This is a genomic window from Aeromicrobium phragmitis, from assembly GCF_003674095.1.
Taxonomy (GTDB): domain Bacteria; phylum Actinomycetota; class Actinomycetes; order Propionibacteriales; family Nocardioidaceae; genus Aeromicrobium; species Aeromicrobium phragmitis.
The window spans coordinates 1-55,763 of the sequence record NZ_RDBF01000017.1 but is presented as its reverse complement, the minus strand read 5'-3'; the positions used below and the strand labels follow the sequence as shown (position 1 = coordinate 55,763).

Here is a 55,763-nt window from a genome sequence, read left to right as displayed (position 1 = left end):
GAGGCCGCCCGATGACCGCGCTGGAAGTCGTGCAGACCGGTGCCCAGGCAACCATCCAGGACGCCGGCCGGCCCGGGCTCGCGTCGATGGGCATCGGACGCTCGGGCGCCGCGGACCGACGGTCCTTCGCCCTCGCCAATCGACTCGTCGGCAACGCCGAGCACGCCGCCGCGATCGAGGTCCTGCTCGGCGGGCTCGTCCTGCGCGCCCACGACGAGATCGACGTGGCGGTGACCGGCGCGACCGTCGAGGTCAGCGTCGACCGCGGCGAGGGCCCGGTCCCGGCCGGTCTCAACGCCCGCCATACCCTGCAGCCCGGGTGGTTGCTCTGCCTCGGTCAGGCCACGGCGGGCTTGCGCGCCTACGTCGCGGCACGCGGCGGGCTCGACGTCCCGTCCGTCCTCGGTTCGCGCAGCACCGACACCCTCTCGGGTATCGGACCGGCACCGCTCCAAACGGGCGATCTGTTGCCCGTCGACGCCTGCACGCTGCCGCTGCCCAACACCGACCTCGCACCCGTCCGGCCCCTCGACGACGCCGACGTCACCCTCCGGGTCGTCCGCGGGCCGCGTGAGGACTGGCTGGCCGACCCCGAGCACCTGGTCGCCACGAGCTGGACGGTCTCGGACAAGGTCGACCGCGTCGGCGCCCGCCTCGTCGCGGCCGACGGACCCGGCGTGACCATGGCCGTCCACGACCGGCAGCTGCCGAGCGAGGGCGTCGTCCGCGGCGCGATCCAAGTGCCGCCGGGCGGCGAGCCCGTCATCTTCCTCGCCGACCATCCCGTCACCGGCGGCTATCCCGTCGCCGGTGTCCTCGTCGACGAGGACGCGGACCGCGCCGCGCAACTGCGTCCGGGCCAGCCGGTCCGACTCGTCTGGCATCGAGAAGGAGGACATCGCCGATGACCACCGACGTCGCCGCGCTCTCGCCCGCCGAAGCCCGCCGCCGCTTCCGCGACGGGTTGGTCACGCCGACCTCCGGATGGTCGGCCGGCTACGCGCAAGCCAACCTGGTCGCCGTTCCGCGCGACTACGCGTTCGACCTGCTGGTCTTCGCTCAGCGCAATCCGAAGTCGTGCCCGATCCTCGATGTGCTGGAGCCGGGGCAGTTCACCGGCCCGCTCCTCGGCGAGGACGGCGACATCCGCACCGACGTCCCGGCGTACCGGATCTACCGCGACGGCGTGCTCAGGGAGGAGGTCCCTGACGCCACCGAGTACTGGCGTGAGGACCTCGTGGCGTTCCTCGTCGGCTGCAGTTTCAGCTTCGAGGACGCCCTGCTCGAGGCGGGGGTTCCGGTGCGGCACATCGAGGAGGGCCGCAACGTGCCGATGTTCCGCACCAACCGGCCCTGCCGCTCCGCGGGGCGCCTGAGTGGCCCGCTCGTGGTGTCCATGCGGCCGATCCCGGCCGGTCAGGTCGCGGACGCGGTGCGGGTCACCTCCCGGTACCCGGGCGTGCACGGCGCGCCGGTCCACGTCGGCGATCCGGCGGCCCTAGGCATCGCCGATCTCTCCCGGCCCGACTTCGGGGACGCCGGCACCATCCGGCCCGGCGAGATCCCGGTGTTCTGGGCCTGCGGTGTCACCCCGCAGGCCGCGGTGATGGAGTCGAGACCGCCGTTGGCGATCGGCCACGCGCCGGGCCACATGCTGGTCACCGACCTGCGTGACAGCACCCTGCTCGTGCCCTGACACGTGGCCGCATGATGAGATAGGTGTCCACGCTGCGGTATTCGTGTCACGCTCGGTGTCAGAACGAGGAGCGAAGGAGCACCCATGAGCGAGAACTGGTCGTTCGAGACCAAGCAGATCCACGCCGGCCAGGAGCCGGACCCGACGACGGGCGCCCGCGCCCTGCCGATCTACCAGACGACGTCGTACCAGTTCCGGGACACGCAGCACGCCGCGGACCTGTTCGGCCTCGCTGAGCCGGGCAACATCTACACCCGGATCATGAACCCGACGCAGGACGCCGTCGAGCAGCGCATCGCCGCGATCGAGGGTGGCGTCGGCGCCCTGCTCGTCGCGTCCGGCCAGGCCGCGACCACCGGCGCGCTCACCAACGTCGCCGAAGCCGGCGACCACATCGTCGCGTCGGCCAGCCTCTACGGCGGCACCGACAGCCTCCTGCGCCACAGCTTCCCGAAGCTCGGCATCGAGGTGTCGTTCGTGACCGAGCCCAACGACCCGCAGCAGTGGCGCGACGCCGTCCGCGAGAACACGAAGGCGTTCTTCGGCGAGACCATCGGCAACCCCAAGGGCGACGTCCTCGATCTCGAGGCCGTCGCGGCCGTGGCACGCGAGGTCGGCGTGCCGTTCATCGTCGACAACACGGTCGCCACGCCGTACCTGCTCAACCCGCTCCAGCACGGCGCCGACACGGTCGTGCACTCGGCGACCAAGTACCTCGGCGGTCACGGCACGGCCATCGCCGGCGTCGTCGTGGACGGCGGCACCTTCGACTACGGCGCGCACGGCGACAAGTTCCCCGGCTTCACCACCCCCGACGAGAGCTACCACGGGCTCGTCTTCGCCGAGGCGCTCGGCCCGGCGGCGTACCTCACGAAGCTGCGCGTGCAGTACCTGCGCAACGTCGGCCCGGCCATCGCGCCGTTCAACGCATGGCTGCTGGCCCAGGGCCTCGAGACGCTGAGCCTGCGGGTGGAGCGCCACGTCGAGAACGCCCGCCGCGTGGCCGAGTGGCTGCAGTCGCGTGACGACGTCGCGTCGGTCCACTGGGCGAGCCTCGCGAGCAGCCCGTATCAGGAGCTCGCGCAGAAGTACGTGCCCAAGGGCGCCGGCGCGATCGTCACGTTCGAGCTGCCCGGGGGCGTCGACGCCGGACGCCGGTTCATCGACGCACTCGAGCTGCACAGCCACGTCGCCAACATCGGTGACGTGCGCAGCCTCGCGATCCACCCGGCCTCGACGACGCACAGCCAGCTCACGCCCGAGGAGCAGGCGGGGGCCGGTGTGACGCCGGGCCTGGTGCGGCTCGCCGTCGGCCTCGAGGGCATCGACGACATCCTGGCCGACCTCGACGCCGGATTCCGCGCGGCGAAGTGACCCAGCAGGCGGCGATCGGCAACCTCACCCTCGAATCGGGTGAGGTGCTTCCCGACGTCACGCTCGCCTATGAGACGTGGGGCGAGTACGACGGATCGAACGCCGTCCTCATCCTCCACGCCCTCACCGGTGACACTCGCGTCACCGGTGAGGGCGGGTGGTGGAGCCAGGTGGTCGGACCGGGTCTCGGCATCGACACCGACCGGTTCTTCGTCGTGGCCGCCAACATCCTCGGGGGCTGCCGCGGCAGCACCGGCCCGACCACGCCGGCGCCGGACGGCGCGCGGTGGGGCACGCGTTTCCCCTCGGTGACGGTTCGCGACCAGGTCGCGGCCGAGGTGGCGTTCTCCGACGCGCTCGGCGTCGACACCTGGTACGGCGTCATCGGCGGGTCGGCCGGCGGGATGCGGGCCCTCGAATGGGCGATCGAGCATCCTGAGCGCGTCGAGCGGCTCTTCCTGCTCGCCACGTGCGCAGCGGCGTCGGCCGATCAGATCGCGTTGTCGGCGACACAGAACGACATCATCCGCGCGGCCGGACCCGTCGCCGGGCTCGACCTCGCCCGCCGGATCGCGCACATCTCCTACCGCAGCGAGACCGAGTTCGCCGAGCGGTTCGGCCGGCTCGTGCAGGACGACGGGCGGTTCGCGGTCGAGTCGTACCTGCAGCACCACGGCGACAAGCTCGTCAAGCGCTTCGACGCCGACTCCTACATCGTCCTCAGCGACGCGATGAACAGCCACGACGTCGGGCGCGGGCGCGGCGGCGTGCACGCGGCGCTGGGACGCATTCAGGCGGAGACCGTCGTAGCGGGGATCGACTCCGACCGCCTGTATCCGCTCTACCAGCAGCTCGAACTCGCCGACGGCATCCCCGGCTGCGAGGCGCTCGACATCGTCAAGTCCCCCTACGGCCACGACGGCTTCCTCATCGAAGCCGATCAAGTCGGCGATCTCGCCCGCCGCCTGCTGGCCTGACGACGAAGTTCCAGGTGACGTAAGTCTTCCCTCGCTCTCCTACATAACCCGGCAATCCGTCACCGTAAGGGCGCTGATTCGAGGCGGAAGGCGGCGACGAGTTCGCGGTAGAGCTCGGAGTCGTCGAGCAGCTCGTCGTGGGTTCCCTGCGCGACCACCCGTCCGCCGTCCATCACCACGATGCGGTCGGCGTCGACGACAGTGGAGAGTCGATGCGCGATGGTCAGGACCGCTCCCCGCTTCGCCTGACGCCGGATCGCCTCGTGAATCGCAGCCTCGGTCACACCGTCGACCTGCGCCGTCGCCTCGTCCATCAACAGGATCTCCGGCTCGGCCAGCAAGGCGCGCGCGATGGCGATCCGCTGCCGCTGACCTCCCGAGACATTCGTGTCGGTGAGGACCGAGTCGAGCCCGTCGGGAAGTTCGGCGACGAGCGAGTCCAAGCCGAGTTCACCGAGCACCCGCGCCACGTCCTGATCTGATGCGTCGGGGTTGACGAACAGGAGGTTGTCGCGGACCGTGCCGGGCACGACGGGGGTTTCCTGCTCCACGTACGCGAGTTTCGCGCGCGCCTGCCGCGGGGACAACTGCGAGTAGGACACGCCCCCGCGTCGCACCTCACCCGCCTCCGGTTCGAGGAAGCCGAGCACCGTCGACATGACCGAGGTCTTGCCCGCACCCGAGGGACCCACGAGCGCCACGTGACCGCGCTCTGGCACGTCAATCGTCACCCCGGCGAGCGCGAGGCGCGCATCTGCCGAGTACCGAGCCTCCACGGCGGCCAACGCGAGCCCCGGCCCCACGTCAACCGCGTGGGCGTCGCCGGCGGCTTCCCGCGGCAGCGCGTCGACCTCACGGATGCGCGCGGCGGCGGCGATCCCTGCTTGCAGGGCCGTCATGTTCTGGCTCAGCTCCATGATCGGGCCCATCAGGCCGAAGGCGTACAGCAGGAACGCGACAAGGGTCGAGACGGCCATCTCCCCGGCCGCGACCCGCGCCGCACCCAGCGCCAGGATCACGATGATGACGGCTTGAATACCCGTCCACGACACGGTCCACGCGACGGCCTCGCGACGCACTGCTCGCACACCGTGGTTCCGCGCCCGGTCGAGGTCGGCGAACAGCCGATCGCGCTGACGGTCCTCCGCACCGGCGGCTTTGACCGTCTTGATGGCGCGCAGCGTGCCCTCGGTTCCACCACCGAGGTCGGCAAGCGCAGCCTGCGCCTTCTCCTGGGCCGTAGCGATGCCCGGCATCAGCGCGCCGAAAAGGACAGCGACGACCGCGACTGCGGCCAGGGTGACCCCGAACAGCACCAGGTCCAGCACTGCCATAAGGATCAGCGTGCCGACGAGGACGACGCTGCCGTTTACGAGTCCGACCAGACTTGACGACGCCGCCTCGCGCATCAGCACCGAGTCGCTTGTGACCCGCGTGACGAGATCTCCGGGGGACTTGCGAAGCAACGACAGGACCTTCGCCGACAGGAAACGAGCGATCAAGTGCCGCCGGGCGCCGAGCACGATGTCCTCGGCGAGCGTTCCTAGCAGAACCGACTGCCACCAGCCGATCAGCGCACCGACCACGAGCAAGCCGAACAACGCCGCGACCGGACCTGAGATGGACCCGCCGACGGCGAGCGTATCGAGCACCCACTTCGTCACGAGCGGCGTCGCCAGCTCCATGCTCGACGCAATCAGTCCCAGCACAAGGGCGAATACCAGGACGCGCCGATGTGGGCGCGCGAAAAACCACAGCACAGCAAACCGCGAGGTGAAGACAGCCATGGCGCCTATTAAGACACATCTGTCCTATTGGAGACAAATCAGGTGCACGGTAAGACGTCTTGGTACCCTAATGCCGTGAGTACGCCGACGCAGGATCGCACCCGGCGCACCATCCTCCTCGCTGCCGTCCGCGTCCTCAGCGCGAACCGCAGCGCGAGCATGCGCGAGATCGCCGAAGCCGCCGGCGTCGCCCGCAGTACGGTGCACCGCTACTTCGCCGATCGGACGGCACTCGAAGCGGCGATGACCGAGTTCGTCGATGAAGAGTACGTCCGCATTGGCGCCGCGGCGCGCCCCGAGGAAGGAACCGGCATTGACGCGCTCGAGCGGCTCGCGACCGAGCTGTTCGACCACCTCGAAATCTTCGGATGGTGGTTTCAGGCGTCCGACGAGGACGACGATGACGCCGCCGCGGACGAGGACGACTACGTCATCACCCGCGTGGTGCGCCGGGGCCACGAGGACGGGACGATCGACCGCGAGCTGCCCGCGAGCTGGCTCACCGGCCTGGTCTGGTCACAGCTCTACTCTGCGAACACCTACGTCCTCGAGGGCTCCTTCACCCGCGGCGAGGTGCGCAAGCTGTTCCTGCACAGCCTCCGCAAGTCCGTCAGCGCGTGAGCCGGATTACCAGGACGACTTGGTGATGCCGGGGAGTTCGCCGCGGTGGGCGCCCTCCCGGAGGCGGATGCGCGAGAGGCCGACCTTGCGGACGTAGCCGCGGGGGCGGCCGTCGACCTGGTCGCGGTTGCGCACGCGCACCGGCGAGGAGTCGCGCGGCAGCTTGGCGAGCGCACGCGAGGCGGCCATCCGCTCCTCCATCGTCAGCGAGGTGTCTCGGCTCGCCTGGCGCAGGGCGGCGCGCTTCTCTGCGTACCGCGCCACCTTCTCCTTGCGCCGCTCGTTCTGCACGATCTTGCCGCGCTTGGCCATGTCAGCGCTCCTCGCGGAAGTCGACGTGCCGCCGCGCCACCGGATCGAACTTGCGCAGCATGAGACGGTCCGGGTCGTTCCGCCGGTTCTTGCGCGTCACGTACGTGTAGCCCGTGCCCGCCGTGGACCGCAGCTTGACGACGGGCCTGATGTCCGAGCTCTTCTTACTCACAGCTTCTCCCCTCGCGCCAGGAGCTGCGCCACGACGGCGTCGATCCCGCGTCGATCGATGGTCTTGATGCCTCGCGCACTGACGGTCAGCGTCACGCGGCGACCCAGGCTCGGCACCCAGTAGGTCTTGCGCTGGATGTTCGGGTCGAAGCGCCGCTTGGTGCGCCGATGCGAATGCGAGACGTGGTGCCCGAAGCCGGGCTCCGCGCCGGTGACCTGACAGTGCCGTGCCATGATACTCCTTATTGAAAACGATTCCCATGACGTTATCATTGGTGCCGTACCTCAGGAAAGGACCTGCATGAAGCGCGACCTCCACCCCACGTACCGTCCCGTCGTCTTCCGCGACCGCTCCGGCGACTTCACGCTGCTCACCCGCTCCACGGCGACCAGCGACGCGACGATCGAGCTGGACGGCACCACCTACCCCGTCATCGATGTCGACATCTCCAGCGCCAGCCACCCGTTCTGGACCGGCCGGGGTCGCGTCGTCGACACCGAAGGCCGCGTGGAGCGCTTCCGCCGGCGTTACGGCAGCGGCGCATGAGCGTGCCCGTCACCCTCGTCACCGGCACCGCCGCCGAGGCCGTCGAACGGGCGGTCCTGACGCTCGCGTGGGACGCACCCGGCGCGACCGCCGTTCACCACACGATCGACGTGCCGCACCAGCGCCTCACCCGGATCGTCGCGGACCACACCGGCATCCTCGAGCGCGAGGAGACCGACCTCGACCACGCGTGCGCCAGCTGCGCCCTGCGCGAGGACATCCTTCCGACGCTCGCCCGACTGGCCGACGACGGACGGTGGAGTTCGATCGTCGCGCACCTACCGACGAGCGCCGACGCCACGGGCATCTGCCGCGTCCTCGAGTTCGACCCGGAGTTCGACTTGCACGTCAGCGAGGTCATCGCGGTCGTCGACGGGACAACGTGGGAGGACGACCTGCTCGGCGACGACCTGTTGCGCGAACGCGGCATCCACACCTCCGCCGAGGACGGTCGCAGCGTCGCCGAGACGCTGTGCGCGCTCGTCGAGTACGCCGACACCGTCGTCGTCGTGAACGACATCAGCGACGAAGGACGGGACTTCCTGTCCGTCCTCGCCCGTCGCGACGCCCGGCTGGTGGACGACCATCTGGTCTACGCGCTCGACACCTCTCGACGTCGCGACCACGAGAGCGCGGAACGCTGGGTCGACCCGATGGGTACGCAACCGGTCGGGCTGGTCGAGGACGGCGTCGCGTGGACGCTCGAGCTGCGCTCGGACCGGCCGTTCCACCCGGACCGGCTGCACGCCCACATCGCCGAGCTCGGCGGTGGACCGCGGCGCTCGCGCGGGTGCTTCTGGCTCCCCACCCGGCCCGATCAGGCCTGCGAGTGGTCCGGCGCCGGCGGCCAGTTGAGCGTCGGCACCGCGCTCGCCCAGCCCGAGGGGCGCCCGCACACGCGCCTGCTCGTCAGCGGCATCGACGACGGCATCGACGAGCTCGTCGCCCTGTTCCACCGCTGCCTGCTGACCGACGAGGAGCTCAACCACCGCGGATGGGCCTGGGACGTCAGCGACGACGGATTCGCCCCCTGGCTCGGCCCCTTGCGCCGAGCCGCGTGACCCAAGGAGACCATCGTGGCCGTACCGAAGCGCAAGACCTCACGCAGCAATACCCGCCACCGGCGCAGCCAGTGGAAGGCCCACCCCGTCGCCCTCGTCCCAGTGACGGTCGGCGGCGAGACCATCCGGGTCCCGCGACGGCTCGTCCGAGCCGTCCAGTCGGGACTGATCGATCCGAAGGAGTACCGATGAAGGTCCGCAATTCGCTGCGCTCGCTGAAGAACCAGCCCGGCTCGCAGATCGTCCGCCGCCGCGGGCGCACCTACGTCATCAACAAGCAGAATCCACGACTCAAGGCCCGTCAGGGTTGACGCCTACGATGGCCGCGTGACCACCACCACACAGCAGATCACCCTCGCCCAGCGGCCCGCGGGCATCCCCGACGACTCCACCTGGTCGCTCGAGACCGTCGAACTCCCCGAGCTCGGCGACGGCCAGTTCCTCGTCGAGGTCGACCACATCTCGCTCGATCCGGCCATGCGCGGGTGGCTGAACGACGTGCGCTCGTACGTGCCCCCGGTGCAGATCGGCGAGGTCATGCGGGCGGGCGCGACCGGCACGGTGGTCGAGTCGCGGCACCCGGACTTCGCCGTCGGCGATCACGTCACCGGCACGTTCGGCGTCACGGAGTACGCGGTGAGCGACGGGGCCGGGGTCGCGCACATCAACCTCGATCTCGCGCCGGCACCCACCTGGCTCGGCGCGCTCGGCATGCCCGGCCTCACCGCGTACTTCGGGCTGATGGACGTCGGCAAACTGCAGGACGGCGACACCGTGGTGATCTCCGCCGCCGCTGGGGCGGTCGGCAGCGTCGCCGGGCAGATCGCCAAGGCTCGCGGCTGCCGGGTCATCGGCATAGCCGGCGGACCCGAGAAGACCGACTGGCTGCGGCAGATCGGCTTCGACGAGGCCATCGACTACAAGAACGAGAACGTGCTCAAGCGGCTCCGCGAGGCTGCGCCGAAGGGCATCGACGTCTACTTCGACAACGTCGGCGGTGAGATCCTGGACGCCGCGCTGGCCAACCTGCGGCGCGGTGCCCGCATCGTGATCTGCGGGGCAATCTCGCAGTACAACGAAGAGACCCTCCCGCCCGGGCCCAGCCGCTACATGTCGCTGCTGGTGTTCCGCGCCACGATGCAGGGCTTCCTCGTCTTCGACTTCCTCGACCGCTACCCCGAGGGCCTCGAAGCGATCGGCGAGATGATCCGCAACGGCCGGCTCATCGCCCGCGAGACCGTCGCGAGCGGCGGCGTGCCGGCGTTCGGCGACACCCTGCTCAAGCTCTTCCGCGGCGAGAACACCGGCAAGCTGGTGCTCAAGGTGCGCTGATCGCTCGCGGTGCGGGGCCAACCCATCCGCGGGTCGAGCGGTGCGTCATCAACCCCATCGCGGCCTCGTCACGTTGACCACGCACCGCCCGGGAGCTCGTTACGTTGACCACGCACCGCCCGTGCAATGGCCGGGCGGTGCGCTGATCGCTCGCGCTGCGGGGCCGGTCTTCCTGTGGTTCGGTGGACGTAGTTGAGCCCGTTCCACGAACGAAAGGTGTCAGCCGTGCCAGAACCCGATGTGACCGAACCCGCGCTCAGCGAGGGCTTTTCCGCGCAACAGCAGGAGCCGCCCGGCGTCACCGGAGCGATGGAGCCGCTGCCCGACCACGGCGAGAACAGCTACGTGGGGCACGGAAAGCTCGACGGCAAACGCGCGCTGATCACCGGCGGCGACTCCGGCATCGGTCGCGCCGTCGCCCTCGCCTTCGCTCGCGAAGGGGCGGACGTCGCGTTCACCTATCAGCCCGAGGAGTCCGAGGACGCCGCGGAGACGACCCGGCTCGTCGAGGCGGAGGGCCGTCGCGCGCTGGCGATCGAAGCCGACCTGCGCGACAACGCGACCTGCAAGAACGTCATCGCCCAGGTCGCCGACCAACTCGGCGGACTCGACGTCCTCGTCAACAATGCCGGGTACCAGTACGCCAGGCGCGAGAGCATCGCCGACATGACCGACGAGCAGCTAGAGCGCGTCCTCGCGACCAACCTCAAGGCGATGTTCCTCCTCACCCGCGAGGCGATGCCGCATCTCAAGCAGTCCCGCGGCAACATCATCAACGTCTCGTCGATCCAGGCCTACGAGCCGTCGACGTCGCTGCTCGACTACGCCTCCACCAAGGCGGCGATCAACAACTTCACCATCAACCTCGCCCAGGAGGCCGGCGCCGACGGCGTCCGGGTGAACGCGGTCGCTCCCGGCCCGATCTGGACGCCGCTGCAGCCGGCCACCCAGACCACCGAGAAACTCGAACAGTTCGGCCAGGAGACCCCGCTGGGGCGTGCGGCCCAGCCTGCCGAGTGTGCGCCCGCGTTCGTCTTCCTGGCCAACGAGGCCGATGCCAGCTACGTGTCGGGCACCGTGCTCGGCGTGACCGGTGGAAAGGGGGTGTTCTGATGCCCAGCAAGAAGGACGAGAACAACTCGCAGCTGAAGAACCCGGACATGTACGAGGAACTTCGCGACGAGGGCGCCTCGAAGGAGAAGGCAGCCCGCATATCCAACGCCGCCGCCCGCGACGGCAAGAAGGAGGTCGGCAAGCGCGGCGGCGAGTCCGGTTCCTATGAGGACTGGACCGTCGACGAGCTGCAGGACCGCGCCAAGGAACTCGGCATCGAGGGACGTTCGGAGATGAAGAAGGACGAACTCATCGACGCCTTGCGCGATCACTGAGGTCGACACACGAGAGGCCCGCCGCGAGTTCGCGGCGGGCCTCTCGTCGTGTCGTCACTGGTGGATCGGTCGCGGTATCGACCGGTTGGCGACCCGGTTCTCCGAGTCGATCATCCACGCGAGCTGCTCGAGGCGCTCGAGGATCGCGTGGAGGATGTCGGCGGTCGTCGGGTCCTCCTCGTCCACCTCGTCATGGATGCGACGAGCGGTCGCGGCGACGCTGTAGAGCGCGCCGGTGATGAGGTCGACGGTCTCGGCGGTGTCCACCTCGTCGGCGGGGAACTCGGCGAGGCTCGACTGCGCCGCGACCGTCTTGGCGCGGCCGTCCGGCGTGATGTAGACGGCGCGCATGCGCTCGGCGACGGTGTCGGAGAACTCCCGCGCCGCGTCGACAACCTCGTCGAGTTGCAGGTGCAGGTCGCGGAAGTTCTTGCCGACGACGTTCCAGTGGGCCTGCTTGCCCTGGATGTGCAGGTCGATGAGGTCGACGTGCAGCTGCTGCAGGTGGCCGGCGAGGCGTTCGGAGGCCTTGAACGGGGGGTGGGCCGTGTGAGTCTCGGCAACGGTGCTCATGATCTCTCCTCTGCTTTCTTTTGAATGACTCAATGAAAGCACGGATTACCTTGTCATTCCAGCCAGGCGAACCTCACCAAAGTCAGGTCTGCCTACCCTCAACGCCCTCACACCAGCCGCTTCACCACACCGAGCGGAGCACGCTTCATGACGTGCGAGAGGGGCGACCACGGCCACGTCGGCACGTGCGCTTCGGCCACCTCGGCCTCGATCTTGGCCACGAGCGCGCGGCTGCCCGTCTCGGTGTCGACCATGAGCTTGGCCTCCTGCTCGACCCCCTCGTTCATCTCCGAAGCGATGTAGCCCGGGTAGAGCGTCGTGACCTTGATGTCGAGGCCCTTGCGCCCGATGAGGTCCATCCTGATGCCCTCGGCCAGGTGGGCGATGCCGGCTTTGGTCGCCGCGTACGTGGTCATCGAGGAGGGCATCCCGCGCATCGCGGACATCGACGAGATGACGACGAGGTGCCCGGCCTTGCGCTCGTAGAAGTGCTCCATGGCCGCTTCGCACTGCGCCAGCGCCGCGACGAAGTTGGTCTGCGCGGTCTGCAGATTGGCATGGAACTTGCCGGTCCCGATCCGGCCGCCCTTGCCGAGCCCGGCGTTGACGACGACCCGGTCCACTCCGCCGTGCGCCTCGGCCGCCTCCCGCACGACGGCGAAGACCCGCTCGTGATCGTTCACGTCGAGCGGGTGGACGCTGACCTCGATCCCCGGGTGGGCGCTGAGCAGCTCGTCGCGCAGCGCCTCCAGTCGTTCCGTGCGACGTGCCGCGAGGGCCAGGTGATGGCCCGACTCGGCGAGCACGCGGGCCATGCCGTCCCCGAGTCCCGAGGACGCGCCGGTGATCAGAGTGGTCTTGCGCATGATGCTCCTCAGCGATAGGTGACGAGGTCGCGGGGAAGGTGGGTGTGCTCGTTGAAGGTGAGCAGGCGCGGCCCGGAGGTGCCGCACAGGATCGTGGTGATGCTCGCGTTGACGAGCACGTCGTTGAGTCGCCGGAAGAGCGAGTCGTCGCCCACCAGGACGTGAGAGACCGCCATCGCGATCGGCCCGCCCGAGCTGAACACCGCGACCTGCCGTCCGGGACCGGCGACGTCGACGGCCCGCTCGAAGGCGGTCAGGACGCGCTTCTCGAATGCCGCGTAGGGCTCCTCGAACTCACCGATGCCCTCGCGCCACTGCGCCAGCGCCTGGTTGAGCACGACCTGGAACGCCTTCGTGTCGAGCGTCAGTGCGGACTCGTCGTGCGCGGTGGCGATGCCGATGTGGTCGTACTCGTTCCAGCCGGCGTCGACGTCGTAGCCGTCCGGACCGCCGCACGCGTCGATCGCGGCGATCGCGGTCTCGGCGTGCCGGCGCATCGAACCGGCGATCGCGTCGGTCGGCTGGAACTCGGCCGCTTCCCAGCCCTGCCCGATGGCCGAGGACTGGGTATGACCGAGAGCGGACAGCACGTCGTAGTCATCGCTGCCGAAGGAAGCCTGGCCGTGCCGAATGAGATAAAGGACACCCACGCCGCGACCCTACCGTCGTCGACTCGCGCGCACTTGCAACGTGAGGCTAGTCTCAGCTTTCATGAGCACTTCCGGCGTGCGCTTCCCGAGCGACAGCACCTCGGCCACTGCCCGTGAGGTCGTCGCCGACGCCTTGCGCAAGACCGATCCGGTCGGCGCGCTGGCCGTCGAGCACGAGACGAACTGGCGGCGGGGATACCTCACCCACTTCGCGCGGCTCCTCGAAGCCGGCATCGGCGACCAGCGAGCCGCGGTGACCATCGCGGCTGAAGGCCTGCGCAGCGCAAACGACCACCTGCTCTTCGACGACCTACCGCTGAGCGAGGCCATCGACAACGCGACCGTCACGCAGGCCTTCCACACCCGCACGATCGAGGGGTCAGCGGAGCCCGAGCGCGAGCTCTCGATCCCCTACCGCGGTGAGCGTCTCGCCGGACGTCAGCTGCGCGATCAGCTCGACGACTGGGTCGCGCGCGGCATCATCACGGAATCGTGCTCGCAGGCCGTCCAGCTCGTCCAGGAGCACCCGGAGTGGCTGAGTCTCGAGGGCGACACCGTCGTGGTGCTCGGCGCGGGTGCCGAGATGGGGCCGTACCGCTCCCTGCTGCGGTGGGGCGCTGAGGTCGTCGCCGTCGACCTTCCGCGTGCCGACATCCAGCAGCGCATCCGCGAGCACGCGGAGAACGGCGCCGGCCGTACCCATCTGCCGGCCCGGATCGTCATCGACGATGCCAGCGAGGCCGGTGCCGATGTCATCCACGAACTTCCCGCCGTCGCGCAGTGGCTCGAAGGGATCGAGGGGCGCCTCGTGCTCGGCAACTACTGCTACGCCGACGGCGGCACCCACGTCCGCGTGACGATGGCGGCCGACGCGCTCGCCACCCACCTCATTCGGCGGCGTCCCGATACCGCTCTGGCGTTCCTTGCGACACCCACCGATGTCTTCGCCGTGCACGGCGCCGAGGTCGCGGCCGCCAACGAGCGCTATCGCCGGGCCTCCTCGCTCGTCCGCACGCCGCTGCGCATGGTCAGCGGAGGCCGGCTGCTGCAGCGCAATTATCCGCCGCACGCGGAGATGGGCATCTGCGATGCCCTCGTGCCCCAGCAGGGGCCGAACTACGCGTTCGCCAAACGACTCCAGCGCTGGCGGGCGACGACCGCGCGCCACGAGGGAACCCTCGTCTCGCTCAACGTGGCACCCTCGACGCGCACGCGCTCGGTGGTGAAGAACAAGGCGCTCGCGGCGGCGTACGCCGGTGCGCATCGCTTCGGCGTGGAGGTCTTCGAGCCGGCGACGAGCAACGTGCTGATGGCCGCGATGCTCGTCCACGACCTCAAGGCCGGGGTCGCCCCACAGCCCGAACCGTGGATGGACGAAGCGGAGGGCGCAGCGCACGGTGGCCTGTGGACCGCGGCCTACCGCCCCCGCAGCGCGCTCGGCCTCGCCGCCGTCCTCGGCGTCGGCGCCCTCCGCAGCTGAACCCGCCGGTCGAGTAGCAGCGCGAGACCACTTCACGTGGTCTCGATACGGTCGGTCGCTGAGCGACCTTCCTACTCGACCACCTACACGCCGGGACAGCTGGTCGAGTAGCGGCGGAGCGAGTCCGACTCACCGAGTAGCGGCGCCCTTCGATATACCGCCTCGTCCCTCGGCGGCACTCAGGAACCGCTACTGCGAGCGGCGTATCGAGACCAGGTCACGTGGTCTCGCTCCATCGCGGCTACGCCCCCTCGGCGATGGCTCCATTGGTCGGTCGCTGAGCGACCTTCCTACTCGACCACCTACACCCCGGGACAGCTGGTCGAGTAGCGGCGGAGCTCGTCCGACTCACGCGAGTAGCGGCGCCCTTCGATATACCGCCTCGTCCCTCGGCGGCACTCAGGAACCGCTACTGCGAGCGGCGTATCGAGACCACCCCACGTGGTCTCGATACGCTCGTTCCTCGGGCCTACTCGACCACCTACACCCGGGTTACTTGCCGTGGAAGTGGGGTGGGCGCTTTTCGAGGAAGGCGGCCTTGCCCTCCTCGTGGTCGGCGGTGCCGGCGAGCAGGGTCTGGCCCGCGGCTTCGCGGTCGAGCGTCTCGCTCAACGTCGGCAGGCTGGCCGTGTTGACGGCCGCCTTCGTCTGCGCGTACGCGACCGTGGGACCGGCGGCGAAGCGGGCGACCGTCTTCTCGACGAACGCGTCGAACTCCTCGTCGGGCACGCTGTGCGTCAGCAGGCCCATGGCCACCGCCTCGTCGGCGGGCAGTTTCTCACCGCTGAGCATGAGGTTCATGGCGCGGGTGCGGCCGATCGACGCGGCGAGCAGCTCGGTGGCTGCACCGTCGGGCATGAGGCCGATATTGACGAACGCCTGGAGCACGTACCCCGACGACCGGGCGATCGACACGTCCGCCGCGACGACGATGGAGCATCCGACGCCGGCCGCGATCCCGTTGACGGCCGCCACGACCGGGTACGGCGCCTGCGTGATCGCGTGGATGAGCCGGTCGATCGCCGCGAGAATGCCCGGATTCACCGTGTCCTTGGCCATCGCGGCACCGGAGGAGAACGCGCGCCCTTCACCCGTGAGGACCGCGACCCGCACCCCCTCGGCGTCCTCGAGCGCGGCGGCGACCGTGTTCACCATGTCGGTGTCCAGGGCGTTGAGCCGGTCGGGCCGGTTGAGTGTGATCCGCAGGACGCCGTCCTGCCGGTCGATCAGGACATCGGTCATCATTGTCCGAGCAAGGTCTGCAGCGCGGCGATCAATGCCACCGGCTGGTCGAGCATGATGTGGTGTCCCGCGTCCGGGATGACCGTCACCGGCACCGTACCGCCGAGGCGCTCGCGGACGATCTCGGTGATGTCGTGCGTCGCCATGCCGCGCTCGCCGCGCAGCAGAGCCACGTCGCATGCGGCACCGGCGAGATCTTCCGGCTGCATCGTGGCCGACAGGAACACGCGGGGGTCGAACTTCCAGCGCCAGCCGGACTCGGTCTTGATGATCGAGTCCGCGGCGACGTGCGCGAGGACGAAGTCGAGGCACGCAGGGTCCTCGGGGACGGTGCGGAACCGGGCGAGGATCTCGTCGCGGCCGGCGTAGTGCATGATGGCGTCCGGGTTGGCTCGCTGTGCGCGCCACATCCCGGATTCGGGTGAGACCCGGCGCACCGGCGAGTCGATGGCGACGACGCCGCGGATGTGATCACCGTGCTCGCGGGCGGCGGTCAAGGCGACGAACCCGCCCATGCTGTGTCCGTAGATGACCGGCGGGAGCGGCGATTCCGCGGCCGCGACGGCCAGGACCTCGCGCGCCCAGGTCTCGAGATCGTATGCGTCACGGTGATCGCTGTCGCCGTGACCGGACAGGTCGAGGGCGATGACGCGGTGTTCGGTGGCGAGGTGCGGTGCGATGTGGTCCCACCAGCCGCCGTGCGCGGCGCCGCCATGCACCAACACGACGGGCGCCCCGTCACGGGACCCCCAGACCCGGTAGTGGATCGACGCTCCCTCCACGCCGATCCGCTCGATCCGAGGAGTGTGGGCGACGGCCCAACTGAACCACTCGGGCGCCACCTTCACGCCCCTCACCGTAGGACCTCGCTCATTTACCGTCAAGCTTGACGGTTTCCGGGTCAACGATGCCAGCGCACGTTGGCGTCGATCGTCGCCCGGGAGGCGCGGAAGTTGTTGGCGGGGTGATCGTGATCGGGATACCCGAACGAGATCGCGCACACGACCCGGCGATCGTCGTCCCACTCGAACCATTCGCGCAGCAGCGCGGACTTCTGCGCGAGTGCCGCTTGCGCGATGGCTCCGAGCCCGTGGGCGTGAACGGCCAGGAGGAACGACTGGATGTAGAGCCCCGCGTCGACCAGGGCGTACACGCCGAGGCTCGCGGGGACGGTGAGAATCGCGGCGTGCGGAGCGCCGAAGAACTCGAAGTCGCGGAGCATCTCGCGAGCAGAGCCGTCCCGGTCGCCGCGCTCGACCCCGACCGCCTCGTACAGCTGCCACCCGACCTCGCGTCGCCGCTCGCGGTAGACGCCCTCGTAACTCGGGGGGAACTCGAAGTCGCTGCCGAACCCGGTATCGGCCTCGATCGCCTTGCGGAGCGCGTCGAGAGCCGCCCCCGAGACGAGATCGACCTCCCAGGGCTGGGTGTTGCACCACGACGGAGTCCGCTGGGCCATCTGGAGGATGCGCGCGATCGTGGCGTCGGGGACCTCGGCCTCGTCGAAGCCGCGACAACTCCGGCGGTCGGCGAGCAGCCGGTCCAAGATGGCGATGTCCGTCGTCATGGCGTCACGGTAAGCCACCGGCGTTGCACGCGCGTTCCCGTGACGGCTCCGAGCCGTCATGATGGGATGAACATCCGAAACGAGCTGAGGAATCCCACATGAAGTTGGTTGACGGAGCCACGATGATCATGTCGGGCGGCAGCCGCGGCATCGGCGAGGCGATCGCGGTGCGCGCGGGCCGCGACGGAGCGAACGTCGCACTGCTGGCCAAGTCCGCGGAGCCGCACCCGAAGCTGCCCGGCACCATCTACACGGCGGCCAAGGCGATCGAGGACGCCGGCGGACACGCCCTCCCCCTCGTCGGCGACATCCGCGACGACGAGTTCGTGACCGAGGCCGTGGCGCGCACCGCCGAGCAGTTCGGTCGGATCGACATCGTGGTCAACAACGCGAGCGCGATCGACCTCTCGCGGACCGAGGACCTGCCGATGAAGAAGTACGACCTCATGACGCAGATCAACAGCCGCGGCGCCTTCCTGCTGTCCAAGCTCGCGATCGAGCATCTGCGCCGCTCGCCCAACCCCCACATCCTCACGCTCTCGCCGCCGATCCTCACCGACCCGAAGTGGTTCGGTCAGTACACCGGGTACACGATCGCGAAGTACGGGATGAGCCTGGTGACCCTCGGGCTCGCGGAGGAACTGCGCGCGGACGGCATCGCCGCGAACTCCCTGTGGCCGCGCACCGCGATCGATACCGCGGCCGTGCGCAACGTCGTCGGACCCGGGCTTCAGGCGTCGTCGCGGACGCCGCAGATCATGGCCGACGCCGCGCACGCGATCCTCACCAAGCCCGCGCGAGAGGTCACGGGGCAGTTCTTCATCGACGACGACGTGCTCGAGGCCGAGGGCGTCACCGACTTCTCGGCGTATCTCAACGGCGGGCGCGAGGAGGATCTGGTGCTCGACTTCTGGGTCGAGCCGAAGGGCGTCGTCGGCGCCGACCCCAGCAAGCGGATCTAGGAGCGCAGACCGGCCTGGACCGGGGTGCCCAGCTCGACCGTGCGAGACACCGTGCAGAGCCGGTCGTGCGAGCGGTCGATGGCCACTTCCAGCCGGTCGGCCGCCTGCCGCCCGGCCTCGTCGTCGGGGAACGTCACGTCGAAGCCGACGACGATGTCCTCGAGCCGGTTGCCGTCGTCGGCGACCTTCTTCACGCCGGAAACGACGATGTCGAACCGCTGCGGTTCGGACCGCTTGGTGGTCAGGTAGTCGACATCGATCGCCGTGCATCCCGCGATGGCGGCGAGCAACAGCTCGACCGGAGTGAAGTTGGTGTCGTCTCCTTCGCCGATCTCCAGGAAGCCGCCCCTCGGGTTCGTCACTCGGTAACGGGCCCGCTCGATCCGGGTGAGGTCGATCGTCCGCACGTTCTCGTCGCTCATGCCCAGATCGTGCCACGATGATCAGGTGCCCGCTGGAAGCCTGCTGACGGTCGCCATCGCGTTCACCGCCAATCTCGCGGTCGCCGTGGCGAAGTCGTTCGCCGCGGCAGTCACCGGCTCCGCCTCGATGGTGGCCGAGGCCGCCCACTCGTGGGCCGACACGGGCAACCAGGTGTTCCTCCTCGTCGCCGAGCGGCGCGGCGGACGCAGGCCGGACCGCCACCACCCCTACGGCTACGGTCGCGAGACCTACATCTGGTCGATGTTCGCGGCGTTCTGCCTGTTCACCGTCGGTTCGGTCGTCTCGATCATGCACGGTGTGCAGCAACTCACCGCGCCAGAGGAGGAGGCGAACTACACGATCGCCTACGTCGTGCTGGCGCTCGCGTTCGTCCTCGAGGGGTTCTCCTTCCTGCAGGCGCTCCGCGAGGCGAGCCGAGGGGGACGGCGACTGAAGCTGCGCACCCTGGCGTACGTGAGCCGGACGTCCAACCCGACGTTGCGCGCCGTGTTCGCCGAAGACTCCGCTGCGCTCGTCGGTCTCGTGCTCGCGGCGGGCGGGTTGGCACTCCACCAGGTCACCGGTCAAGCGATCTGGGATGCGATCGGCTCGATCGCTATCGGCCTGTTGCTCGGCTTCGTCGCCGTCTTCCTGATCATCCGCAACGGCGAGTTCCTCCGCGGCCAACGGGTCTCCGAGCGCACGCGTGCCGAGGTTCTGCGCCGGCTGCTGGATCGGCCGTCGGTCGAGCGGGTCACCTACCTGCACATCGAGTACGTCGGGCCATCGCAGCTGTTCCTCGTCGCCGCCGTCGACATCGTCGGCGACCGGCCCGAGCACCAGGTCGCCGAGCGACTGCGTGCGCTGGAAGCCGAACTGGAGCAGCACGAGAACGTCACCGAGGCGGTGCTGACGCTGGCCACCGCCGATGAGCGCAACCTCGTCCCCTGAACGAGACTGGCTGCATGACCCGCAGCCTGGTGACCGGCGCGACCGGTTACGTCGGCGGACGCCTCGTCCCCGAGCTCATCGACGCCGGACATGACGTCCGTGTGCTGGTGCGCGACCCGCGTAAGGCTCGCGGACACGCCTGGGCAGATCGCGTTGAGATCATCCAGGGCGACGCCACCTCGCCCGCGGATATCGCCCGCGCCATGGAGGGCGTGGATGTCCTCTACTACCTCCTGCACTCGATCAGCAGCGGCCGCGGTTTCGGCGCTACGGAACTCGAGATCGCCGAAGCGTTCGCCGAGGCGACCCGAGCGGCGGGAGCACGACGGATCGTCTACCTCAGCGGGATGGTGCCGCGCGACGAGGAGCTGTCGGAACATCTGGGCTCACGCTCGGTGGTCGCACAGACCCTGCTGGACTCCGGCGTGCCGACCGCCGTCCTCCAAGCCGGCGTGGTCATCGGTTCGGGCTCGGCAAGCTTCGAGATGTTGCGCTACTTGACCGAGCGACTACCCGTCATGGTCGCGCCTCGTTGGGTGCACACGCGAATTCAACCGATCGCCGTGCGCGACGTGCTCCGCTACCTGCGGCTCGCCGCCGATCTCCCCGCCGACGTCAACCGGCGCTTCGACATCGGCGGGCCCGACGTGGTCACCTACTTCGAGATGATGCAGCGGTATGCCGTGGTCGCCGGCCTCCCCCGCCGACGAGTGGTCCGCGTGCCCGTGCTGTCACCGTGGTGGTCGAGCCACTGGGTCGGTCTCGTGACGCCGGTACCGGCGTCACTGGCCCGGCCACTCGTCCAGAGTCTGCGCAATACGATCGTCGCGAGTGAACACGACATCGCCGACTACATCCCCGATCCGCCCGAAGGACTGACGGGCTTCGACCGGGCCGTCGAACTCGCGCTGACCAAAATCCGCGAACTCGACGTACCAACCCGGTGGAGCTCCGCTGCGACCGCGGGCGCCCCGAGTGAGCCGCTCCTGTCGGATCCCGACTGGGCCGGCGGGTCGCTCTACACCGACGAACGCAGTCGTGAGGTTGAGGCGTCCCCGGACCGGCTGTGGGAGGTGATCGAAGGGATCGGCGGGGAGAACGGGTGGTACTCCTGGCCCTTCGCCTGGCGGGTTCGTGGGCTGCTCGACCGCCTGGTGGGCGGGCCGGGATTGCGCCGGGGCCGGCGGGACCGTCAGAACCTGGCGGTGGGCGACGTCCTCGACTTCTGGCGGGTCGAGGAGACCGATGGTCACACGTTCCTGCGCCTTCGCGCAGAGATGCGCCTCCCCGGTCTCGCCTGGCTGGAACTGCGCGTGGGCTCGGACGAGGGCGGAACCACGACGTTCCACCAGCGGGCGCTGTTCCACCCGCGCGGGCTGCTGGGACAGGTCTACTGGTGGTCGGTGTGGCCGTTCCACGGCATCGTGTTCGGCAGCATGCAGCGCAACGTGGCCCACGCCGCCGAGACCGGGCGCGACGTCAGAGCAGCGTGATGCGGTAGGAGAACTGCAGCCGCTCGCCGACCGGAACGATCGCGTTGCCCGGCTTGTCGAGGAAGTCGCCGGCGAAGTCGTGCGGCGCCGGCAGACCGCGCCACGCCTCGAGACAGAGGAAATCGGCTCCTGGCTTGGTCCACAACGTCACGCCCGTGAAGCCCTCCCACTCGATCCGCACCCCGCGGCCCGTCGACGCCAGGTAGGTCAGGCCGTTGCTGACGACGCTCGGCATGATGACGGCGCCGTCCTCGAACAGCGTGTCGGTCAGGCCGATGCGGCGGTCCTCGCCGACGAGCGAGGGGTACTCCTCGTCGGTGAGCAGGTTGTCGACGACGCGTCGGTACGGCCCGTGCTCGGGCTCGTCGAAGCGCACCTCGTGCAAGGTGCGCCGAGCGTCGGGCTCGAGCGGCCAGGCGAACGCCGGGTGGAACCCGAGTGAAAACGGCATCGGAACGTCGCCGCGGTTCTCGACGTCGTAGGTGATGGAGACCGACAGGTCCTGCGCCTCGTAGGTCACGGCGAGCGCGAAGTCGTACGGGAAGCGCTCGCGGGTCTCGTCGTCGGCAGCGAGCACAAAGCTGACGCGCGACTGATCGGCGTCCACGACATCGAAGGTTCTGTTGCGGGCGAACCCGTGCTGCGACATCGGGTAGTGCTGGCCGCGCACGGTGATCGTGTCGTCCGGGACCCGGCAGATGATCGGAAAGAGCACCGTCGCATGGCGCGGCCACTCCGGGCCGGCCTGCCACAGGTACTCGTGGCCGTCGCCGTCGAGCAACGACTGTGGCTCAGCGCCCTCGGGTGACACGGCAAGGGTCACGTGCTCCCCGCGCACGACGATGTGCTCCGCATTCATGGTTCGACCGTAGGCCCTTATCGCGGCCACGGCCATCGCCGAATGACGTTCGGTGAGCGAGGTCACGAAGCGCCTAGCCTGCGACGCGCGAGGCGAGCTCGCGGCCAAGAACCCGTACCGTGGGCATATGGAGTTCCGATACCTCGGCAACAGCGGACTGAAGATCAGCGAGATCATCTACGGCAACTGGTTGACCCACGGCTCCCAGGTCGAGAACGACGTCGCGAAGGCGTGCGTCCGGGCTGCGCTCGACGCCGGCATCACCAGCTTCGACACTGCCGACGTCTACGCCAACGGGGCCGCCGAGACGGTGCTGGGCGAGGCGCTGGCGCACGAACGGCGGTCCTCGCTCGAGATCTTCACCAAGGTGTACTGGCCGACGGGGCCGGGCGGACCCAACGACACCGGGCTCTCGCGCAAGCACATCATGGAATCGATCGACGCGTCCTTGACGAGGCTGCGCACCGACTACGTCGACCTCTACCAAGCGCACCGCTACGACTACGAGACACCGCTCGAAGAGACGATGCAGGCGTTCGCGGACGTGGTGCGGCAAGGCAAGGCGCTGTACATCGGCGTGAGCGAGTGGACCGCGGACCAGATCCGGGCCGGCCACGCGCTGGCTCACGACCTCGGCATCCAGCTCATCTCCAACCAGCCGCAGTACTCGATGCTGTGGCGCGTGATCGAGGAGCAGGTGGTGCCGACCTCGCGTGACCTCGGCATCTCGCAGATCGTCTGGTCGCCCATCGCCCAGGGCGTCCTGACCGGCAAGTACCCGCCCGGCGGCGAACTGCCGCAAGGATCGCGCGCGACCGATGAGAAGGGCGGGGCCGACATGATCCAGCGCTTCATGAACGACGAGACGCTGCGCGCCGTCCAGGAGTTGGCGCCGATCGCCGAACAGCAGGGCATGACGATGGCGCAGCTCGCGATCGCCTGGGTGCTGAGTCACGACAACGTCGCCGGCGCGATCATCGGCGCCTCGCGTCCAGAGCAGGTCGAGTCCAACGTCGAGGCCGCCGGGCGGACGCTGGAGCCGGAGGTGCTCGACGCGATCGACGAGGTGCTCGGCGACCTTCCCGAGACCGATCCGTCGCAGACGAAGTCCCCGGCGACGCGCGTGGTGTGATGCGCGCGAACGCGACGAGAACCAGAAGGTCTCCGTCGCTCGTGGTGGCGGCCGCGGTCGTGGTCGTTGCACTGCTGGCGCTGGCGGTGTCGACCGAACGGGGGCAGGCGGAGCTCGAGGACCTGCTGCCCGTGCTCGCCGCGCCGCAGACGGCCGGCGACCGGGTTCCCGAGGGTGTCGATCTCGCCACGCTCGGCGCTCTCGAACCGGACTCGGTACGGCGGGTCGAGGGACGCGACAGTGATGCCCAGTACTGGGTGGGAACGACCGCGTCCAACGAGGTGTGCCTCATCCTTCACCTTCCGGAGAATGATGGCGCCACGGCATCGTCGTGCGCGCCCGTCAGCTCGTTCGACGAACGCGGTGTGCCGATCAGGGTCTCGGGGACGGGTGGGTCGGCCGAGGCGTATCTGCTGCCCGCCGATGTCGACACGTCGACGTTGCCTCCGGCGCTGATCGAGGTCACCGGGCCGGCCGGCGCCGTCGGGGCCACCCTCGTGTCGCCGCGGCCCGGAGCCGCCGGCAGCCTGCAGCCGACCCAGCTGGAGCGACGCGGCGGCGACTCCTTCGCGTTCGTTCCGCTGCGATGACCGGGGACGCTCTCGGGGACTGCGCGCAGTAATCTGGACGTATGAAGCCCTGGGTCGATCTGTACGACGTTCCCGGGGAGGTGGACATCCCGGACGAGCCGGTGTTCGCTGCGATGGATCGGGCCGTGAAGCGCTGGCCCGAACGGGTGGCCGTCGATTTCCTCGGCGCCACCACGACCTACGCCGAGCTCGCTGAGCGCATCGCCCGCGGAGCCGCCGCGCTGCGAGAGCTGGGAATCGGACCGGGTGACCGGGTCTCGCTGGCGATTCCCAACTCGACGTCGCACGTCGTCGCGTTCTACTCCGTGGTGAGCCTCGGCGCGATCGCGGTCGAGCACAATCCCACGTACACCGAGGCCGAGCTGAACCATCAGTTGACGGTGAGCGGGTCGACGGTCGTCCTGGCGTGGCAACACATCGCCGAACGCGTCGTCGACGCGGCTCGCGGCACCGAGGTGCGCGAGGTCGTCTGCGTCGACATCGCCAAGGACCTGCCGTTCCGATCGCGGCTCGCGCTCAAGCTCCCCCTCCCGCCCGCACGCCGCATGCGCGCCAAGCTCACCGCGCCGCGGCCCGCCGGCACCTTGGACTGGCACGACCTCGCCGAGTCGGCCGGACGGATCTCGGAGCGCCCGACGATCGCCGCGACGGACCCGGCGCTGTTCCTCTACACCGGCGGCACGACCGGCACGCCCAAGGCAGCGATCCTCACGCACCGCAATCTCGTCGCCAACGTGCGCCAGGGGGCCGCGTGGGCGAACTTCACCGAGGGCACCGAGACCGTGTACGGGGCGCTGCCGTTCTTCCACGCGTTCGGCCTCACGTTCTGTCTCACCTTGCCGGCGCACATCGGCGCCACCGTCGTGGCGTTCCCGCAGTTCGACACCGCGATGGTGCTCGACGCGCTGCAACGTCGCCCGGCGACCTTCCTTCCCGGCGTCGCGCCGATGTTCGCTCGGCTCCTGGAGCAGGCAGCCGCCACGGGAGCCACCGAGCGACTGGCGTCCATCCGTCTCGGTTTCGCCGGGGCGATGCCGATCACCACCGAGGTCGTCGAGCGCTGGGAGGCGGCGACCGGCGGGCTGCTGATCGAGGGATACGGCATGACCGAGTGCTCCCCCATCGCGCTCGGCAACCCCGTGTCGGCGAAGCGCCGGCCCGGAACGCTGGGCCTCCCCTTCCCCAACACCGAGATCAAGGTCGACGGCGAGGACGGCCGCGGTGAACTGCTCATCCGCGGGCCCCAGGTGTTCGCCGGGTACTGGCAGCTCCCGGAGGAGACCGCGCAGCAGTTGCAGCCGGACGGCTGGCTGCGGACCGGCGACATCGTCGACCTCGGCGAGGACCACTGGGTCACGCTCGCCGACCGCATCAAGGAGCTCATCCTCGTCGGCGGCTTCAACGTCTATCCCTCGCAGGTCGAGGACGTGCTGCGCGGCATGAACGCGATCGAGGACGTCGCCGTCGTCGGCCTGCCGAACGGCTCGGACGAACTCGTCGCCGCGGCCGTCGTCGTGCGCGAGGGACATCACCCGCCCAGCCTCGACGAGGTGCGCGCCCACGCCGAGCAGACGCTCCCCCGTTACGCGCTACCCCGGCGCATCGTCGTCGTCGAGGAACTGCCTCGCTCCCAGCTCGGCAAGGTCATGCGCCGCCTGGTGCGCGACCAACTGGTCGGCTGACGAGAACGGCCCCGGTGCTGCTGCACCGGGGCCGTCGTCATTGCCGCGTCAGGCGAAGTTCTCGCCCTTGGCCGCCTTGTCGAGCAGCAGCTTCGGCGGAGCGAAACGCTCACCGTACTTCTGCGCCAGCTCCTGCGCGCGCTCGGTGAACGCCTGGATGCCGATGCGTCCGTCGGCGGCCTCGTAGCCGTTGACGTACTGCAGCGCACCGCCGTGCAGGGGCGGGAAGCCGATGCCGAAGATCGAGCCGATGTTGGCGTCGGGGACGGTGCGCAGCACACCCTCCTCGAGGCAGCGGATCGTCTCGATGCTCATGATGAACGTCAGACGCTCCTGGATGTCCTCCAGCGGGACGTCGGCGCCCTCGGAGACGAAGTGATCCCACAGGCCGGGCCACAGGTACTTCTTGCCGTCCTCAGGGTACTCATAGAAGCCGGCACCGGCGGCCTTGCCCTTGCGGCCGAGGTCGACGAGCTTGTTGATGACGTCCATCGCGGGGCTGTCGGGGAACGCCTTGCCCTCGTCCTCGGCCGCCTTCTTGGCCTCGGCGTTGATCTTCTGCGGCAGCGTCAGCGACACCTCGTCGATCATCGCGAGCGGCTGTCCCGGGAAGCCCGCGAGCGAGGCAGCGCGCTCGATGCGCACGGGGTTGACGCCCTCGCCGAGCAGCTGCGCGCCCTCCATGACGAGCGTGCCGAACACGCGCGACGTGAAGAAACCGCGGCTGTCGTTGACGACGATCGGGGTCTTCTTGATCTGCTTGGTGTAGTCGATCGCACGGGCGATGGCCTCGTCGGAGGTCTTCTCGCCGACGATGATCTCCACGAGCTGCATCTTGTCCACCGGGCTGAAGAAGTGAATGCCGATGAAATCCTCGGGACGCTTGACGCCCTGGGCGAGCAGCGTGATGGGCAGCGTCGAGGTGTTGGAGCCCAGCAGCGCGTCGGGCTTGACGATCGGCTCCAGCTCGTTGAACACCGAGTGCTTGAGCTCGACCGACTCGAAGACCGCCTCGACCACGAAGTCGCAGCCCTCGAGGTCGGCGTAGTCGGCCGTGGGGGTGATGCGTTCGAGGATGTCGTCGCGCTGATCCTCGGTCATCCGGCCGCGGCCGACCTGCTTGTCGAGCAGCTTGCGGCTGTAGTCCTTGCCCTTCTCGGCCGCCTCGAGCGAGACATCCTTGAGCACGACCTCGATGCCCACCTTGGCCGACACGTACGCGATGCCCGCGCCCATCATGCCGGCGCCCAGGATGGCGAGCTTGGTGGCCTTGGTCGGGGGCACGCCCTCGGGACGCGACTTCCCGGCGTTGATCGCGCCGAGGTCGAAGAAGAACGCCTGCGTCATGTTCTTGAACTGCTGGCCGATGAGCAGGCTCACCAGGTAGCGCGATTCGATGCGGCTCGCCGTCTCGAAGTCGACCTGCGATCCCTCGACGGCGGCGCTCATGATCGCCTTCTGCGCCTTGTAGTCCGCGCCCTTGAGCTGCTTGCGCAGGTTGGCCGGGAAACTCGGCAGGAACGCCGCGAACTTCGGCGACGAAGGCGTGCCGCCGGGGATCTTGAAGCCCTGACGGTCCCACGGCTGCTTGGCCGCGTCCTCGCTGTCGGCGTTGGCCTCGATCCAGCGCTTGGCCGCCGCGAGCAGCTCCTCGGCCGGAACGATCTCGTCGATGAGGCCGATGTCGAGCGCCTTGGCCGGCTTCATCCGCTGACCCTGCAGCAGGATCTTCATGAGCGCGTCCTGGATGCCGAACAGACGCACGGTGCGGGTGACGCCGCCACCACCGGGCAGCAGGCCGAGGGTGGACTCGGGCAGGCCGATCTCGTAGTTGCCCTCAGCGGCGATGCGGTGATGCGTGGCCAGGGCGATCTCGAGTCCGCCACCGAGCGCCGCGCCGTTGATGGCCGCGACGACCGGCTTGCCGAGCGTCTCGAGCTTGCGCAGAGCCGCCTTGATCGACTCGACGTTCTCGAACAACGCCTCGGCGTCCTCGGGCTTCGCCTGCGTCATGAGCTTGAGGTCGCCGCCGGCGAAGAAGGTCTTCTTCGCGCTCGTGACGATGACGCCCCGGACGTTCTCGATCTCGCCGGCCAGACGGTTGACCGCGGCCTCCATCGAGGCGCGGTAAGTCTCGTTCATGGTGTTGGCGTTCTGGTTGGGATCGTCGATCGTGAGGGTGACGATCCCGTCGGCCACGTCGTAGCGGACCGCGTCGTTGTTGGTCATGCGTTCTCTCCTGAAGAAATCTCGGTCCGGCTCAGATGCGCTCGACGATGGTGGCGACGCCCATGCCGCCACCGATGCACAGCGTGGCCATGCCGTAACGCTTCTGGCGGCGGTGCAGCTCGTCGACGAGCGTGCCGAGGATCATCGCGCCGGTGGCGCCGAGCGGGTGACCCATCGCGATCGCGCCGCCGTTGACGTTGGTCTGCTCGTGCGGGTAGTCGCCGAGGTCACGCATGAGCTTCATCGCGACGGCGGCGAACGCCTCGTTGATCTCCACCAGGTCGATGTCCTCGATCGTGAGGCCGGCCTTCTTGAGCGCCTTGTGGCAGGCGGGACCGGGGCCGGTGAGCATGATGGTGGGCTCGGAGCCGACGACGGCGGTCGACACGATCCGCGCACGCGGCGTGAGCCCGTGGCGTTCGCCCGCGGCCTCGCTGCCGACGGCGACGAGCGCGGCACCGTCGACGATGCCCGAGCTGTTGCCGGCGTGGTGGACGTGATTGATGCGCTCCACGTCCGTGTACTTCTGGAGCGCGACGGCATCGAAGCCGCCGAGGTCGCCGATGTCGGCGAAGGACGGCTTGAGGCTCGAGAGCGACTCGACGGTGGTGCCCTCGCGGACGAACTCGTCGTGGTCGAGCACGGTGAGGCCGCTCTGGTCCTTGACCGGGATGATCGACCCGCCGAAGTAGCCGTTGGCGATGGCCTTGGCAGCGCGGGCCTGCGACTCGGCGGCGAACGTGTCGACGTCCTCGCGGCTGTACCCCTCGATCGTGGCGATGAGGTCAGCACCGATGCCCTGGGGCACGAAGTACGTGTCGAGCGCGGTGGCCGGGTCCATGGCCCAGGCGCCGCCGTCCGATCCCATCGGCACGCGGCTCATCGACTCGACGCCACCGGCGAGGATGAGGTCCTCCCAGCCGGACTTGACGCGGGCCGCAGCCTGATTGACGGCTTCGAGGCCGGAGGCGCAGAAGCGGTTGAGCTGCACGCCGGCCGTCTCCTGGGCGAAACCGGCCTTGAGCACGGCGGTGCGAGCGATGTCGGCGCCCTGGTCGCCGACGGGCGAGACCACGCCGAGGACCACGTCGTCGACAGCGGTCGGATCGAGCGAGGGGTGGCGGGTCTTGATCTCATCGAGGAGTCCGGTGACGAGATCGATGGGCTTGATCTCGTGGAGGGACCCGTTCTTCTTGCCGCGCCCGCGCGGGGTGCGGATGGCGTCGTAGACGAAAGCTTCGGTCATGACCGTCCTCGTTCGTGGGTAGAGACACTGGCGCCGCCGAGGGGGCGTGCGCCGCTGTTCTCGATTGTGACACCATTACTGTCAAAGTGGTAGCGCCGGGGTGAAAGAAGAGGGACGCAACGATGTCGAACGGGGATCTCGCCGAGAATCTGAGCGTGGAGCAGCTGGCCTCCCGCGTCGGCATGACGGTGCGGACCGTGCGCTTCTACGCCGGACGCGGCTTGATCCCCGCGCCGCGGCGCGAGGGCCGGCATGTGTTCTACGGGCCGGACCACATCGCCCGGCTGGAGCTCGTGCGCGAACTGCAGGCCCACGGCTTCACCCTGGCGGCGATCGAGGGGTATCTGGAGAAGATCCCCGAGGACGCCTCCCCCGCTCAGGTGGCACTGCACCGCACCCTGCTCGCGCCCTGGATGCCCGAGCTGCCCGAGACCCTCACCCGCGCACAACTGGTCAAGCGCGCCGGTCGCGAACTCAGCGACGACGACCTCGACCTGCTCGTCGCGCTCGGCATCGTCGAACCGACGCCGACCGAGGACGTCTTCAGCGTCGCGTCGGCTCATCTCGGCGTCGGTGTGGGCCTGCTGGAGATCGGCATGCCGCTGGAGGCCGCGCACGAGGCCCGCCGCATCTTCACGGACCACGGCCAGCAGATCGCCCACGATCTCACCGAACTCTTCCGCACCTCGGTCTGGCCGAAGATGAAGGAGTCCGGCCAGACCGAAGGTGCGACGGCGATCATCGAGCGGTTCAAGCCGCTGACGATCGCCGCCCTCGTCACGGCCTACGAGCAGGCCGTGGACGAGATGAAGCGCGAGACCATACGACGGCGCCGCTGACCGCCAGCGCGGCAGCGAGCGCGAGCAGCTCGGGAGACGTACCGGAGCCCACCCGCGGCAGGGCACCCTCCTGGGTATCGAGGCTAACCGGGACGTACGCCATGATGATCCCGGACTGGGAATCGATGAGGGCGATGTGGTGATCACCGCTCACATCGCCCGGGAGGTCGACCGTGGCGGTGCCGTCCGCGCTGACCGGCACCGTCCCAAGCTGGCGCGGCGTGGAGCGCAAGATGGCGAGCAGATCCGCGTTCCCGCGCTCGACCCGCTCAACCGCCTTCTGGTGCTGCTGGTTGGCCTGCATCCGCTTTTCCCGCTCGGTCTGCGGCATGGACTGCATGGCCCGTTCCATCGCGCGGCGCTGCGCCTCGAGGTTGAGCTGGATCTGCGCCTGCCGTTCGGTTTCGATCCGCCGGAGAAGCTCCAGCTGCGCCTGCTTGAGGTGGTCGTCGCCGAACGCCTCTCGCTGCTTGTCCAGCATCCGGTCCATCTGCTCGGCGATGTGGTCCTCGCGCTGCGAGCGGATCGCGTCGAGCAGATCCTCACCCTGCGCGATGATGTCGTCGACCGAGGGCACCGGCGGGGCCGGCGGCGGCGTGGGCTCCGGCGTGGGGGTGGGAGTGGCCTCGAGGGTCAACGTCGCGGCCACCTCCCCGGCGGCGCTTCGAAGCGTGACGTCGTGCTCGCCGGCCCAGGTGGACGGGAACTCCACTCGGCCGTCCGGCCCTGCCGGGGCTTCGCCCTGTTCCACACCGTCGACCGACAGCGTGACGGGTCGGCCGGGCTCGAAACCGCTGCCGACGATCGTCGATCCGGTGGCAGTCAACTCGAGCACGGTCACCCGGAGCTCGGTGCTGACCAGGCGCTCATACTGCCCGCCCTCGAGCCACACCTCGTACGTTCCGGGCTCCATCAGCTCGGGAACCTCGATCCGCGTGGAGACGGTGCCGTCCTGGCCCACGACCTCCGGAGGGACTTCGTACTGTTCGAAGCGCGGGTACACCGTCAGCTGCGGAGGCAGGCCACGGCCCGTCAGCTCCACGCCCTCGGACTGCAGCGTTTCGCTCGTCGCCCAGGCCGGACTGACCGTCAAGGTGGGGGCCTGCTCGGGCGCGGCCGACGCTGGAACCATCACTGCCATCAGGGTCGCCGCAAGGGCGATCACGAAGAGTCGAGTCTTGAGCACGCCGACCATTGTGACAGAACAAATTTGTCCGTAGGGTGAATGGTGCAGATCCGTCGAGCAAAGCTCCGCAGCAACGACCGCACCGAGTCCTCCGAGAATTGCTGAACACATTTGTTCGCCCTATAGTCGAACCGTGGCCAAGAAAACGATTGAAAAGTTCTTCTCCGATATCAGCGGCGAAGAGATCGAAAGCGGAACTCCGACTCTCACCTTTGCCTTCGACGGCACGTCGTACGAGATCGACGTCACCGAAAAGGAAAAGGACGAGATCGAGAAGGCCTTCGCCCCGTACATTCGGGCGGGCCGTAAGTCGAACAGCGCAGCAAGCGCTCGCCGTCGCGGTCGCCGATCCGGTGGCTCGTCGAATTCGGGCTCGCAGGCGAAGGAAGTTCGCGCCTGGGCCAAGGAGCAGGGGATCGACGTGCCGGCGCGCGGTCGTATTCCTGCCGACATCCTCGAGAAGTACAACGCGGCGAACTGAATCCGGCGCCAGTGGGGCCCCAGCTCGACGAGCTGGGGCCCCACTGGCATTTCCCCTCGGTTTATGAGGGCTGACGGCGACCGGATATCCGCTGCAGAAGAACCGCGCCCGCCGCGAGCAGCACCGCCGCGAGACCGAGCGCTTGCGGCGCGACGGCGGCCCCGACGTTCGGCAACGTCACGGGCGCGACCGCTGGCTGGTCGATCGGGTCCGGCGTCGCCACTGCTTCCACCACCGTGAACTGCGCCGACGAGACTTCACCGACCGCCGGGCCCACCTCGGTGGCGCCCGTGCTCCCGACCACGTACACCGTGTACGTCTGCCCGACCTGAAGCCGCTGCACGATGGACTCGGCGAGCCGCAACGACGCCCTGCCGTCGTGACCCACCGCAGCCCGTTCCTGCGCCGGGAGGGCTTCGAGCATCTGCCCTGCGGCGTCGCGAACAGTGACGTGGATGAAGTCAGGCGCCGGTGCGCCCCCGGGGACGAGTAAGCCCTCAGCGGTCACGGTGACGCCTGCCGCCAGCCGGTTCTCGGGGACCGGGTTGGGCGCTACCGTGACCGGAAAGGTGTCGGCGACGACGGTGAAGTCGGCGGTGAGGCGCGTCCCATCGCCGAGCACCACGAGAATCTCGTACGTTCCCGGGTCCAGGCGCAACGGCACCCATCCGGACATGAGTGCGTCACCGTTCCGTTCCAGCGGCCCGATGCGCTGACCGGCGATGAACAGTTCGCCCGTCGCGCTTTGGTCGGTTGCCAGAACGTTGACCGGAATTCCGACGTAGTGCAGCGACGAAGCGGTATACGTCCACTGGGTGAAGATGAACGGTTCTTCGATGCCGATGAGAAGGGTTTCGCTGTGCGCCGTTCCCACCAACTCGACGGTGACGACGCTTCCCGCGGTCACGGCGAATCCCTCGACGTGATAATCGAGACGTCCCGCTGCGGATGCGGCGGTCGTCGCGACGGTGTTGCCGTCGACCTCGATGGTCACGTCCTCGTTCGAAGTGAAACCCTCGGCACTCACGGTGTATCCGTCAGCCTCGAAGGCTCGTGGATTCACGTAGATATGCGGCTCGCCCGCAGGTCCGGGCCCTCCCAACGCGCCGATGTCCGGCGGCCCGGCGTGCTCCGCGTGTGCCGACACCGGCAGCACAACGGACAGCACCGCGATGGCCACCATTGCGACGATTCGCCTCACAGCTCTCCCCAATTCTCGGCAAACTGCGACCAGCCTAAACGCTTCAGCCGCCGCGAACTGAGATATGCCGGTATTCAGCCCGAACGCCGCGAGGCCCGCCCCGCGGCCGCTCCCAGGACGAGGGCGAGCAGGCCGAGCACGGGCAGCCACACCAGCGGCCCGCCGACGCGCGGTACGCCTGCCGCATCGGTGGAGTCCGACACCGCGTTGACGATCAATCGCGTCGTGGTCGTGGCTGCCAGGTAGTTGGAATCGCCGGAGTAGTCGACGGTGAGGTCGCGCGATCCCGATGCGAGCGTGCGCGGCAGGGCACACGACGTGTCCGGGAGCGTGACGACGCACAGCACCTCGTCGCCGTGCCGCACGGTCACCGTGCCGGTCGCGTCCACGGCGTCCACCCCGACCTCCAGGGCGGCCGCGGTTCCCTCGTCCGTCTCGACCCGGTCGGGGGCGATCACCTCGACGGGGGCGCGCTCGATGCTCAGCTGGAAGGTGACCGACGCGCCCTCATGGTTGGCGTCGCCGGAGTAGTGCGCCACCACCTCCTCGTCACCGGCTCTGAGGCGGCCGTCGACGACGCAGGAGTCCTCCCCTGCCGGGTAGGTGCAGAGCTGCTCGCCGCTGCCGGCAAGCGCGAAGCTCACCGTGCCGCCGGCGGCCTCCGGAACTCCGAGAACAGCGAGCTCGGGCTCCTGGCCGTACACGCTCCGAACGTCGTCGGCCTGAAGCACCGGTGATGCCTTGGCGACCTCGAGGGTCGCCATCACCGTCGCAGGCTCGTGGTTCGCGTCGCCGCTGTAGTGAATCGTCAGCGGATACGTGCCGGCAGGCAGCAGCACGGGAGAGGCCAGCGCCGACGCCGCTGACGGGCTGTACCGCGACTCAGGAGCGATACCGCCGGCGACGCAGTGGTCGGCGGTCGTCACGTCGTAACGGCACAGCTCGGTGCCATCGACCGAGAAGGCGACAGTTCCGGTCGCGGTCTCGGGCAGCGGCAGGCTGAACTGCGCATCGGTACCGTAGACCGTTTCCGCATCCTTCGGTGCCGGTGCGACGGCCGCCCGGGTGACGGTCAAGGTGCCCAGGCTGCCGTCGGCCGAGGCGGTGGTCGCGTCGCCGGAGTAGGCCGCCGTGAGCGGGTAACTCCCGGCAGCGAGCACCTGGTCAGCCACGCAGCTGTCGCCGGGCAGGGTGATCGTGCACAGCGTCTGGTCGCCGCTGGTCACCGTGATCGTGCCCGTGGCGTCCGCGACGTCCAGGGCGGCACCGACGACGATGTCGTCGCCGTAGGCGACCGACGGGGTGACCGGAGCGCCGGTCACTGTGGCCGGGCGGCGGGAGACCTCAAGCGTTCCCGCCGACGATGTCGACCCGGTCCAGTTCGCATCGCCGGAGTACACGGCGACGACGTCGTACGCGCCCACGTCGAGCGAGGTCGATGTGGCGCAGGAGAGTTCGGGGAGGGTGGCCGAACACAGCGTCTGGTCACCGGCCCGGAAATCGACGGTCCCGCTCACGGCATCGGGAAGCCCGGTCGCGGTGAGCGTCGCCGCGCTGCCGATGCTCACTGTGGCGGGGTCGATCTCGATGCCGACGGCCGTGGCGCCGGTGGCAACCGTGCCGGTGAACGTGTGCTCGTGCTCGCCTCCGCGATTCGACGCCCGGATGGTGACGCTGTAGGGGCCGGCGCTGGTGGGCGTTCCGGTGATCGCGCCGGTCGAGGCGTCGAGGTGCACACCGGCCGGGAGTGCGCCGGCGACGATGGCGTAGGTGGGCGGCGGGTTTCCGGCGTCCGCGGGGGCGACCGTCGCGGTCGCAGCGGAACCGACCGTGAAGTCGCCGAGCGTCTCCGCACCAGAGTAGGCCGGAGCAATGAGCAGTTCCAGGACGCTCGTGCCGACGGCGTTCGTCATGCCGACAAGATCGAAGAAGTTGGTCGACGACAGCTCGAGCGGCGCCGATCCGTCGACGGTGAAGCTGGTCGAGATGACGCAATTGCTCGCAGCGCCGACTGCACCGCGGGACAGGGTCCCGGTGATGATGTCGCCGTTGCGCCCGAAGGAGTAGCTGCCACCGCAGTTGGTACTCGCCACTGTGGGCGTCAATCCGGAGGGGTAGTTCAGCGCGAATCCGAGGTCGCCGTGCCCGACCGTGTCGGTGTTCTCGATGGAGACATCCAGCTTCGCCGTGCCGCCCGACATCACAGCATCACGATCGAAGCCCGCGGTGAGGTTCACGCCTTTGAGGTTCACGGTCTGCAGAAGCGCCGCCGATTGAACGCCAGGGCTCGAGCCGAGGTTCCACTGCATCATCAGGCCCGCGTCGTGAACGTCTCGCTCGGCGAAGAAGCCGAGGTCTCGACCTTCCTGGACGATCGGATACGGCTCGGCAAAGTGCTGGGCGGTCGCGCCGTCGAAGGGCTTGGAACCGGGGACCTCGCGGAATCCGAACTGGATTCCCGAAGCGGGGTTGACCGAGAACACCGAGCGGACCGGCGACGTGAGCATGACGCCCTCACCGACATCGGAGTCGCCGGGCGCCGTGTCGCCGCCGAGGTAGAACTTCACCGGGGCGGCGTTGCCGTCGGGGATCACGAACTCGTACGAGTCGGTGACGAAGCTGTTCGGATAGGTGTAGCTGACCGTACGGGTCATGACGTAGGTCAGCCCCTCCTTGACCGCCGTGTACCGCAACGTCGCCGCGCCGCTGCCCCGATCGGTTGTTCTGGGTCCGACGGCGACCGCACCGGACATCGAGAGGATCTCGATCGAGTTCCAATCGGCGGACGTACCCGCCGGACCAGCCTGGCCGAACAGCTCCCCACCGATGTTGAGCATCGGGGCACCGGCACTGCAGCAGTACTGGTCGGTACCGCGGAAGTAGGGACGGTCTTGACCGATCCCGTCGGCATTGATGGTGAACCGGAGCCCGTCGGAGCCGTCGGCGGACACACCGCCACCCGGGTTGAGCGTGACCGAGGGCTGGCCACCCTGCCCGAAGGACGCCGTACTCGGCGACGCTCCGATCCCTACCAAGGACATCGTCACGATGGCGGACAGCAACGTCGCGACAGCAAAACGGCGCACGATCTCGGTTCTCCCAACCCTCTACCCCGACCCGGGCAGGAGCGTAGCGCATCTATGACCATGATGTTCACGCGATGCAAAGATTGCGGCTCCACTTCCGCGCTCACTAGGCTTGGCAGGTGGCCATCCGTGGAGCTGTTGCGGTCGGCGTGGGAATGCTCGCGCTGGGCACGGCGGTGCTGGTCGTGCTCGCCATGCAGCAGCCCCCGACGCCCGAACAGGCCGGCACCGGCGTGACGCCGCTGACCGCGACGCCGCGCACCCCGCAGACGGAGCCGCCGGTCACCGCGCCCGCGGAACGCTCGCTGGTGTTCATCGGCGACGAGCACCTCGACGAGTGGGCGCCCGCGGCCGGGCGGGAGTTGGCCGCGGACGTGCGAGTCGAATCCGGCGTCACGCTGCTCGAGGAACCCACCGTGGCCGACGTGCTGACCGGCGCTCCCCCGGATGTCGTGGTGCTCAGCGTCGGCACAGCCGACGTCGCGTGGGCCGACGACTTTCAGTTCGGCCTGACCGAGGCGGTCGATGCCGTGCAATCGGCCTGGCCCGATGCCCACCTGGTACTGATGCAACCCGCCTGGACCGACCCGGGCGATCTGGAAGCGGAGAAGAACGAGATCACCGAGCAGGTGGCCGCGGCACAGGGCGCGACGTACCTGGACGCGAACGCGACCGCGACCGACTTCGTGGCGGCGTGGAACGCCGCGGGCCTCTAGACCGACTCCTCGCTTCCCGCCTGAGAAACACCGTTGAGCCGATGCGGAAAGCGCTCGACGTTCGCCTCTCGCAGCGATTCAGGAAGCGCCCACTCGGGGAATCCTTGGTAGCAGACAGGGCGCAGGAAGCGATTCACCGCTCTCGAACCGACCGACGTCGTGCTCGCTGCTGAGGTCGCAGGAAAGGGGCCCCCGTGGACCATGGCATCGGACACGCGTACACCAGTGGGCCAGCCGTCGAAGATGACGCGACCGGCGAAAGACTCCAGTTTCGGAACGAGCAGACGGGCAGCGTCCTCATCACCGTTTCCGACATGAAGACTGGCGGTGAGTTGTCCGGTCATGACCTCCGCGACGCGCTCAAAGTCCCTTGTATCCCGACAACGCACGACGAGTGCTAGCGGCCCGAACACCTCGTCTTGAAACTCTGGCCGCGCTACGAAGGTGTCCGCGTCGGTGCCGAAGATGCACCCGGCGACATCGTTGGGCCCGGAGGCATCGCCGGGGGGAGCCACAGCCAAGGGGATCAACTCCGGGTTGGTCGCGCGCGCCTGCGCATCCGCCTCGAAGGCCCGGTGAATTCTCGAAGAGAGCATCGGCTGAGCTGCCAGCTTGAGCAGCGCATGCCGTGCGGCCTCAAGGAAGCGCTCCGCATCCACGCCGTCCTCCAGGACCAGAAGCCCTGGGTTGGTGCAGAACTGACCGGCGCCGAGGGTCAACGAGTTCACGAAGTCTGTCGCGATCTCCTCGGCCCGTTCGCGAAGGGCGTTCGGAAGGAGAAAGCAAGGATTGACTGAACTCATCTCGGCGAAGACCTGGATGGGCTCGGTTCGGTCTGCAGCGGCGCGGGCGATCGCCAGCCCGGCTGCTTGAGATCCGGTGAACCCGACCGCGCGGATGTGTTCATTCAAGACCAGCGCCCGCCCGACGTCTCGTCCGGGCCCCACGATCATGGAGAAAACTCCCGCCGGCAGCTCACACTCCTCTACGGCGCGCGCCACGGCTGCTGCGACCAGCTCGCTGACCCCAAGATGCGCCTCGTGCGCTTTGACCACCACGGGGCAACCTGCCGCAAGGGCCGAAGCGGTATCACCGCCTGCGACGGAGAACGCCAACGGGAAGTTCGATGCTGCGAACACCGCGACCGGGCCGATGCCGACCGAACGACTCCGCAGCTCCGGCCCGGTTCGGTCCGCGTGGTCGATGCGGAGGTCGAACGGACTTCCTTCAAGAACGAGATCTGCGAAGTGCCGCAATTGGCCGGCCGTCCGTGCGATCTCGCCTTCCAGTTTGCCCGAGGCGAACCCCGTCTCTTGTGCGCCACGGGCCACGATCTGCGCGGCATCTCGCTCGATCTCCTCGGCGATGGCGCGCAAAAATTGAGCCCGACGTTCGACGGGTACCGCCCGATACGCCACGAAAGCACGGGCTGCTGCTGCGCACACTTCGGCGATGTCCCGGAAGTCGGCGGCTGCGTACTCGGGGTCGAGTTCTTCGCCGGTGCGGGGATCCCGCGAGCGGAGACGGGTCGACGAACTGCCGCGGCGACGCTCTCCCCCGAGGAACGATTCGCCTCTGAGCACCGTGGTCATGCTGCTCATCAGAGGGTTGCCTGCCCGCGGCTGAGCACGACGCTGATCGACTTCTCCCGCGTGTACTCCAGCATCGTCTCCTTGGCATGCTCCACTCCGGCGCCGGAGTTCTTGTAGCCGCCGAACGGAACCCCGAGCCACCGATGGACGACCTCGTTGATCCACACGTAACCAGACTCGACCTTCCCGGCGGTCGTCAGAGCCTTGGTGAGATCGTTGGTGAAGATCGAGGCAGTCAGTCCGTAGTCGACACTGTTGACGGCTTCGAGCATCTCGGTCTCGTCGTCCCACACGATGATCGACAGGACCGGGCCGAAGACCTCTTCCTGGGCGATTCGCATGTCGGGTCGCACGCCACCGAAAACGGTGGGCATGACATACGCGCCATCGGCGAGCGGACCATCACCTTCCCCACCGCCAGTGAGAAGCGTGGCCCCCTCCTCCTTCGCCATCGCGATCATCGAGAGCACTCGCGCCTTGTGCCGTTCTGACACCAGGGACCCCATCTCGGCGTCGGGATCGTCCGGAAGAGACACGTTGATCTGCGAAACCAGCTGCGTCACACGCTCCGTGACGGCGTCCGCGAGCGACCGGTGCACGAACAGGCGCGAGGTCGAGCCGCATGACTGTCCTTGATGCGTGAAGTTCATCCCCTTGATGGCAGCCCGAGCCGCGGTCTCCACGTCCACGTCGGGAAACACGATCAACGGGTTCTTCCCGCCCAGCTCGAGACTGATCTCCTTCACGTACCCGCTGTCGGCCGCAGCCTTCTGGATGGCAAGGCCGGTCGGCACGCCGCCAGTGAGGTGCAAGCGCTCGACGCGAGGATGTTTGACGATGGCCTCACCGACGGCAGGTCCGCCCTGCACAACATTGACCAGGCCGTCCGGCAGTGCACCGATCGCAGCATTCGCGATGATCGTGGCGCCGAGCGGGGTCTGTTCCGACGGTTTGAGGATCACCGCGTTGCCCGCCGCGAGCGCAGGTGCGGAGAGCTTGATGGGAAAGAACGACGGCCCGTTGAACGGCGTCAGAATACCGACGATTCCGTATGGCTCGCGGACGGTGTAGTGCAGGTTACCGGGGGTCGCCGGGACCGTCTGGCCGACGAGTTCGAAGCCAAGGCCAGCGAAATGCTCCAGATGCGTGATCCCGTTGATGACGCCTTTGCGCATATCGTGCATCGGAGTTCCGCTGTCCGCGGCGTCAATAGCCACCAGCTCATCGACACACTCACGAAGGTTGCGTGCCCAGGCCAGCATTCCCGCCTTCCGATCGAGGACGGACATCGCGGCCCACACCCGCTGGGCCTTCAGCGCGGACTCGACGGCCGCATCGACGTCCTCGGGGCCAGACTCAGCTACGATCGCGAGCTCGGCTCCGGTCGCCGGCGCGATCTTCACGCGCTGGCCACCCTGGATGGCGAGGACCTCAGCCCCTCCGATGACGTTACCGGTGATCGAATTTCCATCGACGTTAAGCACGAGCGTGCCCTTTCTGAGTCTGGTGATGTGTACTGCGGAGTGCAGGGCGGTCAGCTGAAGAAGGAGCCGCCATTGACGTGGAGACTTTGGCCCGTGACGAAGTCAGAACCCGAGCCGCTGAGATAGAGCACCGTGCCGACCATGTCTTGAGCCTTCTGCTCACGTTTGAGGCAACGCTGATCGATCTGGCGGCTCAAACTGCCGGAGGACCCATCGCTGCTCAGCCCGGTCTCGGGGATGGCGTCTGGCACGAGGTTGTTGACGGTGATCCCGTGGGGACCGAGCTCACGGGCCAACGCCCGGGTGAACCCGATCAATGCCGACTTGGACGTCAGGTAGTGCGGCCCGGTCGCGCTGGTGCCTTTCCAGATCGAGGCCGAGCTGACGTTGATGATCTTGCCGTGACCTGCTGCCTTCATCAGCGGAAGCACGGCTCGGGTCGCCAACCATGTGCCCTTGACGTTGACCTCCAGGCACCGATCCAGCTCATCGAGGTCGACGTCCTCGAAGCTGCCGGACCGGGCGGCGCGGAAGTACGCCGCGTTGTTGATCAGGACGTCGACGCCCCCGAAACGGTCGGTCGCATCGCGCACCATCGCCTTGAGGGATGACTGGTCGGTGATGTCGACGCGAAGCGGCAAAACACTGCCACCCGACTCCTCGATCTCCCCGACCGCTTCAGAGGTGTCGGCGATATCGGCCAGGACGACATTCGCACCAGCGTCGGCCAATCCGCGGGCGAAGGCTCGTCCCAACCCTCGTCCGCCACCCGTCACGACGACGGTGGTGCCTTCGACGCTCATGCGTCCTCTCCTTCCACGAACGCGGCCACCTCGGTGCCGTAGACCGGTTGCTGCGACTGCCCGACGAGTGACTCGTCGGGGCTCGAGACATAGGTGCAGAAGAGCCAAACACCGTCGCGGGGGTTGAAATCGACGGATACGACCGAGCCGTCGTTGAGCCGGAGGCGGTCGCCCTCGACCACGGCCATGGAGTCCTGCGGTTGTCGTTGCGTACTCACGGTTCTTCTCCCTCTAGATGAAGTGGCTGAACGAGCTACCGAGGTAGACGGTCTGGCTGATGTAGAGCGTCCGTCCGCTGATCAGCCAGACGTCGTCGATCCGGCGGAGCCGGTCATGGCGACGCCCAACCACGGTGTCCTCCTGGTCAGTGAGCCGGTGCCGGTACGAGAGCACGCCGCTTTTCACATCGAGTTCGAGGGGGCCGTCGTCGTCCGATTCCACGACGTCGATGAGCACGTTGCTCACCAGATGCACGGTGCGAGAGAGCGGTTCTTCGGCCCAGTGGACACCAGTTCTGATCTGCTCGACGCGCTTCGCCATGGTCGGTTTGTCGTCATGAATCCAGCTGATCGCGAGTGCGTCCTCGAGGTATTCCTCCTCCAGGGCGTTGAACGCAACGTTCTGCGCGATGGGCACGCGGAACATGAAGTCATCGGCGAAGAGGTCGAGCCACTGCTCGAACCTGCGTTCATCGAGCAGATGCGCCTCTCGCGCGTAGAGTTGCTCGATCTCGAACTGCAGACGGAGCGCCTCCTCGACGCCGACCCGGTCGGTAGATGCCATGCTCATCGGACCTCCTCGACGTTTTCGCCAGCCTTCAGCGGGAACGGAACGTAATCGGGATGCGTCGACCGGTGCATCAGTTCGTCCCAGTTCCAGCCCTGCATGAACTCCGACCACCGCTTGAGGAAGATCAGCTGATTCTGCTCCGTCTCGCGGTAACCGCACCAGACCGAGCCCGGGTAGCCGTCGAACGGCTCGGAGTACCCCAGGCCCTGTTGGTAGTTGTAGGGGAATTGGCGGGCGATCATGCCCTTGCTCGCGTCGCTGGCGTACAACCAGTTCTCAAGGTCGTCCTGCTCCGTCATGCCGCCAGGGCCGGAATACGTCATGAAGTAGTGACGCAACGTGTCTTTCACGAACTCAGGCGCGTCCGCGTCGACCAGGTAGTACCGCCAGAACTCGGTCTCCTCCGGACCGTTCGGATGGTGCACGATGATGGTCCGCGGCTGATCCTCGTGGAAGGACGTGTTGGGGAAGATCGTGCCCTTCCCCTGATAGTGGGTCTCACCGGCACGCTCGACCTTGCGCTTCTCGAAGACCTCGCGGAAGTACTCGCTGACCTCGGGGAATCGGCCGAAGACCGAGCCCTGCTCCCACTCCTCCTCGGGACGGGGAGTGAATCCGAGCCCCCCGTGGCCCAGGTCGGGCCAGCCGAAGGCGTAGTGCCCCTTTGCGCGCTGATCGCGGCGTCCGCTACCGCTCGGACTGATGTTGGCGAGGTTCACGGACTTGTGGCTGACCGCGTGGGCGGCGTCACCGATGAAGTTCGTGGGCGCGAACTTCCAGTTGCACTTGACGCGCCACTTCTGCACACCGACGAGCACGGTCGAGCCGCCCTCCTCGCCACTGCGAGAGTTCAACGCCGAGTCGAGCCACAGTTTGAAGCTGCCCAAGTACTCTTCGAGCGGCGGAGCGTCGATGTCCCACGTCGCCCAGATCGTGCCCTTGTAGTTGCGCATCTGAGCGACGCTGATGAGTCCCCATTCCTTCTTGTCCAGGGCCTCGTGATAGTGCGTCTTCCATCCGGGAACGCCGAACAGGTCGCCTGCCCGCTCGACGAGCGAACCGTCGGTCGTATAGCTCCACGCGTGGTACGGGCAGGTGAAGAGCCTCGTGTTGCCCTTGTCGAATCGGCACACCTTCATGCCGCGATGCCGGCAGGAATTGAGCAGGACGTGAAGCTCGCCCTGCCGGTCCCGGGTGAGGATGACGGACTCTTCGCCCATGCGGCTGAGCATGAAGTCGTCCGGCTCGGGGACCTGTGATTCGTGGCCGACCATCAGCCAGCCCCGTCCGAAAATCTGCTTCAGTTCCTGGCGGTAGAGTTCCTCGTCTACGAAGATCGAGCGGCTTGCCACCCCGTTCGGGATGTCGACGAGTTCGCGAATCTGCTCTGATTCCACTTCGTTACCTCTCCTTCATTGCGCTGGCTTGAGTTCTGCGCCCGGAACTGTCAGCTCCCGGGCTCTTTGGGCGGCATCCTCCGCGGTGATGCCCTCCGTGAGCCATCGGCGACCGAAGGCCGCCCATCGCGGGTTGTTGACCGCAATCACGGCTCGGAGGGAGGCCTCTCCCACGAGGACGAGCGAACGCTGCCGCTCGTCGGTGAAAGTCCGGGCGCTCATCGTGGCGTCACACACTCCCACCACTTGGACACGACGCCCGAACAATTCGGTCCAGAAGTACGGCGGGGTCGACCACACGCCGTCGGATCCGAGCATCGCTTGGGCGACGATCCGGCCTTGTTCACGCGCTGCTTGCCACTGTTCGGTGCGGACTCGAAGTCCCGTCGAGGTGTTCGGCCAACAGGCCACGTCGCCGGCCGCCCAGACATGAGCAAGGGAGGTCCGCCCCTGGCCGTCGCAAGTCAGCCCGTCCCCGATCTCGATCGACGAGTCCTCCAACCACTCGACGTTCGGAGTCATCCCGATACCGGCCACCGCCTCGTCGAAGGTTCGAATCGAACCGTCGGCGAGCTCGGCCACCAAGCGACCGCCGCGCTCGTCGAGGCGACGCAGATCGGAGTCACAGACGATGTCCACCTGGCCCGCCGGCACCTGCGCCAAGCAGAGGGACACGACCTCGGACGGCAGGACACGAGCCAGTGGTGCGGCGGCGCGGTCCACGACCGTCACCCTCCATCCGAACGTGACGGCCGCCGAAGCGACTTCCAGCCCGATGAATCCCGCCCCCGCGACCAGCAGCTCACCGGTTCGCGCACTCAGACGTTCACGCAAAGCGCGCGCGTCCGCGACCGAACGCAACGTCCCTACCCCCGCCGCCAGTTCTCCCGCGATCCGCATGCGGCGCGCTCGCCCACCAGTCGCGATCACGACGTCGTCGGCGTGGATGACGCGGCCAGAGTCCAGCTCCACGGCAATGTCGCCGCCGGGAAGTGCGCGGAGAGCGACCGCGCGCACCCCGCGATCGAGCCGGACATCGTTGCTTTGATACCAGCTTTCCGGCTTGAGCAGCAGACGCTCCTCACCCATCGCGCCTACGAGGAACTGTTTGGAGAGCGGCGGCCGGTCATAGGGCAGATCGGGGTCCGCATCGACCACCGTGACGTCGCCCTCGAAACCGGAGGCCCGAAGTTCCTCGACGACGGCGATGCCCGCCAGAGATGCACCGACGACGAGAACGTGATCGGGACGTCGTTCCGTCGAGGCTTGCGCAGTCTGCGTCATCGGTGCCCCCTCAATCCTCGAGGCGCAGAGCGACCGCCGGGCACGAACGCACCGCTGCTTCCACGACCGAGCGGTCCGTCTCGGCGGGATTCTCGATGAGGACGATGGCCTTGCCCGAGTCGTCGTCGAGCTCGAAATACTCGGGAGCCTCGATGACGCAGTTGCCGTAGCCGAGGCACAGGTCGAGGTCGAGGTGGATACGCATCAGACCGTCACTCCCTCGCGCTCCGCGTCCACGCCGCCCTTCGGCCGAAGCGGCGTGTCGAGATCGATCGAGGTCAGCCACCTCGACAAGTCCTCCCGGTCCGCGGGCGTGGGGGTCGGGAGCGGACCTCGCACCGGGCCTACAGAGCCCCCGCGAAGGTTGACGCCCTCCTTGATCAGCGACACCGCGTATCCGGCGACCCGGTCGCGGAGTTCGACGAACGGCAGCACGACCTCCTTCGTGTAGTGCTGCATCGTCTCCGTGTCGTGGGCGAGGAACGCCTTGTTGAAGTCCTCGGCGAACTCCGGGACCACGTTGAGCAGTGCGGAGGAATACGACGCCACGCCCACAGCGCCTAAGGCGGGCGCAAAGAGCTCCGCGGTCGGTGTTCCGTTGAAGAAGAAGAAGTTCGGGTCGTCGACCGCGCTCACCTGTGCTTGCAACACTTCCACCGCTCCGGTCCCGTCCTTGAGCCCCGCGATCCGAGGGTGGGCCGCCAGGCGGAGCAACGTGTCCCGGCTGAAGACGACACCATCGCGCTGGTAGAGCACCACCGGCAGCGGCGACTCGTCGGCAAGGCGCTCGTAGTAGCTGAGTAGCGCCGCCTGGTGCAACGTCGACATGTAGGGCGGGAAGGCCAAGATGGCGGACGCTCCGGCGCGAGCCGCTCGCCGCACCATGTCCACAGCGTTCGGCAGGCCGAAGGCGGCCGCCCCGAACACCGGGACACGCCCGTTTGTCGCGTCGACCGAGGCGCGCACGATCCGTTCGTGCTCCTCGAGCGAGAGGCACTGCACCTCCCCCGTGCCGCACCCCACGAAGAGGGCACGGGCGCCGTACGACAGGAGGACCTCGCTCTGCGTCGCCAGTTGGTCGAGCGCGAGTTCCCCGTCGTCGCCATAGGGTGTCACAGGGAACCCCAGCAGACTGCGGTCGGGAATCGTCAGGTCGGTCTCGGTCATTGAGGGCCTCTCTCCAGGGAAGTCAAGGTCGGGGAAGTCGTGACCGGCGTAGCCGGAGGTGCGCCGGTCAGCACCCGAAGCACGTTGTCGACGGCGAGATGCGCCATAGCGCGACGCGTCTCCACCGTGGCGCTGCCGATATGCGGCGTGACGAGGACGTTGTCCATGCGCAGCAGCGGATTGTCCGAATCAGGAGGTTCGTTCGCCAGCACGTCCAGGGCGGCTCCGGCGAGGTGTCCTGCACGCAGCGCGGCGATGAGTGCGGGCTCGTCGACGAGGCCACCACGTGAGGTGTTCACCAGGTAAGCGCCGGCCTTCATCTGCGAGAACGCATGCTCGTCCATGAGGTGCCACGTCTCCGGCGTCAGCGGAACGTGCAGCGAAATCACATCGGAGAGCGCGAGAAGATCCTCGAACGGGAGCCAACCAGGGCCGGGGAAGTCGGCGGACGTCGATGGACCGGAGCGCGACGTATAGGCGATACGCATACCGAACCCGGCCGCGCACGTCCGCGCCACCTCACGGCCGATACTGCCGAAGCCGACGATTCCCACAGTCTTACCTCGTAGGTCCGAGCCGAGCGGTGGCTTCGGCGCCCCCTGGCTCCACCCGTCCGAGGCATGGTCGACTCCGCGCCGCAGCTGCCGGAGGGCTCCCAGGAGTAGACCGACGGTCAGATCTGCGACGGCTCGGCTCAGCACGTCGGGGGTGTTGCACACGACGACACCACGGCGCGCACAGGCGTCCAGATCGACCTTGTCGTACCCGACCGCACGGAGTGCGATCACCTTCAGCCGCGGCGCGCGTTGGAGCACGGCCTCGTCGATCGTGGGCTGTCCGATCAGGACCATCGCTTCAGCGGCAGCGATCCCCTCGTGAGGTGTCGCCGATCGAAGGTCGGCGTGCGTGCCGTATCCGATGTCGTGCTCGGCCTCCAGCCGCGCCACCAGGTCGGCGGGTACATCGCCGCCGATGATCATCACCTGTGCCATGGGGTCACCACCTCACTCATCGCGATGTCGCGGCAGCCCGCGACACCGTCTTGTAGGCCAGCGCCACCACGACCAGGGAGGCGATGAAGGTCAGCACCGCCATCGCCGTGACATGCGGAACGCGTCCGGACTCGAAGAACTCGACCGCGACCTGTCCGACGACCGGAGTGTCGAGGCCGGCCAGGAGTACCGAGATCGTGACCTCGTTGACACCGAGGAAGAACACGATCACCCAGCCGGCGAAGAGGCCGGGAAGGAGTTGCGGGGCGATGATGCGTCGCGCTGTTCGGAGCGGGGACGCTGCGGAGACGTACGAGGCTTCCACGAGCTCCTTGTTGAGTTGGCTGACGGCGGCAGTGGCCGAGGCCGAGGCCTGCGGCAGAAACGCGGTGATATACGCCAGGATGAGCAAGGCGGCCGTGCCGTAGAGGTTGAAGGGCGGGCCCGCGAAGGCGACGATGAAGGCCGCCGCCAAGGCGGTGTTGGGGATCGCGGCGGGCACGTAGAGGACGAGGTCGATCCCTCGACTCCGTTGCCGCACGGTCGCCGCGTAAATCAGTACTGCTGCAATCAACATCGCAAGCACCGCGGCGATCGCACCGAAGCTGAAGCTGTTGATGAGTGCTTCTCTGCTCGTGGCGTCAGAGAGGACGCTCCGATAGTTGTCCAACGAGAAGTTGTCGAAGCTCACCGTGGCACCGCGGTAGGGCAGTAGCGAGGCCGTGATCAACGCGAGGAGCGGAAGGAGCACTGCGGTCATGTAGAAGGCGATGAAGCCGCGCACCACCCAACGCCAGGGACCGAGCGGCTGAAGGGCGCTGGCAGACGAACGCTTCCCGGCGATCACAGCGCGGTTGGCAGCCCGCGCGGCGCGGAGCTGCGCAAGCACCGCGATCTGCACCACGATGGTCAGCAGCACGGCGAGCGCAATCGCGACGTCCTGCTGAGGGGGCCACGACGAGAATCCGCGATAGACGAAGACCGAGGCCGTCGTGATGTTTGCAGGAGTGCCGATGAAGAGCGGGAAGGTGAATGCGCCCACGCTGAGAATGGCGATCATCAACGCGCTGCTCAAGATGGCGGTCCGACTCGTCGGCAGGGTCACGCGCCAGAACGTGCGCCACCTCGATGCGCCGTTGACCCGTGACGCCTCCTCGAGTGCTGGATCCGCGTTGCGCAGTGAAGCGGAAACGATCATGTAGGCCATCGGCGCGAAACTCACCGCCGTCACGAAGATGAGTGCGGGAAAGTTGGCGATACTGATGGGGCCTGATGTCGTCTCGAGCGAGAGCAACCAGCGAAGCAGGATGTTGGCGTACCCGGACTCGGGCGAGAACAGCACGAGGTAACCGAAGATCAGGCCGATCGCGGGCACCAGGATCGGAATGACCGGGAGCACGCCGGCGATGGCATTGATCCGCGCATCGGTGCGCTCCATCGCCCATGCCAGGAAACCGCCCATGAGCGTGGCGACGATGACGGTGCCGATCACATAGATCGCCGTGTCAGCGAGCATGCTGGAGAAGCCGCGGGCCTCGAAGAGCTGGCCGAACGCGCTGAGGCTGAAGGCTCCATCGACGACGAACGAACGCCACAGCATCCGAACGACCGGATACAGCACCAGGAAGCCCACTGCAATGAGCAGCAGTGTGACCCATCGGTGCGCCGAGCGCCGCGATCCGAGCCGCTCGACGATGAGCGTCGTCGCACTGCTCACTGTTCCCCCTCGGGAAGCACACACAGGTCCGCGCTGGGGACGTGGAGGTAGTAGCACTGACCTTCACGCAGTCCGCTGCCCCGTGGTGCTGCGACGGTCGCCTCGACCGGCGCGCCGCTCGAGGTCCTCAGCTCCACGACGACCTCCATATGCGCACCCATAAAGCTCTTCAGCTTCACGACGCACGGCCAGACGTTGTGGTCGGCACCGGGGTGCTCATGAACCACGTGGCCCCACTCCGGGCGGAAGACCCCGACCGCACGGTCACCGTCGACGATCGCCGAGGTCGGCTTGCCGATCACCCGACCCACAGCGGTGTCGAGCGCGACCATGCCGTCGATGCTGGTCGCTGTACCGCTCACTTCGGTCGTGGTTCCCATGAAGGAAGCGACATATCGGCTGACCGGGTTGTCGTAGAGCTCCTGCGGTCGTCCCACTTGGGCGATCTCACCGTGATTCATGACGATGAGCTTCGTTGCGATGGCACCGGCTTCAACCTGATCGTGCGTCACGTAGATGCCCGCGAAGTTGAACTCCGCCTGCAGCGCGATGATCTGCTTACGAATCTCCTCGCGCACCCGGGCGTCCACGTTGGAGAGTGGTTCGTCGAACAGGATGACGTCGGCGTCAGCGATGATCGCTCTCGCGAGTGCGACGCGCTGCTGTTGGCCTCCGCTCAGCTGGTTTGGATACCGATGTCCGTACTTTCCCAGATGAACGGCGTCCATCATCTGCTGCACGCGTTCAGCGATCTGCGCCTTCGCCACCTTCCGGCATGCCAGGGGGTAGCCGATGTTCTGGGCCACGGTCATGTGCGGCCACAGCGCGTAGGACTGGAAAACCATGCTCACGGCACGGCGCTCGGGCGGCAGATAGACCTTGTGGTCCGAGGAATACACCGTGCGTCCGGAGACGGAGATCTCGCCGCCTTCGGGCCGCTCCAGGCCCGCGATCGAACGCAGCAACGTGGTTTTGCCGCAGCCACTCGGCCCCAGCAAGACGGCCATCTCGCCCTGGGGAATCTCGACCGAGACTCCCTTGAGCGCGGTGACGAGGCCATCTTTGCCCGGATAGGTCTTGATCACGTTGGAGGCACGGACCTTGACGTCGTCCCCATCCGCGTTCCTTGCCATGTCCGCAGTGATGTCACTCGTGACTGCTGTCGCTCCCATCGTCTGTCCCCTCACTCGAGCCCGAGCAGATCGAGGTAGTCGGGCAGCTTCGCGAGCGCCTCGGCTGGATCGGGGTTGACCGCTGCCTCAGGCATGGTCAACGAACCGGGAATGTCCTCACCGAGAGGCGAGACGCCCACCCCGTCGTTGATGATCTGCTGGCCTTCGGGCGACACGAGATACTCGACCCAGGCGCGCGCACCTTCCACATTGGGTGCGTCCTTGGGGATCTGCGTGTAGAAGCTGAGGCCGACGACCGGCTCGAATGGGCCGACGAGGCCGATCGGCGCTCCCGCGTCCTCGTAGGCCAGCAGGTTCATGTCGTAGCTGTAAGCAAGCAGCTCGCCGTTCCCAGCCGCGAGCTCCTCCATGCCCGGCGTGGAGGACGGCACCACTGTCAGTTCCTGAGCGGCGAAGTCGGCGAGGAACTGCTCACCCTCAGACTCGGCGAGAGCGTAGAGGTGCTTGCTCGACAACTCCTGGTTGGTGCGCGGATCGGCGAAGAGGATCTTGCCCCCCTTGAAGCGGGGGTCGAGGAGGTCGCTCCAGTCCTGCGGCAGCTCGTCTTCGCGCCCGGCGAACTTTTCCTTGCTATAAGCGATCTTCTGAGGGGCAAAGGTCGGCTGGAAGGTCTGGTCGGTCAACCGCCATTCCTCGGGGATCGCCTCCATTCCTTCCAGGTCGCTGAGGTCTTCGAACATCGAGGCGTTGTCGACCGCGTAGACCTCCTCGTTCATGGTGAGGACGTCAGCAACGGGCTTACCTGCCGCGGTCTCCTCGTGGAAGCGACGCGTGAGCGCCGAGCTCTGCTCGCGTGTCCAATCGACTTCGATGCCCGTGCGCTCCTCGAAGTCGGCGGCGAGCTTCTCCTGGACCGCGGGGATCATCGTCGAGTACACAGTGATCTTGGACGGGTCGCCGGACCCGTCATTCGAACCGGCGGAGGAGCCGCATCCCGCCAGTGCCAGCGCAGCCAAGACCGTCACCGTCGTCACTGCCCTGGCGGTCTTAACCCCGTTGCTGAGTCGCTCCATTGGACGCTCCTGTCTACGAATGTAGATGCTGGTCTAGTATGGGAGACAGCTTGACACGCCTCTGTATTAACGGTCAAGACTTTTCCCAAAGACGGCGGAAGCAACTAACAATGCGCTCGTGCCGTCTTCCGCGCGGAGGTACCATCGCCGCTGACCCACTTAGGAGACGACGTGCCCGATAAGACAGCTGAAATCTCGGGTGTGCGCACGGTCAAGAGCGCTGATCGCGCGCTCCAACTTCTCGAGTACCTCATCCAGTCCCCGGCCCCGCGCACCTTGAAAGAGGTCACGGAGGCGCTGCAGATCCCCCGGGCATCGACATACGCGCTGCTCGTGACGCTGCAACGTCGTGGCTGGGTCGAGGTCAACGACAACCGCTTCAGCCTGGGCTTACGGTCGCTTCAAGCCGCCGTGACGGCGATCGACCTCGACCCGACGGTGCGCCGGACAGAGCCGTTACGCCAGGCGCTGAACTCCGATCTCAAAGAAACGGTTCACCTGGCGAGACTTGACGGCGCCGACGTCGTTTACATCCAGTCGCTGACAGCCCCCGATCGTCCGTCTGCCCTGACCCGCCCGGGGCGACGCCTGCCCGCTCATGCGTGTGCCCTCGGCAAGGCATTACTTGCTACCCGCGATTGGAACGAGGTGAACGCTGTCCTTCCAGATGTGCTGACGCCCGTCACCTCGAGAACGATCACGTCTCGTGCGAGGCTGCGCGAGGAACTCGAACAGGTTGCGCGGCACGGTTACGCGATGGAAGTGGAGGAGAACACGCTCGGCTTGACGTGTTACGCGATCGCCGTTCCCGCCCTGCCGCGCCCTTCGTACGCCATCAGCTGCTCCATGCCGCTCGATGCCCTCGCGCAGGAACATCGTGACCTCGTGCGCGATCGGCTACTCCAGGCCGCGCAGCGATTGGAAGCCGAGATCGAACCGCATCGAACCTTCACAGCGCCGGCTTCTTGAGACTTCGTGGCGGCGTGGAACGCCGCCGGGCCTCTAGACCGACTCCTCGGCGCGCCGAGCCTTCTTGTCGCGCTTGCGCTCGGCGCGGGAGCCGGGCTGGCTCTCCGGGCCGTACCCGTAGCCATAGCCGTATCCGTAGCCATAGCCGTATCCGTATCCGCCGCGGCGCTTGGGCTGCGGGGACATCGTCACGATGGTGCCGCACAGCCGGGCGTCGACCTGGCGGAGCCGGTCGAGAGAGCTGGCGAACTGGTCGGTGGTGGTGGAGCCGTGCCGGATGATGACCAGGGCGCCGTCGGTCACCGAGGCGAGCAGAGCGGCGTCGGTCACCGGCAGCAGCGGGGGTGCGTCGACGAGCACGATGTCGTAGTCGGCCCGCGCCTGCGCGAGCAGCTTGTGCATCTCTCGCGACTGCAGCAACTCGGCCGGGTTGGGCGGGATCCGTCCCGAGGCGAGGAAGTCGAGATTGGCCGAGATCGGCTGCACCGCATCAGCGAAGTCGATCCGGCCGAGCAGGATCGTCGTCACGCCGACACCCGATTCGACGTTGAGGTACTGGGCGGCGCGCGGCCGGCGCAGGTCCGCCTCGATCAACAGCACGCGCTGGCCGCCGTCGGCGAGCATCTGCGCGAGGTTGCTGGTGGTGCTCGACTTGCCCTCGCCGGGCAGCGCGCTGGTGATGACGTAGGCCTTGTGCTCGGCACCCGGGTCGACGAACGACAGATTGGTGCGCAGCACCCGGAACGCCTCCATCCGGGGGTGATGGCTGGGCAGACCCCGCAGCAACGGCTGGGCGACGGCTTCTCGGTCGTAGAAGATGTTGCCGAGCAAGGGAGCTTCCTCGCCCGACACCGCCGTGATGTCCTCGAGTGACCTGATGCGGTTGTCGAGCACTTCGCGCAGCACCGCGAGGCCGGCACCGAGCAGCAGGCCGAGCACCAGGCCGAGGCCGAGGTTGCGCACCGGTTGCGGCGAGACCGGAGTGGTCGGCACCGTAGCGCGATCGACGATGGAGGCCTTGACCGGAGCGTCGAGCTGTCCTTCGGGGGTCTCCAGCTCGCGGACGTACTCGGCGAACACCTGCGCCACCGTCTGGGCGAGTTCTTGGGCACGCTCGGCGGACGGGTCCTCGACCGACACCGACAGGACGACGGTGTCCAGCTCCACGCTCGTGCTGATCTTCCTCATCAGGTCGTCGGGCGAGCTGTCGAGGTTCAGCCGCTCGACCACCCGGCGGGCGACCTCCTCGCCCTTGATCAGCGTCGCGTACGACTTGACCCGCTGCTGGGAGAACTGTCCACCCGATTGCAACTGCCCATCGGTCATCGTCGACGGCGTCGAGACGAACAGGCGTGCCGTGGATTGGTACTGCGGTGTCGCGGCGATGGTGACCGCGGCAGCAGCGGCGACGGTCAGCAAGGTGGTGACCGTGATGAGGATCCACCGCTGGCGCAGAACGCGCAGATAGTCCTTCAAATCCATGCGAGGGTGCCTCCGGGAGCGAACAGCAATGCGGCCACCCTATCGTTCATGCCGCCGGTCGTGTCTTCGCTACGCTCGCGCCATGGCCTTTCGCATCCTGGTCGTCTGCACGGCGAACGTGTGCAGGTCGCCGTTGGCCGCGGGTCTCCTGCGCCGGCGACTGGATTCCGGCGCATTCGTCGTCGAAAGCGCGGGAATTCGCGCTCTGGACGGTGGCCGCACCGATGCGAATGTCGTGCAGCGTCTCACGCGCCGGGGCATCCACCTGCCGGACCTGGCGGCGCGGCAGCTGACCCCTGACATCGCCCGGCAGGCCGATCTGATCTTGACCGCGACCCGCGATCATCGCGGGGACGTGCTCGAGGTGTTCCCCGGTGCGCTCCGCCGCACCTTCACGCTGCTGGAGTTCGCGGCACTCGCTCCCCGGGTGGGCGCCAACGGCCCTGCCGATCTGGTGCGCGGCGCGGCCATGATGCGCAGCGACGGGCCTCAGGACGTCGACATCGAGGATCCCATCGGCCGATCCGACGACGTCCACGACGCGGTAGCTCGCCAGATCGAGGAAGCGGTCGACACGATCGCCAAGAATCTCGCTCCTTGAACCTCGCCTCATCGCGAGCTGCACTGGCGGTGACCGATGGACACACCGGCACCATTAATAGATGATGGCGAGGTGTTGGGAAATCGTCGGATCTACGACTACTCGTCGGTGCTGGATGCGGTGCGCGTGGCGATCCTGCAGGGGTGCCATGCATCAGCGATGACCGACGATGACGAGCTCGAAGCGCATTTCCAATCCGCCGAGTGGAGGCCGGTTTTCATTCCGCAGCCGGGGATTGACGAGCCACTCGAAGCCGTCATCGGGACCAGCGGGATCGAGGACCCGGTCCTCAACGTGCGCAGTGTGCCGACCTTGCTGCGGTCCGCTGAACGTCTCGCCGTTCCCTACTCGTATCTCGCGCATCCGGCCTGCGCGTTCTGTCAGGGCGTGTGGGAACGGCGAAGGGGCGAAGCTGACGACGACGCCTTCGTGCTGGTGGCCTTCGGGCTCCACGCCTGGCAGTTGATGCATCCGAGCGACCTGCGCCGCTGCGGAGTGGCGCTCGAGACGCTGCCGTTCCGCTTACGGTGTTCGGGACCAAGTTGGTGATCCCTGGACGGAGGCGATCGAGCCTCTAGGATCGTCGGGTGACGAACCCGCTGCTGACGCCTTCTGCCCGTTCGGCCGGCCGCATCGTGGTGTGGGTGTTGTTCGGTCTGCTGGTACTCGCGATCCTCGCCGCCGCGTGGGTGGGTGTGCGCGGATACCTCGCGTACGGTCACGTCCGCGACGCGCAGCAGACGGTCCGCGAGATCCGCGCGAACATCACCGACACCGAGGCCACGTCCACCCGGGTCGCCGAGCTGGCCGAGCAGACGTCGTCCGCGCATTCGCTGACTTCGGACCCGGTATGGCGAGCCGCCGAGTACGTGCCATGGGTGGGCGAACAGCTGTCCGCGGTGTCGACGGCGATCGCGACCGTCGACGAGGTGGCGTCATCGGCGCTCGGTCCCCTCGTCGAGGTGACCCAGGACTTCTCGGTGGAGGACCTTCGTCCGACCGACGGCCGGATCAACGTCGAGGCGCTAGCGAGCGTTCAGGATGTGGCGGCGATGAGCGCCGAGCGGGTGAGCCGGGCGGCCGACCGGATCGAGAACATCGACCGGCGTCCGCTGCTGGCTCCCGTCGCTGAACAGATCGACGAGGTGGGTGAGCAACTGCGCACTGCCAGCTCGGGCGCCGACGCGATCACCCGTGCCTCGCAGCTGATGCCGGCCATGCTCGGCCACGAGGGCCCGCGCGAGTACCTGCTGCTCTTCCAGAACAACGCCGAGGCACGTTCACTCGGCGGACTGGTGGGGGCGATGGCCCTCCTGCGCACCGACAGTGGGACGATCTCGCTGGAGTCCCAGAGTGCCGCGGTGGAGTTTCCCCGATTCGACGAACCCGTGCTGCCCCTGAGCGACGACCGCGCGGCGCTTTTCGACAATCAGCCAGCCCGCTGGATGTCCAACGTCACCCAGATTCCCGACTTCACCGTGTCGGCTCCCCTCGCTCAGGCCATGTGGGAGCGGCAGACGGGTCAGCATGTTGACGGAGTCATCGCGGTGGATCCCGTGGCACTCTCCTATGTGCTGGAGTCGATCGGTCCCCTCACACTGCCGACCGGCGACGTCATCACGAGCGAGAACGCGGTGCAGCTCCTCCTCAACGACCCGTATGTCCGCTTCGATGATCCTCGGCAGCAGGATGAGTTCTTTCAGGCCACCGCCGCCGCCATCTTCGACGCGATGCTCAGCGGCGCCGCGGAACCCGGTCCGCTACTCGACGCCTTCACCCGCGCCACGCGCGAAGGGCGGGTTGCCATCTGGAATGAGAACGAGGCCGACCAAGCAGTACTTGATGGGACCCCTCTCCAAGGCAAGCCGCTGGACGTGCGGCCCGAGCAAACCACGTTCGGGGTCTTTCTCAATGACGGCACGCCCTCGAAGATGAGCTTCTACTCTCGCGTGACGTCCGGCGCCTCCTGGTGCACCAACGAGTCCGGCGGGATCGAGGCCGTTCTCGAGGTTGCGCTACGTAACGCCGCACCGCCGGCCGCGGCCACCTTGCCGACATCGATTACGGGCGCAGGAAGGATCGTTCCGCGCGGGAGCACACGCACGGTGACGTATCTGTACCTGCCGGAGGGCGCCGAGATCGTTTCGGCGACGTCCTCGAGCAACGCAGGCTTCGGCCGCGGCAACGATGGCGATCGTTCCGTGCTGATCTGGGAAGCGGTGCTCGCGCCGGACGAGGAGGTCAGCGCGACCGTGCGAGTGAGCACCGAATACACCCACGACCTGCGCGTGGTCACGACGCCCACCGTGCCCGGTGGAAGCGAGACCGTCACGCCACCCTGCTCGGTGACTGAGGCGGGCTGACGGGAGCGCATCCACCGGTCGTCCTCGCGTCGACGTCGTAGGTGGTCGAGTAGCCCGCCCTTCGATACGCCGCTCGTTCCTCGCGGCTACTCAGGATCCGGAACGAGGGGCGACGTCATAGGTGGTCGAGTAGCCCGGAGCTCTGCGGAGGGCGCATCGAGACCACGTTGCGCATGGTGGTCTCGATACGCTCGGCC

Annotated in this window: 58 protein-coding genes (1 of these 58 running past the window's edge); 27 read left to right on the top strand and 31 right to left on the bottom strand. The window is 67.8% G+C overall.

Annotated elements, in window-relative coordinates; genetic code table 11:
- The 5 genes from pxpB to metX form a co-directional block, all read left to right on the top strand.
- Nucleotides 1-15, top strand: partial view of a 5-oxoprolinase subunit PxpB gene (pxpB, locus tag D9V41_RS15860; protein WP_121795564.1) — the 3' portion only. It extends 597 nt beyond the left edge of the window; the window shows 15 of its 612 coding nt (coding positions 598-612); its start codon lies beyond the left edge, outside the window; it ends in the stop codon at nucleotides 13-15.
- Complete coding sequence (locus tag D9V41_RS15855; protein WP_121795563.1) at nucleotides 12-908, top strand: 5-oxoprolinase subunit C family protein; 897 nt, start codon at nucleotides 12-14, stop codon at nucleotides 906-908. Before pxpB ends, D9V41_RS15855 begins: the two co-directional genes overlap by 4 nt.
- A complete protein-coding gene (locus D9V41_RS15850) occupies nucleotides 905-1,696 on the top strand; it encodes a putative hydro-lyase (protein WP_121795562.1) in 792 nt (263 codons plus the stop codon). Before D9V41_RS15855 ends, D9V41_RS15850 begins: the two co-directional genes overlap by 4 nt.
- 84 nt (nucleotides 1,697-1,780) lie before the next feature.
- Nucleotides 1,781-3,070, top strand: a complete 1,290-nt coding sequence (locus D9V41_RS15845; protein WP_121795561.1) for a bifunctional o-acetylhomoserine/o-acetylserine sulfhydrylase — start codon at nucleotides 1,781-1,783, stop codon at nucleotides 3,068-3,070.
- Entirely contained in the window at nucleotides 3,067-4,047 is a 981-nt protein-coding gene (gene metX, locus D9V41_RS15840) for a homoserine O-acetyltransferase MetX (protein ID WP_243697312.1), read from the top strand. The genes D9V41_RS15845 and metX overlap by 4 nt, the downstream gene beginning before the upstream one ends.
- A gap of 59 nt (nucleotides 4,048-4,106) precedes the next feature.
- Here the strand turns inward: metX and D9V41_RS15835 are convergent, their stop codons facing one another.
- On the bottom strand, nucleotides 4,107-5,834 hold the full coding sequence (locus D9V41_RS15835; protein ID WP_121795559.1) for an ABC transporter ATP-binding protein: 1,728 nt from the start codon (nucleotides 5,832-5,834) through the stop codon (nucleotides 4,107-4,109).
- Between the two features lie 75 nt (nucleotides 5,835-5,909).
- Between D9V41_RS15835 and D9V41_RS15830 the strand changes: the two genes are divergently transcribed.
- A complete protein-coding gene (locus D9V41_RS15830; protein ID WP_166376076.1) occupies nucleotides 5,910-6,455 on the top strand; it encodes a TetR/AcrR family transcriptional regulator in 546 nt (181 codons plus the stop codon).
- Between the two features lie 6 nt (nucleotides 6,456-6,461).
- Here the strand turns inward: D9V41_RS15830 and rpsN are convergent, their stop codons facing one another.
- Genes rpsN through rpmB form a run of 3 tightly spaced genes read right to left on the bottom strand, consistent with a single transcriptional unit; the run spans nucleotide 6,462 to nucleotide 7,172 of the window.
- Nucleotides 6,462-6,767, bottom strand: a complete 306-nt coding sequence (gene rpsN, locus D9V41_RS15825) for a 30S ribosomal protein S14 (protein WP_121795557.1) — start codon at nucleotides 6,765-6,767, stop codon at nucleotides 6,462-6,464.
- A 1-nt stretch (nucleotide 6,768) separates the two neighbouring features.
- Entirely contained in the window at nucleotides 6,769-6,939 is a 171-nt protein-coding gene (rpmG, locus tag D9V41_RS15820; protein ID WP_121795556.1) for a 50S ribosomal protein L33, read from the bottom strand.
- Nucleotides 6,936-7,172: a 50S ribosomal protein L28 gene (gene rpmB, locus D9V41_RS15815; protein WP_121795555.1), complete on the bottom strand. Its 237-nt coding sequence runs from the start codon at nucleotides 7,170-7,172 to the stop codon at nucleotides 6,936-6,938. Before rpmB ends, rpmG begins: the two co-directional genes overlap by 4 nt.
- 67 nt (nucleotides 7,173-7,239) lie before the next feature.
- Here rpmB and D9V41_RS15810 point away from each other — a divergent pair, with 67 nt between their 5' ends.
- The 7 genes from D9V41_RS15810 to D9V41_RS15780 all read left to right on the top strand — a co-directional run bounded on the left by D9V41_RS15810 (nucleotide 7,240) and on the right by D9V41_RS15780 (nucleotide 11,266).
- Complete coding sequence (locus D9V41_RS15810; protein ID WP_121795554.1) at nucleotides 7,240-7,485, top strand: type B 50S ribosomal protein L31; 246 nt, start codon at nucleotides 7,240-7,242, stop codon at nucleotides 7,483-7,485.
- Nucleotides 7,482-8,546: a GTP-binding protein gene (locus D9V41_RS15805; protein ID WP_121795553.1), complete on the top strand. Its 1,065-nt coding sequence runs from the start codon at nucleotides 7,482-7,484 to the stop codon at nucleotides 8,544-8,546. The genes D9V41_RS15810 and D9V41_RS15805 overlap by 4 nt, the downstream gene beginning before the upstream one ends.
- 15 nt (nucleotides 8,547-8,561) lie before the next feature.
- A complete protein-coding gene (gene rpmF, locus D9V41_RS15800) occupies nucleotides 8,562-8,738 on the top strand; it encodes a 50S ribosomal protein L32 (RefSeq protein ID WP_121795552.1) in 177 nt (58 codons plus the stop codon).
- Nucleotides 8,735-8,857, top strand: coding sequence for a type B 50S ribosomal protein L36 (ykgO, locus tag D9V41_RS15795; protein WP_007076880.1), 123 nt, complete (start codon nucleotides 8,735-8,737; stop codon nucleotides 8,855-8,857). Before rpmF ends, ykgO begins: the two co-directional genes overlap by 4 nt.
- Nucleotides 8,858-8,873: 16 nt before the next feature.
- Nucleotides 8,874-9,878, top strand: coding sequence for an NADP-dependent oxidoreductase (locus D9V41_RS15790; RefSeq protein ID WP_121795551.1), 1,005 nt, complete (start codon nucleotides 8,874-8,876; stop codon nucleotides 9,876-9,878).
- A 225-nt stretch (nucleotides 9,879-10,103) separates the two neighbouring features.
- Nucleotides 10,104-10,991, top strand: a complete 888-nt coding sequence (locus tag D9V41_RS15785; RefSeq protein WP_243697311.1) for an SDR family oxidoreductase — start codon at nucleotides 10,104-10,106, stop codon at nucleotides 10,989-10,991.
- Nucleotides 10,991-11,266 carry a DUF7218 family protein gene (locus D9V41_RS15780; RefSeq protein WP_121795550.1) on the top strand — a complete coding sequence of 92 codons (276 nt, stop codon included), beginning with the start codon at nucleotides 10,991-10,993 and terminating at the stop codon, nucleotides 11,264-11,266. The genes D9V41_RS15785 and D9V41_RS15780 overlap by 1 nt, the downstream gene beginning before the upstream one ends.
- 54 nt (nucleotides 11,267-11,320) lie before the next feature.
- Here the strand turns inward: D9V41_RS15780 and D9V41_RS15775 are convergent, their stop codons facing one another.
- From D9V41_RS15775 to D9V41_RS15765, 3 genes are all read right to left on the bottom strand, one after another.
- A complete protein-coding gene (locus D9V41_RS15775; RefSeq protein WP_121795549.1) occupies nucleotides 11,321-11,839 on the bottom strand; it encodes a Dps family protein in 519 nt (172 codons plus the stop codon).
- 107 nt (nucleotides 11,840-11,946) lie between these two features.
- Nucleotides 11,947-12,705 (bottom strand): SDR family oxidoreductase, encoded by a 759-nt coding sequence (locus D9V41_RS15770; protein WP_121795548.1) that lies wholly within the window; start codon nucleotides 12,703-12,705, stop codon nucleotides 11,947-11,949.
- Between the two features lie 8 nt (nucleotides 12,706-12,713).
- Nucleotides 12,714-13,355, bottom strand: a complete 642-nt coding sequence (locus tag D9V41_RS15765) for a histidine phosphatase family protein (protein WP_121795547.1) — start codon at nucleotides 13,353-13,355, stop codon at nucleotides 12,714-12,716.
- Nucleotides 13,356-13,416: 61 nt separating this feature from the next.
- Here D9V41_RS15765 and D9V41_RS15760 point away from each other — a divergent pair, with 61 nt between their 5' ends.
- Nucleotides 13,417-14,835 carry a hypothetical protein gene (locus tag D9V41_RS15760; protein ID WP_121795546.1) on the top strand — a complete coding sequence of 473 codons (1,419 nt, stop codon included), beginning with the start codon at nucleotides 13,417-13,419 and terminating at the stop codon, nucleotides 14,833-14,835.
- Between the two features lie 492 nt (nucleotides 14,836-15,327).
- On the opposite strand, the gene D9V41_RS15755 is transcribed toward D9V41_RS15760, so the two are convergent.
- From D9V41_RS15755 to D9V41_RS15745, 3 genes are read right to left on the bottom strand one after another with little or no spacing between them, the layout of a single operon-like run.
- Complete coding sequence (locus tag D9V41_RS15755; protein WP_121795545.1) at nucleotides 15,328-16,077, bottom strand: enoyl-CoA hydratase; 750 nt, start codon at nucleotides 16,075-16,077, stop codon at nucleotides 15,328-15,330.
- On the bottom strand, nucleotides 16,077-16,925 hold the full coding sequence (locus D9V41_RS15750; protein ID WP_121795544.1) for an alpha/beta fold hydrolase: 849 nt from the start codon (nucleotides 16,923-16,925) through the stop codon (nucleotides 16,077-16,079). The genes D9V41_RS15755 and D9V41_RS15750 overlap by 1 nt, the downstream gene beginning before the upstream one ends.
- A gap of 53 nt (nucleotides 16,926-16,978) precedes the next feature.
- Entirely contained in the window at nucleotides 16,979-17,644 is a 666-nt protein-coding gene (locus tag D9V41_RS15745) for a nitroreductase (protein ID WP_121795543.1), read from the bottom strand.
- Nucleotides 17,645-17,742: 98 nt separating this feature from the next.
- On the opposite strand from D9V41_RS15745, the gene D9V41_RS15740 reads away from it, so the two are divergent.
- Nucleotides 17,743-18,606 (top strand): SDR family oxidoreductase, encoded by an 864-nt coding sequence (locus tag D9V41_RS15740; protein ID WP_121795542.1) that lies wholly within the window; start codon nucleotides 17,743-17,745, stop codon nucleotides 18,604-18,606.
- Here D9V41_RS15740 and D9V41_RS15735 read toward each other — a convergent pair.
- Nucleotides 18,603-19,028, bottom strand: coding sequence for an OsmC family protein (locus D9V41_RS15735; RefSeq protein ID WP_121795541.1), 426 nt, complete (start codon nucleotides 19,026-19,028; stop codon nucleotides 18,603-18,605). The two genes, D9V41_RS15740 and D9V41_RS15735, sit on opposite strands and share 4 nt — an antisense overlap.
- Nucleotides 19,029-19,053: 25 nt before the next feature.
- On the opposite strand from D9V41_RS15735, the gene D9V41_RS15730 reads away from it, so the two are divergent.
- Nucleotides 19,054-19,980, top strand: coding sequence for a cation diffusion facilitator family transporter (locus tag D9V41_RS15730; RefSeq protein WP_243697310.1), 927 nt, complete (start codon nucleotides 19,054-19,056; stop codon nucleotides 19,978-19,980).
- A 14-nt stretch (nucleotides 19,981-19,994) separates the two neighbouring features.
- Nucleotides 19,995-21,473, top strand: coding sequence for an SDR family oxidoreductase (locus D9V41_RS15725; protein WP_121795540.1), 1,479 nt, complete (start codon nucleotides 19,995-19,997; stop codon nucleotides 21,471-21,473).
- Here D9V41_RS15725 and D9V41_RS15720 read toward each other — a convergent pair.
- Nucleotides 21,460-22,332, bottom strand: a complete 873-nt coding sequence (locus D9V41_RS15720; protein WP_166376075.1) for an aldose 1-epimerase family protein — start codon at nucleotides 22,330-22,332, stop codon at nucleotides 21,460-21,462. The genes D9V41_RS15725 and D9V41_RS15720 overlap by 14 nt on opposite strands.
- Before the next feature lie 127 nt (nucleotides 22,333-22,459).
- Between D9V41_RS15720 and D9V41_RS15715 the strand changes: the two genes are divergently transcribed.
- Genes D9V41_RS15715 through D9V41_RS15705 form a run of 3 tightly spaced genes read left to right on the top strand, consistent with a single transcriptional unit; the run spans nucleotide 22,460 to nucleotide 25,736 of the window.
- On the top strand, nucleotides 22,460-23,464 hold the full coding sequence (locus tag D9V41_RS15715; protein ID WP_121795568.1) for an aldo/keto reductase family protein: 1,005 nt from the start codon (nucleotides 22,460-22,462) through the stop codon (nucleotides 23,462-23,464).
- Nucleotides 23,465-23,523: 59 nt separating this feature from the next.
- Nucleotides 23,524-24,054, top strand: coding sequence for a hypothetical protein (locus tag D9V41_RS15710; protein ID WP_133434219.1), 531 nt, complete (start codon nucleotides 23,524-23,526; stop codon nucleotides 24,052-24,054).
- 41 nt (nucleotides 24,055-24,095) lie between these two features.
- Nucleotides 24,096-25,736 carry an AMP-binding protein gene (locus tag D9V41_RS15705; RefSeq protein WP_121795538.1) on the top strand — a complete coding sequence of 547 codons (1,641 nt, stop codon included), beginning with the start codon at nucleotides 24,096-24,098 and terminating at the stop codon, nucleotides 25,734-25,736.
- A gap of 48 nt (nucleotides 25,737-25,784) precedes the next feature.
- Here D9V41_RS15705 and D9V41_RS15700 read toward each other — a convergent pair whose 3' ends face one another.
- A complete protein-coding gene (locus D9V41_RS15700; protein ID WP_121795537.1) occupies nucleotides 25,785-27,965 on the bottom strand; it encodes a 3-hydroxyacyl-CoA dehydrogenase NAD-binding domain-containing protein in 2,181 nt (726 codons plus the stop codon).
- Between the two features lie 31 nt (nucleotides 27,966-27,996).
- Nucleotides 27,997-29,211 carry an acetyl-CoA C-acetyltransferase gene (locus tag D9V41_RS15695; protein WP_121795536.1) on the bottom strand — a complete coding sequence of 405 codons (1,215 nt, stop codon included), beginning with the start codon at nucleotides 29,209-29,211 and terminating at the stop codon, nucleotides 27,997-27,999.
- 122 nt (nucleotides 29,212-29,333) lie between these two features.
- Between D9V41_RS15695 and D9V41_RS15690 the strand changes: the two genes are divergently transcribed.
- Complete coding sequence (locus D9V41_RS15690; RefSeq protein ID WP_121795535.1) at nucleotides 29,334-30,050, top strand: MerR family transcriptional regulator; 717 nt, start codon at nucleotides 29,334-29,336, stop codon at nucleotides 30,048-30,050.
- On the opposite strand, the gene D9V41_RS15685 is transcribed toward D9V41_RS15690, so the two are convergent.
- Nucleotides 29,989-31,236 carry a hypothetical protein gene (locus tag D9V41_RS15685; RefSeq protein WP_133434218.1) on the bottom strand — a complete coding sequence of 416 codons (1,248 nt, stop codon included), beginning with the start codon at nucleotides 31,234-31,236 and terminating at the stop codon, nucleotides 29,989-29,991. The genes D9V41_RS15690 and D9V41_RS15685 overlap by 62 nt on opposite strands.
- Before the next feature lie 133 nt (nucleotides 31,237-31,369).
- Here D9V41_RS15685 and D9V41_RS15680 point away from each other — a divergent pair, with 133 nt between their 5' ends.
- Nucleotides 31,370-31,717, top strand: a complete 348-nt coding sequence (locus tag D9V41_RS15680; RefSeq protein WP_208006898.1) for a histone-like nucleoid-structuring protein Lsr2 — start codon at nucleotides 31,370-31,372, stop codon at nucleotides 31,715-31,717.
- A gap of 61 nt (nucleotides 31,718-31,778) precedes the next feature.
- Here the strand turns inward: D9V41_RS15680 and D9V41_RS15675 are convergent, their stop codons facing one another.
- Together D9V41_RS15675 and D9V41_RS15670 are read right to left on the bottom strand one after the other, a co-directional pair.
- Entirely contained in the window at nucleotides 31,779-32,918 is a 1,140-nt protein-coding gene (locus D9V41_RS15675; protein ID WP_166376071.1) for a hypothetical protein, read from the bottom strand.
- 74 nt (nucleotides 32,919-32,992) lie between these two features.
- The gene (locus D9V41_RS15670; RefSeq protein ID WP_121795532.1) at nucleotides 32,993-36,004 is read right to left on the bottom strand and encodes an Ig-like domain repeat protein; all 3,012 of its coding nucleotides are present in this window, start codon (nucleotides 36,002-36,004) and stop codon (nucleotides 32,993-32,995) included.
- A 119-nt stretch (nucleotides 36,005-36,123) separates the two neighbouring features.
- Here D9V41_RS15670 and D9V41_RS15665 point away from each other — a divergent pair, with 119 nt between their 5' ends.
- Nucleotides 36,124-36,720, top strand: coding sequence for an SGNH/GDSL hydrolase family protein (locus D9V41_RS15665; RefSeq protein ID WP_133434216.1), 597 nt, complete (start codon nucleotides 36,124-36,126; stop codon nucleotides 36,718-36,720).
- Here the strand turns inward: D9V41_RS15665 and D9V41_RS15660 are convergent.
- The 13 genes from D9V41_RS15660 to D9V41_RS15600 all read right to left on the bottom strand — a co-directional run bounded on the left by D9V41_RS15660 (nucleotide 36,717) and on the right by D9V41_RS15600 (nucleotide 50,094).
- The gene (locus tag D9V41_RS15660; RefSeq protein WP_121795530.1) at nucleotides 36,717-38,321 is read right to left on the bottom strand and encodes an aldehyde dehydrogenase (NADP(+)); all 1,605 of its coding nucleotides are present in this window, start codon (nucleotides 38,319-38,321) and stop codon (nucleotides 36,717-36,719) included. The genes D9V41_RS15665 and D9V41_RS15660 overlap by 4 nt on opposite strands.
- Nucleotides 38,321-39,715 (bottom strand): aldehyde dehydrogenase family protein, encoded by a 1,395-nt coding sequence (locus D9V41_RS15655; protein ID WP_243697313.1) that lies wholly within the window; start codon nucleotides 39,713-39,715, stop codon nucleotides 38,321-38,323. Before D9V41_RS15655 ends, D9V41_RS15660 begins: the two co-directional genes overlap by 1 nt.
- 131 nt (nucleotides 39,716-39,846) lie before the next feature.
- Entirely contained in the window at nucleotides 39,847-40,599 is a 753-nt protein-coding gene (locus D9V41_RS15650; RefSeq protein WP_121795528.1) for an SDR family NAD(P)-dependent oxidoreductase, read from the bottom strand.
- On the bottom strand, nucleotides 40,596-40,817 hold the full coding sequence (locus D9V41_RS15645; protein WP_133434215.1) for a hypothetical protein: 222 nt from the start codon (nucleotides 40,815-40,817) through the stop codon (nucleotides 40,596-40,598). Before D9V41_RS15645 ends, D9V41_RS15650 begins: the two co-directional genes overlap by 4 nt.
- 13 nt (nucleotides 40,818-40,830) lie before the next feature.
- Nucleotides 40,831-41,388: an aromatic-ring-hydroxylating dioxygenase subunit beta gene (locus tag D9V41_RS15640; protein WP_121795526.1), complete on the bottom strand. Its 558-nt coding sequence runs from the start codon at nucleotides 41,386-41,388 to the stop codon at nucleotides 40,831-40,833.
- Nucleotides 41,385-42,785 carry an aromatic ring-hydroxylating oxygenase subunit alpha gene (locus D9V41_RS15635; protein WP_121795525.1) on the bottom strand — a complete coding sequence of 467 codons (1,401 nt, stop codon included), beginning with the start codon at nucleotides 42,783-42,785 and terminating at the stop codon, nucleotides 41,385-41,387. Before D9V41_RS15635 ends, D9V41_RS15640 begins: the two co-directional genes overlap by 4 nt.
- A gap of 15 nt (nucleotides 42,786-42,800) precedes the next feature.
- A complete protein-coding gene (locus tag D9V41_RS15630) occupies nucleotides 42,801-44,069 on the bottom strand; it encodes an NAD(P)/FAD-dependent oxidoreductase (protein WP_121795524.1) in 1,269 nt (422 codons plus the stop codon).
- Between the two features lie 10 nt (nucleotides 44,070-44,079).
- Nucleotides 44,080-44,274, bottom strand: coding sequence for a ferredoxin (locus D9V41_RS15625; RefSeq protein ID WP_121795523.1), 195 nt, complete (start codon nucleotides 44,272-44,274; stop codon nucleotides 44,080-44,082).
- Entirely contained in the window at nucleotides 44,274-45,236 is a 963-nt protein-coding gene (locus D9V41_RS15620) for a 5-dehydro-4-deoxyglucarate dehydratase (RefSeq protein WP_121795522.1), read from the bottom strand. Before D9V41_RS15620 ends, D9V41_RS15625 begins: the two co-directional genes overlap by 1 nt.
- Nucleotides 45,233-46,228: a 2-hydroxyacid dehydrogenase gene (locus D9V41_RS15615; protein WP_121795521.1), complete on the bottom strand. Its 996-nt coding sequence runs from the start codon at nucleotides 46,226-46,228 to the stop codon at nucleotides 45,233-45,235. The genes D9V41_RS15620 and D9V41_RS15615 overlap by 4 nt, the downstream gene beginning before the upstream one ends.
- A gap of 16 nt (nucleotides 46,229-46,244) precedes the next feature.
- Complete coding sequence (locus tag D9V41_RS15610) at nucleotides 46,245-47,945, bottom strand: ABC transporter permease (RefSeq protein WP_121795520.1); 1,701 nt, start codon at nucleotides 47,943-47,945, stop codon at nucleotides 46,245-46,247.
- Nucleotides 47,942-49,117 (bottom strand): ABC transporter ATP-binding protein, encoded by a 1,176-nt coding sequence (locus tag D9V41_RS15605; RefSeq protein WP_121795519.1) that lies wholly within the window; start codon nucleotides 49,115-49,117, stop codon nucleotides 47,942-47,944. The genes D9V41_RS15610 and D9V41_RS15605 overlap by 4 nt, the downstream gene beginning before the upstream one ends.
- Nucleotides 49,118-49,128: 11 nt before the next feature.
- Nucleotides 49,129-50,094, bottom strand: a complete 966-nt coding sequence (locus D9V41_RS15600; protein ID WP_166376073.1) for an ABC transporter substrate-binding protein — start codon at nucleotides 50,092-50,094, stop codon at nucleotides 49,129-49,131.
- Between the two features lie 228 nt (nucleotides 50,095-50,322).
- On the opposite strand from D9V41_RS15600, the gene D9V41_RS15595 reads away from it, so the two are divergent.
- On the top strand, nucleotides 50,323-51,120 hold the full coding sequence (locus D9V41_RS15595) for an IclR family transcriptional regulator (protein WP_121795517.1): 798 nt from the start codon (nucleotides 50,323-50,325) through the stop codon (nucleotides 51,118-51,120).
- A gap of 33 nt (nucleotides 51,121-51,153) precedes the next feature.
- On the opposite strand, the gene D9V41_RS15590 is transcribed toward D9V41_RS15595, so the two are convergent.
- A complete protein-coding gene (locus tag D9V41_RS15590; RefSeq protein WP_121795516.1) occupies nucleotides 51,154-52,602 on the bottom strand; it encodes a tyrosine-protein kinase domain-containing protein in 1,449 nt (482 codons plus the stop codon).
- A gap of 82 nt (nucleotides 52,603-52,684) precedes the next feature.
- Here D9V41_RS15590 and D9V41_RS15585 point away from each other — a divergent pair, with 82 nt between their 5' ends.
- From D9V41_RS15585 to D9V41_RS15575, 3 genes are read left to right on the top strand one after another with little or no spacing between them, the layout of a single operon-like run.
- Nucleotides 52,685-53,203: an arsenate reductase/protein-tyrosine-phosphatase family protein gene (locus tag D9V41_RS15585; RefSeq protein WP_166376072.1), complete on the top strand. Its 519-nt coding sequence runs from the start codon at nucleotides 52,685-52,687 to the stop codon at nucleotides 53,201-53,203.
- A gap of 36 nt (nucleotides 53,204-53,239) precedes the next feature.
- The gene (locus D9V41_RS15580) at nucleotides 53,240-53,752 is read left to right on the top strand and encodes a hypothetical protein (RefSeq protein ID WP_133434214.1); all 513 of its coding nucleotides are present in this window, start codon (nucleotides 53,240-53,242) and stop codon (nucleotides 53,750-53,752) included.
- 38 nt (nucleotides 53,753-53,790) lie between these two features.
- Entirely contained in the window at nucleotides 53,791-55,566 is a 1,776-nt protein-coding gene (locus D9V41_RS15575; protein WP_121795513.1) for a DUF4012 domain-containing protein, read from the top strand.
- Nucleotides 55,567-55,763 lie beyond the last annotated feature (197 nt).

Excerpts from the sequence above, each read along its gene's own strand:
- D9V41_RS15855 (WP_121795563.1), top strand. The coding sequence starts at position 12 with ATGACCGCGCTGGAAGTCGTGCAGACCGGTGCCCAGGCAACCATCCAG.
- D9V41_RS15850 (WP_121795562.1), top strand. The coding sequence starts at position 905 with ATGACCACCGACGTCGCCGCGCTCTCGCCCGCCGAAGCCCGCCGCCGC.
- D9V41_RS15845 (WP_121795561.1), top strand. The coding sequence starts at position 1,781 with ATGAGCGAGAACTGGTCGTTCGAGACCAAGCAGATCCACGCCGGCCAG.
- D9V41_RS15835 (WP_121795559.1), bottom strand. The coding sequence starts at position 5,834 with ATGGCTGTCTTCACCTCGCGGTTTGCTGTGCTGTGGTTTTTCGCGCGC.
- rpsN (WP_121795557.1), bottom strand. The coding sequence starts at position 6,767 with ATGGCCAAGCGCGGCAAGATCGTGCAGAACGAGCGGCGCAAGGAGAAG.
- rpmB (WP_121795555.1), bottom strand. The coding sequence starts at position 7,172 with ATGGCACGGCACTGTCAGGTCACCGGCGCGGAGCCCGGCTTCGGGCAC.
- D9V41_RS15810 (WP_121795554.1), top strand. The coding sequence starts at position 7,240 with ATGAAGCGCGACCTCCACCCCACGTACCGTCCCGTCGTCTTCCGCGAC.
- D9V41_RS15805 (WP_121795553.1), top strand. The coding sequence starts at position 7,482 with ATGAGCGTGCCCGTCACCCTCGTCACCGGCACCGCCGCCGAGGCCGTC.
- ykgO (WP_007076880.1), top strand. The coding sequence starts at position 8,735 with ATGAAGGTCCGCAATTCGCTGCGCTCGCTGAAGAACCAGCCCGGCTCG.
- D9V41_RS15780 (WP_121795550.1), top strand. The coding sequence starts at position 10,991 with ATGCCCAGCAAGAAGGACGAGAACAACTCGCAGCTGAAGAACCCGGAC.
- D9V41_RS15775 (WP_121795549.1), bottom strand. The coding sequence starts at position 11,839 with ATGAGCACCGTTGCCGAGACTCACACGGCCCACCCCCCGTTCAAGGCC.
- D9V41_RS15770 (WP_121795548.1), bottom strand. The coding sequence starts at position 12,705 with ATGCGCAAGACCACTCTGATCACCGGCGCGTCCTCGGGACTCGGGGAC.
- D9V41_RS15760 (WP_121795546.1), top strand. The coding sequence starts at position 13,417 with ATGAGCACTTCCGGCGTGCGCTTCCCGAGCGACAGCACCTCGGCCACT.
- D9V41_RS15755 (WP_121795545.1), bottom strand. The coding sequence starts at position 16,077 with ATGACCGATGTCCTGATCGACCGGCAGGACGGCGTCCTGCGGATCACA.
- D9V41_RS15745 (WP_121795543.1), bottom strand. The coding sequence starts at position 17,644 with ATGACGACGGACATCGCCATCTTGGACCGGCTGCTCGCCGACCGCCGG.
- D9V41_RS15740 (WP_121795542.1), top strand. The coding sequence starts at position 17,743 with ATGAAGTTGGTTGACGGAGCCACGATGATCATGTCGGGCGGCAGCCGC.
- D9V41_RS15735 (WP_121795541.1), bottom strand. The coding sequence starts at position 19,028 with ATGAGCGACGAGAACGTGCGGACGATCGACCTCACCCGGATCGAGCGG.
- D9V41_RS15725 (WP_121795540.1), top strand. The coding sequence starts at position 19,995 with ATGACCCGCAGCCTGGTGACCGGCGCGACCGGTTACGTCGGCGGACGC.
- D9V41_RS15720 (WP_166376075.1), bottom strand. The coding sequence starts at position 22,332 with ATGAATGCGGAGCACATCGTCGTGCGCGGGGAGCACGTGACCCTTGCC.
- D9V41_RS15715 (WP_121795568.1), top strand. The coding sequence starts at position 22,460 with ATGGAGTTCCGATACCTCGGCAACAGCGGACTGAAGATCAGCGAGATC.
- D9V41_RS15705 (WP_121795538.1), top strand. The coding sequence starts at position 24,096 with ATGAAGCCCTGGGTCGATCTGTACGACGTTCCCGGGGAGGTGGACATC.
- D9V41_RS15700 (WP_121795537.1), bottom strand. The coding sequence starts at position 27,965 with ATGACCAACAACGACGCGGTCCGCTACGACGTGGCCGACGGGATCGTC.
- D9V41_RS15695 (WP_121795536.1), bottom strand. The coding sequence starts at position 29,211 with ATGACCGAAGCTTTCGTCTACGACGCCATCCGCACCCCGCGCGGGCGC.
- D9V41_RS15690 (WP_121795535.1), top strand. The coding sequence starts at position 29,334 with ATGTCGAACGGGGATCTCGCCGAGAATCTGAGCGTGGAGCAGCTGGCC.
- D9V41_RS15660 (WP_121795530.1), bottom strand. The coding sequence starts at position 38,321 with ATGAGCAGCATGACCACGGTGCTCAGAGGCGAATCGTTCCTCGGGGGA.
- D9V41_RS15650 (WP_121795528.1), bottom strand. The coding sequence starts at position 40,599 with ATGAGCGTCGAAGGCACCACCGTCGTCGTGACGGGTGGCGGACGAGGG.
- D9V41_RS15640 (WP_121795526.1), bottom strand. The coding sequence starts at position 41,388 with ATGAGCATGGCATCTACCGACCGGGTCGGCGTCGAGGAGGCGCTCCGT.
- D9V41_RS15630 (WP_121795524.1), bottom strand. The coding sequence starts at position 44,069 with ATGACGCAGACTGCGCAAGCCTCGACGGAACGACGTCCCGATCACGTT.
- D9V41_RS15625 (WP_121795523.1), bottom strand. The coding sequence starts at position 44,274 with ATGCGTATCCACCTCGACCTCGACCTGTGCCTCGGCTACGGCAACTGC.
- D9V41_RS15620 (WP_121795522.1), bottom strand. The coding sequence starts at position 45,236 with ATGACCGAGACCGACCTGACGATTCCCGACCGCAGTCTGCTGGGGTTC.
- D9V41_RS15615 (WP_121795521.1), bottom strand. The coding sequence starts at position 46,228 with ATGGCACAGGTGATGATCATCGGCGGCGATGTACCCGCCGACCTGGTG.
- D9V41_RS15605 (WP_121795519.1), bottom strand. The coding sequence starts at position 49,117 with ATGGGAGCGACAGCAGTCACGAGTGACATCACTGCGGACATGGCAAGG.
- D9V41_RS15590 (WP_121795516.1), bottom strand. The coding sequence starts at position 52,602 with ATGGATTTGAAGGACTATCTGCGCGTTCTGCGCCAGCGGTGGATCCTC.
- D9V41_RS15585 (WP_166376072.1), top strand. The coding sequence starts at position 52,685 with ATGGCCTTTCGCATCCTGGTCGTCTGCACGGCGAACGTGTGCAGGTCG.
- D9V41_RS15580 (WP_133434214.1), top strand. The coding sequence starts at position 53,240 with ATGGACACACCGGCACCATTAATAGATGATGGCGAGGTGTTGGGAAAT.